The following is a 40,512-nucleotide window of genomic DNA, read 5'->3' as shown; positions in this document are numbered from 1 at the left end:
CATCGGCGCCCCAAGCCACCGACAGCCCAAACGCAGCGCCGCGCCCGGCCCTGTTGCCGGCGCGCTCTCAGTCGGGGAGGCGACGAATCCCTCTGGCAGCGCGGTCACGCCCGACGCCATGACATCCCGGTGCATGGGACTTCTGCGCTGCCAAGGCAGGACGTCGGTGCCATAGGGGGTCCGGCCCACCCCCAGCCCGGGCAGGGTGGTTCAGCGTGTACGGCAGGCCGTCACGCTCTCCACGGGGGAGCGGGACCACGGCCAGTCATCCTGCAGTGGAAGGCCGCCCTGCCAAGTCCTGACCGCTCTGCCGCACCTGATGGCCGACGAAGCGCCCCTCCGCTCAACAGCCTGCACCACGATGCCCGGCCTTCACATGTACTTCATTCTTTGACCACACTGTGATCACGGGTTCGGTATGCTCCCCGGTGCTCCATAGGCACCATGAGGGGGGACCCGTATGCGTATCAGCCGTACCCTGCCCGTCGCCGCGGTCGTGGCCGCCGCCGGCGTGCTCAGCCTCGCCGCCGTCCCGGCGCAGGCCGCCGAGTACTCCTCGGCACTGAAGGTCAAGGGCGTCCAGTACGACGCTCCGGGCCGGGACTCCAACAAGTGCTCCGGCGGGAACACCGCGGCCGAGTACCTGACGATCAAGAACTACTCGAAGACCGCCAAGGTCAACCTCAAGGGCTACGTCGTCAAGGACGCCGCCGGCAACAGGTTCACCTTCACCAAGAGCCACACCCTGGAGCCCGGCGACTACATCAAGCTGCGCGGCGGCCGCGGCACCGACTCCGACACCAAGAACGTCGTCTACCGGCAGAACTGCAACTTCATCTGGAACAACGACAAGGACACCATCTACTTCTACAAGCCCTCCGGCGCCCGGGCTGACGTCCACTCGTACACCAAGAAGGCCAACGACCGCGACGGCAACGGCTACATCAACTACCACGGCTGACCTCCACCCTCACCGGCCGCCGGGCAGACACCCGGCGGCCCGCCCCGTCCCAGGCCAAGCTCCGCCCGCGACGGGCTCGTAGCTCACCTGCTCATCAGGGCAGCCGACCGCCGTATCCTCCAGCGCCACGACCTCCGCCTCATCCCCGTCAGAGGGACGGCCGCGCCGGGCACCACCAGGTCGTTCCCGGCGAATACTCACGGCGATAGCCAAGCACGACCGTGCCGAGCGGCGGCGCCACCTCCTGCCAGCTCGGCTGGTCGTGTACTTCGTCCTGGCCCTGTGCCTGTTCGCCCGGGAGTCGTACGAGGAGGTGCTGCGGGTGCTGACCAACGGCATCCTGGGCAGCCGGGCCCTCGCCCGAGTGAACCGGTCGTCGTTGTGCCGAGCCCGCGCCCGCCTTGGCGAAGACCTGCTGGAGACCGTGTTCCGATAGGTGGCCGGCCCGCTCGCCACCCCGACCACTCCCGGAGCGTGGTGGCGAGAACTGCGGCTCCTCGCCCTGGACGGCAGCCAGTTCGATCTCCCCGATTGGACGAGCAACGGTGACACCTTCGACGGCCCCTCCACCAGAGGCGGCGTCCCCTTCGGCTTCCCCCAGGTCAGGGCGGTGGTCCTCGCCGAGATCGGTACGCAAGGATCCTCGACGCTCGTCTCGGTGGCTACCACGACGGCGAGCGCAGCCTCGCCTACCCGCTGGCCGGCTCCACCGGCCCCGGCGACCTGGTTATCGCCGACCGCGGCTTCTGGTCGGTCGAGTTCGCCACGTCTTCACCGCGGCGGGCGCGGATCTGCTGGTCAGGCTCCAGTCCAACCACCTCGGCGCCGCCCAGGAAGAACTTCCCGACGGTTCGTACCTGTCGATGGCACGACCGGGAAAAGACGTCCGACTCCGAGCCGCGCGAGAGGGCCGAACGTTGCCCCAGAACGTGATTTACCGCGTCATCACCTTCGCCAAGGGCGACAAGGTCGCCTACCTGGGCACGACGCTGCTGGACGCCGAGCAGTACCCGGCCGACGAACTGGTCGCGCTCTACCGGGAACGCTGGGAGATTGAGCTCGCCTTCGACGAGATCAAGAACCACCTCGGCCCAGGCGGGCCTATCAGGTCGCGGACACCGGAAGGTGTCCGACAGGAACTGTGGGCCTACCTCGCAGTCCACCACGCCATCCGCCAGTTCGCCCACACAGCCGCGCTAGCCCGCCCGACGGTGGACGCCGACCGTGTCTCTTACCTGAACTGCGTCCGCATCATCCCGTCACAGCTCGGAGCGACCCCCACCAAGCTCACCCGCTCCTTCGCCGAGGCCGGGTCGGGAGGCACGCGCCCGCCTCCTCCCGACCCGGCGCGGCCGGGACTGCCCACGCGCGATCAAGAAGCCGAACCGTTGGCCTGTGCTGAGGACTCGCGCCAGACGCGGCACGGTCCAGCTCGGTCGCTGGGCGCACAACCAGACCTCGAAGCCGAAGAGCAACCGTCGGGCCGGGAGGCCGGTGCTCAAGGGAACGCAAGCTCGGACCTCGCCCTAGATGTCAGCTTCTGTCATACGCCCATCAGTCACTGCGGCGGCAATCAGTGCCACAAGGTTGTCGGTCCAGCAATCGGACTCTTTCGTCGCTACCTCAACGCCGCATCCGCCGCAGACGAGGTTGGGCCCGTCTTGGCCCGCGAGCCCGCAGCAACCACTGACACGTTGTGGGTCGGGGTGAAGCACCGTCCCAGGAACGTCGTCCGGGTGGAAGATCAGAAGGCTGCCGTCGAAGTTGGTCTTGCAAGTCCCCAGAGCCATCCGCTGCGGAGCGACCTCGTGGCCCGGCGGCCGCTCGGGACCCCTCACTGGTTCTCCCGACACCACTTCGCTGGTCACGGGCTGCTGGCAGTTGGCACAGCGGAAGATGGTCATGCCGTCATTCTCTCGGGCTGCATGCCGCGCTATGAGGTCGAGACGCTAAGGCCACTGCATTGGCCAGCGAAGGCCCCCCCCCGCAGCCACCGGCTCAGCCCCGGGGCGGCACCGAAGGAGACCCGCAGACCATGTATCACCCCAACCCGTCATCCGATCGGCCCGCGCTGATCGAGGACCTGACCGTCTGGGGCTGGGCTGTCCAGCACCGTGGCATCCCGCTCGACTACGCGGCCGCCGTCCTTGCCCCTGCTACGTCGAGCACTCGGGAGTGCCCAACCCCACCGAATCGAGTGGCGCACGTGGGCCGTCGAGGACCTGACTGCTCGACCCGCCGCATCAGCCGCATCGTCCTAGCCATCCACACCTTGCTGACCTGCGATTATTCAGGATGAAAGAGGTTCACGGAGGTGTCCCGCTCCAGTGATCGCAGGGCCGTAACCCGTTGTGTCGGATCCTCCGCACTGACGGGAAGGATTTCGGAAATATCGGGACAGCAGTGCAGGCGTAGTCGATAATGTTCGCGTGAGTCGGCGACAGAAGAAGCGGTATAAGCGGTCGATTATCATCCTTGGCTGTGGTGCCACCGTTGCGCTCGGCGCTTACTACGCGTTGAACACTCTGGAGAGGTCCGACCAGACAGCCAGTGTCGTGGGGTCCTTCCTCGCCGTCATCGCGCTCACGCTGGCGCTCACGCAGTATCTCGAGCAGAATCCTCAGTCGGCTTCCTCTCCGGGCTCTTCGGAGATATCCGATGGATTGGCAGTCAGGATTGAGAAGCAGTGGCGCAGTGAATGGCAGGTACGCGACCTCGAAAACCCCTACCTCCTACCCGTCGCATGGCGGAACGTCGAGGGCGACCTGGTCGAGGGATGGGACGAGTTGGTGTCCATGGCCAGGGGCTGGCCAGGCGGGCCGCCCGGAGAGCCATCGCAGTGGCCGGCGGACGCCACCGGCCTGTGCGGGAGCGACGGCGAGATAGACGATGTCTTCCTTAAGTCCGTACCCACCCGCCGTCTCGTGGTGCTGGGAGAGCCCGGGTCTGGCAAGAGCGTGCTGTTAACACGGCTTCAGGGAGCGTTGTTGCGGCAACGCGCGGACGGCGGACGGGTGCCGGTGGTCTTCTCTCTTGCGTCATGGAACGTCAACCGACAGACGTTCCGGGCATGGTTGACGGAACAACTGGTGCAAGATCACGAAGCGGCCCTACTCTCCGCCTCCACGTCTGCGGCGAGCCGGAAGGCGATGAAAGCACGGGCGAAAAGTCATGCTGAGAAGTTGGTCGAAGAGAACTTTATCTTGCCGCTATTGGACGGATTTGACGAGCTGCCCCGACGGCTGCGCCCGCAGGCATTGGTCGCTATCAACGCCGTCCTGCCGTCCGAATGGCCGCTGGTTTTGTCAAGTCGAACGGAGGAGTACCGGGAGGCGCTCAGGAGTGATGGCGATGAACACCCCACGGCGACGCCTCTGCGTGCGGCGGGAGGCATACGGCTTCTTCCGTTAAGTCGACAGACCGCTCTAAAGTATCTGCGGCGTGACGCCGGGGCTGATGGCAGCGCCGCTCGGGCCCGGTGGGACGGTTTCGATGTGCTGCCGACGGATGCGCCCGTAGCCGAAGTATTGCAAACACCACTGGGGGTGTTTCTGGCGAAAATGGTTTTCAATCCCCGCGCCGGTGAACCGCTCGGTGCGGTGCCCCATCCGCGGCGCATGCTCGATCACTTAAACCGGGAGGATCTTCTTAAGATCCTGTACGCGTCGTTCCTTCCAGCCGCGTACCGCATCAATCCGGAGCAACCCTGCCGCTGGAGTAGCAAGCGAGCGGAGCGGACACTCCGCTTCCTGGCCGGCCATCTTGAGCAAACACCACATGACGACCATCTACGCTGGTGGCAGTTGCACCGAACATTTCCACGTCGGGTCATTCAGTCTATGGTGAGCGTGCTGACGGGCCTCGCCGTATGGGGTGGCGTCTTTGTCGGGGCACTGTTGCTGACTGGCATGGGATTTGCTCTGGACTTTTTCGTCACCGCACTCGCAGAGCATGGCGTCCAGGAACTCGGTCGAACCGCTTGGGCCACTCTCTCCTACTCCGTGAAAGCAACTGCCATCTTCGCGGTACCTATGTTTATGGCGTGGAGCCTGCTGGCTGGTGGGTTAACTGCAATCTCCGCGTGGGTCATCACGGAGAAGCAGCAGGACAGCTTGCCTGCCATCGGTGTGCACTGGTCTTGGCAGTATTTTCGGGTTGGCAATTCAGGGCACCTCTTCCTGGCGATGGCAGCAGGGGCGTCGGTGACGAGCGGCGCGATGGCCGGTTTTCCCTCTGATCCTGTCGCCGGACTGCGCGACTTCACGGCGACTGCGCTGATCCTCTTCACCCCAATCCTGATCGCGACCGGCCTGGCGGCTCGTCCGCTGACGCTGGACCAAGCCGCTGGCCCATTAGCACTCGCGACTCAGGACCGCAGGACCTTACGCACCACGGCGCTCAGGGCGGGACTCGGAGCGGGTCTCGCCATCGGATTGGTGGTTAGCATCACCGTGGGAGCCAGCGACGGGTACACACGCGCCCTGCTCGTCGGGGTCTGTTCCGCCCTCGCCTTCGGACTGACCCTGGGGCTCACGACCGGCTTGGCGGCCTCGGTATGGACGTCCTACGCTGCGGTCACGCTGCTCCTCGCACTCAGGGGGCATGTGCCCTGGCACCTGCAAGCATTCCTGGCTGACGCCCATCGCCACAGGGGTGTGCTGCGCCAGGCCGGTACGGCGTACCAGTTCCGCCACCGTGAACTGCAACGCTATCTCGCGCGAAGCTCCTGAAGGGTGGCTAGTGGATGCGGCGGCCGATCACCGTCTTGACTCTGGCCAGCGTCCACCACTGGCCCCGCCACCCATGCGTGGCGGGCCACTTGGCCAACTCCCCTTCCAACACGATGAATGGAGCGTCGAACACCTTCAGCCGCCCCGGGCGAACCGCCCGAGGTCGGGACCTCCGCACCGCTCTCGCCGTTCCACTGATCGATCGGTGATCGCCGCAGATCCTTCCCGGTCAGCGCAGTCTGCTCACCCCGGCAGAACCGCTCCGCGGCCTGCAGGCGGATCGCGCAAGCGAGAGGTGCCCTTTTTTACCGCGCCCTGTACCGCCACACGCCCCGGCGCAGCGTGTCGTCAGCCGGATGCTTCCCAGCCGGTGGTGAACAACGCGCATTCGAGCAGGTCGGGGGCCGGCCCTTCGGTTAGCCAAGAGGGACAACCTGTAAGAATTGTCGCCACTTCACAGCGACGACCAGACATCACGGTTAGCCAGTAGAGAAAAGGCAACAGCCAGCATAACAAAGAACTCGCATACAAGGACTGCCTGCCTAACCCGACGTACCCGCATCACCAAGGTAGACGAGTCTTTAACGAGAAGGAAAGACGCAACAAAGGCTGTAGGAATAAGAATCAGCGCAGCATCTGCAGCGGTTAGCCCGCGCGGCTTGCTTCTCTGAGTCACCTCAACAGGGGACGCCGTTCCGGTATTGCCCTGCATATACACCTCATACTTCTGTTCGGCATTCGAATTGGGCTCTTCCGTCGCGCCTCGCAAAATCAGCAGGGATACTGCGAACGCTGTGATGATCATGGCCGCCCAGAGGAAGCACGATGTGACGCGGGAGAGCCGGAGGTGACACTTGATCCAGATCCTTTCGGGACGCTTGAGACTTGAGTGCCGCAGATATAGTTCGAAAGTCCTCTTCTCTTCGTCGACCGCCGACTGATCCGGAGACCCTTTTGCGTCAAAAACCTCAAAGTCCCGAAGCATGCGCACAGATGTGTCAGCAACGCGAATGCTGACGTGGTTGGTCTCCGCGTCAGCGAAAGACACCATTTTCCAGGCAGTTTTTCCGAGATATTCTCCAAATGGAAATTTCACGGCGAGCTTATATTTGTCCCGTGCCTTCACTGTGAAGTAGACTGCCCTCTCCTCTCTAACTTCAATGGTGAAGGGCCTATCAAGCGGAACTTCGCAATTGGCGAACGCCATCCATCGATACCCGTAGGCAGCGTAAGCCTCAAGCACTCTTTTTGCTACGGCAGGGTACCCCTGCCTCTCGCCTCGGGAAACAGCTTCCGTATTACGGATAAATGATTCAAGCTCATTGAGCCTCGAATTAATTGCTTTTGCAACCTCGTCTTCGGTCAGCGCCCCTTTCCTTCTCTTCTTCATCTCGCGAACAAAATACGGAAGAGCGATGAGTGGGTTCTGGGTGCCACTCAAATGCTCCTCGAAGGCTCTTCTCTTTACGGCTTCTTCGCTCGCCCGGCAAAGGGATGACCAGTTGTCGTATACGTCACCTTCCGCTACTTTACGCAGCAATCGCTCGCTCTTCAAGTGCTTCCGAACCTTTTCCTCCTCGCCTAGTAGCCTTGTTCGCGGAGCTCGCCAAAGATCGTCATATGCTTGAGTGGGGAAGTAGAACAGCGCAGTCAGGAAATCCTCAAGGTCGTCACTGATCGGGTTCGGGTTGTCATTGTTAATATTAGCGCTCAGGTACCTGAGGTAGCGTGCCTGAAATTTAGCGCTCTCGTCCAGGCGGACTCTATAGACCGGATTCTTGGCGACACTCATATGCAAGTCCAGTAGCGGAACTTTAGGGAATTCTGAGATCGGCAGGGTGAGTCCTATTGTTCTTCTGTCGCGCGGACGTTTTAGCGGCGACTCATTCCGGAGAGCGTCTAGCTCGCTCAAGAGAATCTCTTCGAGGGGCTTCACGTGAATTTCGCGTTCCCTCTCTGACCACATCGCTCTGGAGATCACTACGCGCTCAATGGCGCGCAGCCGCCAAAGTTCCGGCTGATCGAGCAGCTTGAAAGTGATTAGCTCGCGTGTCGAAAATGCATTCTGATCAGACTTCTCTTCTTTCATGGCATCCCAAATCGTTCGAAGAGTGGCATATCAAGCTTTCGGCGATTTAGTCGATGGTGCAGCTTGGCGTACGCCATCTGGTTGCCATCGTTCACCCTGGGGTGTTGCCCCGGCGGCAAGCGATGATGCAAGTCACCAGTCCGCCTGCTACCGCACTTTCCGCTCCGGGGAGTGACATCAACGCCTCCGGGCGGCAACGGACCGGAACAGCCGGAGGGGCACCAGGACCCTCAGCTTCATGAGCGACGGAGCAGGCCGACCAGCTCGGTGACCGAACTGGTAAAGCGGCTATCTCCCGCTATGACCCTGTCCTACGTGGTGAGGCGGATGAGTCGCTTGTAGCAGGACAGGGCGGCGGCGAGGCCGAGAAAGGCCATGTAGTTGCGGGGGTCGCGTTCGTAGCGGGGGCTGAGTCGGCGGTAGCCGGACAGCCAGGGCATCGTCCGCTCGGTGACCCAGCGGCGGCGCCCTAATCGCTTGCTGGACTCGATGCCCTTGCGGGCGATGCGCACGCCGATCCCCTGCCCGCGTAGCCATCTGCGCAGGTCAGCTTGGTCGTATGCCTTGTCCGCGTGCAGCCGCTGGGGCTTGAAGTGGCGGCCGCGATGGGGGCCGTGTCTCGTTTGGTGACCCTCCACCATGGGCTTCAGTCCTTCGCTGTCGTGGGTGTTACCCGCGGAGACGCCGACGAGGAGGGGCGGGCCGTTCGCGTCCGACAGGACGTGCATTTTGGACCCCGGCTTGTCCCGTTCCACGGGGCTTGGACCTGTGTGTTCGCCCCCGTTACCGTTTTCGTGGCCCCGCAATAGGGTGCCTGGTCTCCGGGTCCGGTATGACTTCCGCCCCTTGTCGATCATGGTCGAAAAAGTGGTGTCACCGGGCCGGGAGGCATTGGCAGACCGCTGATCAGGGGCATGACCGCTCGCCGAGCTCGTCGAGGTGAAGCAGGCCTTCGTAACGTGGATGCCGTGTGCGCTGGCCGGTGATACCGCAGCCGCGCAGGAAGGCCTCGCACTGGTTCCAGGTGGGCAGCTTGATCTTCCGGTGGACGATGCGCCAGAGGGTTCCGAGGGGAAGCAGGAACACCTCACGCCCACCGGGCGCCCCATCGGGCTGCGGGACCGTGCCGGCGCGCTGCTGGACAGTGCGCAGCGGCGGCGCCCCGGTACCCTCGTAGACGGCCGCGAGCGCGGCGGTGAAGTCTTGGCGGGTGCGGATGCTGTGCACCCCGGGAGCGTGAAGCAGGCGCAGAATGCCGCGCTCCTTGGCCCGGGCCCGCCTCCACAGCTTCAGCGCCTTGCACTCCTGCTCCAAGGTGGCCTCGCAGCCGCGGACGTACGCCATGACGGGGGTTTCCTTCGGCAGAACACGGCAGCCGACCGCGCGCTTGAGGGTGGCGGCCGAGACGGCCAGGGACGGATCGTCGAGTGCGGCGGTGCGCTCAGCGTGAGCTGGGCCTGCTGTCGCAGGTCCTCCAGCATCGAGCCCAGGGCGGCACCGGGAGATCCGGCAGGGGCGGTTCACACCGCGCGCATACTCGTCGCCTCCCTCTACCGGCGGGCGACGCCGTTCAGCACGGCCGCGAACGTCTGCAGCAGCAGCCGGCCGCTCCCGCCGACGGCATAGACGGCGGCACCGATCGCCCCGCACCCGGCGAGGAGGACGAACACGTCGTCCACCGGCATGCCGGCGACGGCCAGACCCGCGCCCAGGAGGGGGAAGACGCTGATGCCGATGGCCTGCGCGGCGGTGACCGGCGCCCGGGAGGGACGGCTCCGGCCGCGGGTGGGCGCGGGAGCACCCTTAGTGGTGGACATGCTGGACTGCCTCCCTGGCAGACAGGCGGGACGCCGACGACTTCCGATGCCGGCGCCCCGCACGGGTGATGTGCTACTGGCCGCAAAAACCGTCCTGCTCAAGGCAGTTGACGCTGCCGCATCCCGGTGCAGCGCAGGATGCCACGCCCCGTCACCACCGCGCGGGTCCTCGGCTCACAAGCGTTCCAGGCGTCCCATCAAACGCTCACCGGCCCAAACAGGAGCGTCCGGCCGGCCTGTACGTCACCGACCATGCCTTTGCCGAACCTGCCGGGCAGACCGCCCTGTCTGCGGGCTCACCGGCGTTCCACGTTGCCTTGCCGCGGCCGGGCCGAGAGCGGGAACGTGAGCCCAACCACGTTCAAGCGTCGGGGTGGTGTGGGGGGCCCAAACAGACCTGTTTGGGCCCCCCACACCACCCCGACCTCGAGCCTCCCTGACACGCTACTGGCCGCAAACCGAAGCAACGCAGGGACACCGCAGACCGGTTGACGCCGGACCTGCACCGGCGGGTCCGGCACCTACAGCGGGTCCGGTCCCGCCCACGCCCTTCCTCGACAGACACCGCACGTGCCCGCAGCACATCTTTGGTGTCCTGCCGCCGGATCCCGCCCGTTCACCACCGTGGTAGGTCCGACGCTTCCAACCCGCTCATCGCATTCCTGCCGCTCGGGCCCCGGACGCCGGCTTGATCTGGCCGGACGCCCCGATCCAGTGTTCCTGCCACCGCAGTAGACATCGCACCCCAGCCGAAATGCCGGCGGTGCGCGGCCACGGCCGCGGAGTCGCTCAGCGGCGGACGGTGAGGGCTGCCAGGCCTGCTGGTCCGCCGAAGGCGATCGCCGGGTCGGTGGTGTCTGGCATGCTGCCGTCGGGCAGGGTGCAGAGGGAAGTGAGGGGCGTGCCGGTGACCACCCGCATGAGCTCTTCCCCGGTCCACGGGTTCCAGAGGCGCACGGTGGTGTCGCTCGAGCCCGCGGTGGCGAGGAGTGGCTGCGGCGAGGTGGGGGTGGGTGGCAGAAGGCCGATGGCGGAGACCGGGCCGTGGTGCCCCTCGAGTACGGGGTACGCCTCCGTCCGGGGAGCGTCCGGGGACCAGAGCCGGACGCAGCCGTCGCTGCCGCCGGTGACCAGCAGTGAATTGCCGTCCTCCGCGGGGCAGACGGCGAGCGAAGGGACGGGGCCCGTGCGGCCGGGCAGGCGCAGGTGCGACGGCGCACCGACGTGGCTGAACTTCACGGTACGGCCGCTGGAGAAGGCCACGAGCGGGCCCGTCTCGGTCGGCAGAGCCGCGAGGGCGCGCACGGCCGCGTCCTCGCGGACGGGCTCCCAGCGTTGCTCGCCGCTGGCGAGGTCATGGAAGCAGATGCTTCCCGCGCTCGTGCCGCTGACCAGGACGACGCCGTCGGCACCGGGGAGGGAGAGCGTGGCGAGAGAGCGCACGCTCGCCGCCTGCCAGCTCTGATTCACCGGAGGGGACTGCCAGCCGCGCTGCTTGTCCCAGCGGCCGATCAGGCCGTTCTTCAGGCCGATGACGACGGACGCCGACCCGTCCGGCCAGACGTGGGTGGCCAGGGCGGTCAACGCGTCGCAGTCCCATTCGGCGGGCCACGTCAGCTGCTGGGGACGCCGCCGCGTACGCCGCAGTTGCCCCCTCGCCGCCGATCGGATGCTGACGGCACCTGAGCGGGCGGGCGTCAGCAGGCTGGGGCCGTCGTGCGATCCGGGGAGCACGGCTAGGAGGGAGCCGTCTTCCGACGCCTCCAGATCGAGTTCCGGCTCCGACGCGCGCCCGGCGGGGTTCCAGATCCGGACCGTCCGGTCCAACGATGCGGACACCACGAAGGGCATCCGCTGTCCCGTATCGACCGTGACCACGGCCTTGACCCTTCCTGTGTGGTCGGGCGGGGATGTGTACACCTTTTCCCCCGTGGCCGGATCCCAGAGGCTCACGGACCCCCCTTTAGTGCCGCCGAGTGCCAGCAGTGTTCCGAAATCCGGATGGGGGTAGGACCCGAGGGAGGCCGCCGACCGCAGGATGCGTGCTGCCTTGTTCTCCTCGCCGGTGAGCGCGTCGTAGGTGCGCACGCTGCGCGTCGTGCTCGAAGCCGCGGCGAGCCGGGGACGGCCCTGCTGGTCGAAGTACAGGGCGAGCGTGACCACTCCCCTGCCCTGCCCGTGCACCACGGTGACGACATCGAGCGATTCGGCGTCGAAGACCCCGAACGTGCTGTTCCTGCCGCCCGCGGCGAGCAGCGTCCTGCCCGAGGGGAGCCGCAACGTCGCCAACGCCTTGACTGAGGGGCCCATCACACCGTCGAGGGGCCTGAGGGGCAGGACCGGTGTCTCCTCGTCGAAGGGATCACAGGTGATCAGTCCCGCGTCGGTTCCGACGGCCAGCCGGACCCGTCCGGTCCTGGTCCTGAAGGCGGCGAGGGCGAACACGGCTCCTGTCACCGGGAGCCGGGCCGCATCGCCGCTCTGCGGGTCGTAGATCCAGACGCCGTGGGCGGTGCCCACCGCGAGCAAGGGGCTCTCCGCGGGGGCGGTCAGCACGGCCAGGGCGCGTACGTACGGGGCCGGCCGGAAGGGCAGGCCGAACTCCGTTCCCGTGCGCGGGTCCCACACGCGCACCTCACCACCCTGGTCGCCCGCCGCGACGAGCGGGCTGCCGTCCGGAAGGGTGAAGGACACCAGCGAGGCGAGGGGGGTCGGCGTACGTGCCAAGAGGTTGTCGGACAAGCGCAGTTGGTTCCACCGCGGCGTGATGCCGGAGCGGTAGCGGGGTAGTAGGGGCCGTGTCGCGACCATGTTTCCGGCGGCACCACGCCCGACAGCCGTGCCCAGGAGGGACAGGCGGAGGCTGTCGGCCCGGGCCGCCGCTCCTGCATCGCCCAGAAACGCTTCGATACGGGCCCACGCGGCGAGGCACGCGGCACTGGTGTGGAAGTCGGCGGGGAGTCCGAGGGCTGCCCGGACCGTGCCGCTCGTCTCCCATGGCAGGAACCGCCAGGGGACGTGCAGGTCGTCGACCAGCCCGGCGGCGGCGACGTGCGCGATGAGGTGGCGTCGTAGGTACGGGTGTGGGGGCTGGTCCGGTGCCGGGGGAAGCAGCTCTCCGAAAGCCCATACAAGTTGCGCGTGCGTGGCGGTGATCGAGATCTCGGGGAAACGCTCCGCCGGGTCCGTATCCGGGAGACCGAGTAGGAACTGCGGTGAGTACCGGAGGGTTTCGCTGATCCGTTCGTGAATCGGCCGGTACACGGTCCGCTCGTCCTCGACCGTGGTGGTCAGGTAGCCGTTGAGACGGCTGGCCATCACCTGGCGGATGACCGCGTCCGGGTCGGTCACGGGGATCGGGCACAGCGCCCGCACCGCGGCGGGCCAGATGTCGGCCCAGGGTAGTCCCGCTCCCTGCCCGAAGGCGGACGTCCGCAACACGGCCATCAGGTGTTCGGCCGGGATGTCGTGCCAGCGGGCCACTTCACCGAGGTCCTCGCGAAGGAGCGCCTCGGTCCCCTCGCGCAGGGTCCGGCGCCACGGAGGATCGTCGGGGCTCGGCAGGACACGCATCGAGCGAAGTCGCTCGGCGGCGATCCGGGCGTCTAGGAAGGACGGGGACACCTCTTCGGCGACCGCTGCGGCCAGCGAAAGATGCTGGGGCTGGGCGGGGCCCAGCCCCGGGAGCTCCGGCCGCCCTTCCTCGGCGCCGCCTTGGCCTTCGTACGGGGCCTGGAGCAGCGCGCGGACGTACGCGGCGATGTCGTCCCTGGTCGCCTCGACGTCGTCCGTGCGGATCGGGTTCCCGGAGTGAGTGGCCCGGAGGAGGAGCCCGAGCAGGTTGGTGGAAGGGGCCGTGGGGGTCGAGGTGGAGGGGCGCCGCGCTTCGCCCTCGGCGACTGTCGTGTACTTCCTGGGGCTGCGGACGCCCAGAAGCAGCCGGACCGCGGGACGTCCGTCCGTATCCATGCGCAGTTGGGTGAGGGGGCGGAGCAGGTCGGTGATGACGCGCGTCGGGTTTCTGGCTTCGTCGATGCCGTCGACCACGAGGGTCAGGGGCCGTCCCCGCAGCAGGGCGAGCTCCCCTACAAGCTTGCACAGGGCCACCACTGGAGCCTCGTCCAGGGGCTTCGCCGGCCCTCTGGATGCCGTCCGGGTGCGTGCCGTACGCGCTGTGCCGAAGACGCTCGGGGAGCCGCCGAGCGCCTCGTACAGGGTCTGGGCGAGTTCGTCCGGATCGGAGTTGCGGGCGAGGACGGCCGCGTCCACCGACCCCACCGGGACGTCGAGTTCCTCGGGGATGTCGGCGATGAGCGGACCGTAGTGCGGGTCCGCGCGGAAACGGGCGTCGCTGAGGGTCACCATGCGGGCCAGGAGGGCGGACTTCCCCGAGCCGGCCTCGCCGGTGACGATGAGTACGTTCTCGGTGCCGACCAGGAACGCGAGCACCCGCTTGACCAGCTCGGTGCGCCCGGTGAAGTACCAGCCGGGGCCGCCGGCTCCCATCTGACCGGCGGCGCGCGAGATCCAGTACGTGTCCAGCTCGGTCCGGGTCCACCCGACCTGGCTGAGGGAGGCACCGAGTACGGGTTCGACGGCCGTGTAGCCGGGGTTTGGAAGGCAGGGGCTCGGCTGTTGGTGCGCCCTCTGGACCGCAGCGGACGGGGTCGGCCAGATCTCGTGGACGTTGGCCATGGTTTTCGCGTCGAACACCGCGCCGACGATGCCCTTCCAGTCCTGCCAGCTGAGGTGGGACCCGGCGTAGCCGTTGGCCCGGTCCGCGCAGTGCTCGTGGGCGGCCCGGAGCAGGTTGGTGAACTGACCGATCCGGGGCCTGCTCTCGTCGTTCCCGGCCGCGAGTACGACGAGCGAGCCGAGCGAGCGGCGCCCCTCTCGGAGCGCCTTCAGGTTGGCCTTGAGCTCGGTTTCGAGCCGACCGGAGAAACAGGAGTCGACCATCACCAAGACGTGCGTGGCCCGGGAGTCCAGCACGGTCGCGATCAGTTCGGCGGTCGGGAAGGCAGTGCTGAGCGGCCGGTCCTCGTAGGAGTCGGGCAAGCGCAGGAAATGCTGTGGGGAGTTGGCGGGGGCCAGGCCGTGGCCGGTGACGTAGACGACGAGGGCTTCGTCGTCGTCTACCTCGGCGAGTTCCTCGTCCAGGAGGAACTCGCGCAGGTCCCTCAGGTCACGGAGCTGCTTGGGCCGGGCGGGGGCGAAGCGGCGCCCGTCGTCGAGGCCGGGATCGGCCCACCAGCCCTCCACGACGGTTACCTGCGCCGAGACGCCCGTGCTGAACTCCCGTTGCTGTGCCGGGGTTCCGTCGTCGTACTCGGTGATGGCTATGACGAGGAGGCGACGGGCGTACGTGCCGGGGACCGGGTCGCGCGTCATGGCCGACCGCCCGCCACTGCGCGGGCCACCGGCTCGCTGCGGAGGTAGCGCACGGCGCTGTGGGGGTCGCCCACACCGTTGCGGACCGCGGCATCGACCAGCCCCGGCGCCACCCGGCCCAGCCCTGCGCCGCCGGTGACCACGTCGTCCGGGTCGTAGACGTTGATCCACCGGACCTGGTCGGGCAGGCGCAGGTGGTCGCCGTCCTCGATTTTCATGAGCCGCCGTACCGAAGGGATACCCAGTGGGGAACCGCAGGTGATGAGGGTATGGACGGCGGGCCCTGGGACATCTCCGGGTGTCCGACCCGCGGCGTCGTCCTCGTGGCGGAACAGGTCGTAGGCGATGACGCTGCCGAGGGAATGGCCGATGACCACGGAGGTGGTCGGGGTGACGTGGTCCCGGACGAGTACGCGGACCTTGACGGCCAGATCCGGCTCCGTCAGATAGGAGCGGACTTCCCGCATCCGCTGGACGAAGAACCGCCCGCCGCCGGCGGGGAAGCGGTGGTCATAGGCCATCAGCAGTCGGGTGATCCGGGGCGGCCAGAGCTTCGGCGGGCCCAGTACGGGCAGCGGCTGTTCCTCGGCGTAGGCCAGGTCCTGCGGCCCGACGACGTCACCGAGGGCCTCCGCTACGAACTGTTCCTCCGCCGGTGTCATCGACGCGCCGTAGGGGCCGTCCTGCGGCCCCAACCGATCCGTGCCCTTGGCGAGCAGGGGCGTCCAGTGTGGCATGCGGAGCGTGGGAGGGCGGTCGGGCTGGTCCGTGAACTCCTTGATGCCGCGCCCGAGCGCCTTCCCCCAGTCCCGGGTCAACTGCTCCCCCGAAGTCCTGGACTGTCCGATCCCGTGCACCCCGACGATCTCCGCTGCCCGCATCCGTTCCCCACTCCGCCCGGCCCGTTCCGTGCCGGCATCCGTTGGCCATTACCGGTGACCGTCAACCATCGGCACACGGTCCGGGTTTCCGGGTCGTCGGCCGGATCATGATTGTGCTGTATCTGGACAGGACTTGTCGCTCGATCGGCCGGACTCCCGAAGGACCCTCCCCTGGACGCGGCTCGACTCGTCAGGTACGCCGCACGCATGCCCCTGCCCTGAGTGGGGTCAGTGTCGTTGGCGTCGTCGTATGTCGAGGTGGATGATTTGCTCCGGATCGCTGATCGGCATCAGCAAGGGGCATATGGGCTGGCGTTGGCGATGCCCTGATGGGGGTGGTGGGAGTCGTAGAAGTTTTCACACTCGCGTAGTGCGTGGAGCAGGCATCGCTGGTTTCAGATCAGGGTGCGGTCCAGCAGCTCGTGCCGGCAGTTCTGCACCCAGGGTCTTTGAGAAGTGCCGAGGTGGGCGGTTCGCCTGCGTAGCACCGGACGTGACGGTTCGTCGACTTCTGTCGACGCCGACCCTGGACGCAGAACAGGCATGACCGCTGGTGACCATGTGGGTGTCTAGTCCGTATGAGCACCGAGCGAGTCCATGCCTGCGCACCCATCTTCCTGCATGCCGTCACGCCTCCGGCAACTGGAGGACCCTCCGGCCCGACCCCGTTGCAGACGGTCGCTGACCTGCGGAATTATCTGGCCACGGTTCCTGCCCCACGGGCTCGTCGCGGCATCCGCTATCCATGGATGGCCCTGCTCACCGCCGCGGCCGCCGCCGTTCTGGCTGGCGCCGCCTCGATCGCGGCGGTCGGCGAGTGGGTCGCCGACGCACCGCAGCGCGTCCTGGCCCTGCTCGGGTTCCGCCCCGACCCGCTGACCGGCCTAATCCGCCCACCCCATGCCACGACCATCCGCCTCGTTCCGGCCGCCGCGGACGGCGACGCCCTCGACCGCGCCACAAGCAACTTCCTCCAGGAACGCAAGTCCCTGGCCCCTGCCCCGGGACGGAAGGTCATCGCCGTCGACGGCAAGACACTCCGCGGCTCTCGCACCGCTCGGCGGACGGCCACCGCCCTGATTGCCGCATCGACAGCAACGAGATCCCGGCCTTCGCCCTGCTCCTGGACATCGACCTGACAGGAGCCGTCATCACCGCCGACGCCCTGCACACCCAGCACGACCATGCCACCTACCTGCACGAACGCAGCGCCAGCTACCTGGCTGTCGTCAAGCAGAACCACCCCGCACTGCATGAGCGGGTCCGCGGACTTCCCTGGCGCGACATCCGCCTGGACCATATCGAGCGCACCCGGGCCCATTACCGCGACGAGATCCGCCGGTTGAAGACCGTTGTGTTCGCCCACATCGACTACCCGCACGCCAGCCAGGCCCTCCAAGCCGTGCGCCAGAGACGTGACCTGAGCACGGGCAAGCTGACGGTTAAACGGATCCACCTGGTCACGAGCCTGCCGCCCGGCGCGGAACTCGCGGCCTGGATCCGCGGCCACTGGCGCATCGAGAACCAGCTGCACCACGTCCGCGACCGCGCCTTCCACGAGGACGCCTCGCACATCCGTACCTGCCACCTGCCCCGCATCATGGCCGGCCTGCGCAACCTCGCCATCGGCATCCACCGCCAGGACGGCCACACCGACTTCGCCGCCGCCCTCCGCCACACCGGTCGAACCTACCTGCGGCCTCTCACCGCCCTCGGCCTGACGAACCCGGAGACGAGATCACTTCTCAAATACCCTGGCCCGGCCCCAAAACCTTGGCAGACTACTCCGCAGGCACAGTGCGCATTGGGGGTGCGGATGGAGGGGATCGGTCTTGCCGCGGCAATCGAGGAACTGCGGCAGGAGCTCTATCGGGCGCAGGATCTGGGGGCAGATCAGCAATTCGCGTTCGGCATCGAGGAGGCCGAACTGGAGCTGCAGCTGGAGCTGCGTAACAGCGGCAAGGGGGACGGCAAGGTCAGCTTCGGTGTGGCGACCGTCGGCGCGGGCGGTGAGCACTCCACCGTCCGCAACCACAGACTGACGCTGAAACTTTCGGTCCGGGACCGGGCCCGCGGCGGCTCCAGCCCTGAGATCAGCGACACCGAAACCGGGTCCTGGGACGAGGAGTGATGGACCCGCACAGATTGGTGCTGATCCGCAGCGGTACCACGCGGCTACGCCATCGCGTCGGCTCCGGCTATCTCGTCGCACCCCGCCTGGTGCTCACCGCCGGACACATCCTCCGGGATGGCGAAAGCGGCGCCTACTGGGAGGAGAACCAGGTCAGAGTGGGACACCCGGGCCGCGGCGAGACGCTACGCACCGGCGCGGAGCTGATCTGGACCCATCCGCAGAACCTGGACGTCGCCCTGCTGCTGACACACGACGAGATCGACGTACCGGGGTCGGTTCGATGGGGCCACCCCGTGGGCACGGCCCCGCTGCGCTACGAGGGACTGGGCTTTCCGCTGGCATCCGCGGAAGACGGTCGTGACGCCGAACACCTCCGAGGCGTCCTACCTCCGCTGTCCTCCGGGGCTCGCGGCCTCTACGTGCTCGACCAGGAGCCCGCACCTGACCTCCGCGACGACGGCCGCAAGGCCTGGGGAGGCGCGTCGGGAACTGCAGTGTTCTGCGAGGACCACCTGGTGGGTGTGGTGATTCGCGACGACCGGTCCTACGGCAACCGCCGCCTGCGGGCCCTCCCAGCGCATTGCTTCGTCCAGGACGACGACTTCGAGGCACTCCTGCGGCGGTACGCCGATGGCCCACTCGCCCTGACCAAGATTGGCGCCGCCCTCCCGACGGCCCAGCCCGCGGCGGAGCGCAACCCGGCCCAGCAGGAGACCGAGCGGCTCCTGTGGTCGGTGCTCGGCGGCTGGATCACCTACGCGGAACATGCCCGCGTCCTCGCACGGCGGCTCGGATACACCGTCCCCGACAGCCATGAACCGACTATGCCCGACCTCGCGGCACTCGTGGCGGCCCATCCCCGCGCACTGCCCTCCCTGAGCAGCACCCTGGCCCCGGCCCTTACCGGCGAGGCCGAGCGCACCCGCCTGACAGACGTCCTCACCCGCGCCCGTGCCGGTGGACTGTGCCTGCTCCTGTCCCAGGACGAGTGCGAGCACTTACTGGAACTGCTCCGCGGCATCTGCAAGGAGCAGCCCACGTTGATACCTCGCGCGGCCCGCGAGGCCCTGCGCTACGCCTGGCTGCCCGACCCGCTGAACCGCACGCATCTCTGCGCCGACGACCTCGAACACGTCGTCGAGCACCTGGAGTCCGTCTCCGACAGTGAGCGCGTACCGGACGGCACACCGCCCGTACCGGCCTTGCTCCGCCTGGTCGAATGCGTGGCCGCCGCCTTGGGAAGGGAAGCGGGCGCGGAGCTGCGCAGCTGGTCCGATCAAGTGGCCACCCGGACCGGCATCCATCCGGCAGCGCTTGCCGAGCGTCGCACCGACGCCGGCCGCTGGGCCGCCCGGCAGTCGCCCCCCTTCTCCCGCGTCGTCGTCGAAGTTTCCCGCGCGCAGACCGAACCGCACGAGAGCTACTACTGCCGCATCCTGCTCGCCCGCGCCGACGGCACGCACACCTCCCTCCACGAGGCGGAGAGCGCACCGAGGACACCCGAGGAAGTGGCCCGGCGGGTACGCGACGCGGTCGAGGTCGTCGCGGACGAGCTCGGCCCGACGGCCGCGCCCCACGCGACGGTTCTGGTGGCCCGCGACAGCCTCCATCTGCCCATCGACGAATGGAATCCCGGGGCACCCAACGAGTTCGTGCCCGACCAGCCGATCGGTGCCGAGTTCTGCATCACTCTGAGTTGCCCAGAGATGAGCGACCTGGTGCGCGGCAGAGAACGTGAGCACCGGCGGCGCTGGGAGAACGGACACGCGGCCCCCTTGGTGGTCGACGACGAACGTGTCACTCGGCCACGGCTTAGGCGGCTGCTGCAGACCACTCACCGTGACGCGACCCAGGTCGTGCTCCACGGTTCCCCGGAACAGCGGGACACACTGCTCGAGCTCTGCCTGGCGCTCGGCGTCCCGGTCGTCCTCTGGGACCGGCGTGCCGACTGCCTTGCGGACGCGGCCGGGCTGCAACAACTGGACCTTACCGGCCCGCTCGCCGATCTGCCCGAGCGGGTACGGGTCTTCCGCGGGACGGCGTTTGACGAGCCGGAAACGCTCCCGGCGCGCCCCGCACTCGTATGGGAGGAACATGGCCGGCGGCCGCGGCCCGAATCGCTGACCCTGCAGGACCCCCCAGAAGGAGCCCACGCGACATGACCGCCGCAGAATCCGTTGCCACCGGCCACCCCACCCCGCCCGGCGACGGGGACTGGCGGCTCTTCCGGGGCGATGGAGCGCCCCGCACGGTCACCTTCCCGCCCGCCCCGCCATGGCGCCGGCTCCACCCGGAGGAGCCCGACAGCTCGCGGACCGCACGCCCCCGCCCGTACCTGATCGACCCCGACGACGCGGACATCGTCAACGCCGCTCTCCACCTGCGCCGGCCTCTGTTGGTCACGGGACACCCCGGTACCGGAAAGTCCTCCCTGGCCCACGCGATCGCCCACGAACTCGCCCTCGGTCGCATCCTGCACTGGCCAGTCAACAGCCGCTCGACCCTGCAGGGCGCTCTCTACCAATACGATGCGATCGGCCGACTGCGGGAAGCTAACCTCCGCCGGGACGCGGACGACTCCGAACCCGGCATCGGCCAGTACGTCCGGCTCGGACCTCTGGGCAACGCACTGTTGACCCGGGACCGGCCCAGGGTCCTGCTCATCGACGAACTGGACAAGGGGGACGTTGACCTGCCCAACGACCTGCTCACCGTGTTCGAGGAGGGCGAGTTCGAGATTCCGGAGCTCAGCCGCCTCCCCGAGGAACACTCCACGGTCCACGTCCAGACCGACGACCCGGACACGCCAGCCCCGGTCGTCCGCGGCCGCGTCCGCTGCCGTGAGTTCCCCGTCGTGGTCATCACCAGTAACGGTGAACGCGAGTTCCCGCCCGCCTTCCTCCGACGGTGCGTCCGCCTCGACCTGCCCGAGCCTGACGAGGGGCGGCTGCGGGACATTGTTGCCGCGCACCTCGGCCACGAGGCGCTCCACGACATCGACGACTTGCTAGAGGAGTTCCTCGGCCGCCGCGCGCCCGGAGAACTCGCGACCGATCAGCTCCTCAACGCGGTCTACCTGCGCAAGGGCGGCATCGATCTGGACGCCGGCCGACTGCTTGACGCCGTTCTGCACCAACTCAGCGGGGCGGTATGAGGGCATGCTCACACGTCTGAGAGAGATCCTGGTCAGGAGCGGCGTCAACCTTGCCAACGAGGAACTCCTCGACGTCCTGTGGCTGGCCAGGAGCCTGCCGAGCGACGTCGCTCCGTTGGCGCGACGTCCGGCCTTGGCCGCCCTCTCACGGCAGGCCGCCGAGCAGGGTGAGCCCCGAGCCCCTGGTGCGGACGATCCCGCACAACTGGGCGCGCACCCGCCACTGGACATCGCCCCGCACCACCTGTTCCCCCTGCACGCGGCCCCGCGGGGGAAAGAGAGCGGCAGGCCGGAGCCGGCCCCGCACCGGGCGCACGCCGTACGCACCCCGGGCCCTCATGTCCTGCCCAGCCGTCATCTCACGCTCGGCAAGGCGTTACGGCCGTTGCGGCAGCGGCTCCCCGATCGGCGCCGTCAGGTACTGGACGTGGCACGGACGGTGGACGCCATGGCCGAGACGGGTCTGCCTGAGACCGAGACGAGCCCCGCCCGTAGCCGCTGGCTCTCCCTCGCCCTGCTGATCGACGACGGCGTGTCCATGGTCCTGTGGAAGCGTCTGGCCTCCGAGATCCGCACACTGATGGAACGGGCCGGAGCCTTCCGTGACGTCCGCGTGCTCGGACTGAACACCCGGGGTCCCCACGCCCCGTTGCTGAGCAACCGTCCCTACCGGCAGCAAGGCTCCTATTTTTCGCCGGCCGCGCTTTGCGACCCCACCGGCGGCACCCTTGTCCTCGTGGTCAGCGACGGCGTCGGCGACGCCTGGTGGGACGGCCGGATGAGCGAGGCGGCGGCCCTGTGGGCCCGACGGCAACCCACCGCAATCCTGCAGGTGCTACCTGCCCGGCTCTGGGCGAACTCGGGTATCACAACTCGTCCGTGGCACGTCACCAGTGTCCGCAGGGGCGGTCCCACCACCGCCTGGCACGTCACCGACCCGAGATTGCCAGCGGATCTGGTCGACTTCGACTCCGTCCCCGTCCCGGTGCTCGAACCCACACCGGCCGCCGTCGGCGACTGGGCCCGGCTGGTCGCCTCACCGAGCGTGACGGCGGTGCTGCCGCTGTGGGACTTCGGACGGTCCGCCACCCAGCCCCGGCGCGCCGAGACCCGGCAGGGTCCGGACGCCGAAGTCGTCCTGCACTTCCGTGACGCGGCCAGCCCGGAGGCGTATCGGCTCGCCGCCCACCTCGCGGCCGTGGCGCCCGTCACTCCATCCGTCATGCGCATGGTGCAGGAGGCCCTGGGCCCTCCGACAAACACTGGGCACCTCGTGGAGGTCTTTCTCGGCGGCCTCATGCACAACGCTGCCGCAGATACCGCCGGTCGGTTGCTGCAGCCGGAGTTCTTCGACTTCTCCGACGACGCACGACGCATCCTCCTCGGCACACTCCCCGCCCGTGAGCTGCTGCGCACCACACGACTGATCGCCGACCGCCTGGCAGCGCGTGTCCGGCACTCACCAAGCTTTACCGCCTGGGTGGCGCACCCGGGAGGTGCCGCCGCCGTCGGCGTACCCGAACGGGCCTTCGCCCAACTGGAGGAGCGGCTGCTGAAACGCCTCGGCGTCGCCACGCACACCGACGCCCCACCCGCCGACCGGCCTTCCCTGGCTCCGGAACCCCTGGAACCCCGGGAACGGGACCGGCCACAGTCACCTGCGGCTCAGCGGACGGACACCAGGCCCCCAGCACTGTCCTCCGCGGAGGACACGAAGGACAAGATCCTTCTGGTCGACGACCAGCCGGAGAACCTGCTGGCCATGGAGGCCGCCCTGTCCGCGCTCGACCAGACACTCGTCCGCGCCTCGTCAGGGGAGGAAGCGCTCAAGACGCTGAACGACGACGAATTCGCCCTCGTTCTACTCGCCATCCAGATGTCGGGAATGGATGGCTATGAGACCGCTGCACACATCAAGCGCCGTTTGCGGACTCGCGACACCCCAATCATCTTCGTCAGCGCGTACGAAATGAGTCCCCACGCCACCTTCCGAGGGTATGCGGCCGGTGCCGTGGACCATGTGTCGCGGCCGTTCGATCCCTGGGCACTGCGCGCCAAGGCGGCCGTCTTCGTCGACCTGCACCAGAAGAACGTGCAACTGCGCAAACAGGCGGCCTTATTGCGCACCGGGACCGCGACCGATCTGCTGGCGCAGCTATCCACCCTGTTGTCCGACGCCGAGACGCAGGCACACGACCTGACCGGACAGCTCCAGGCACAGGCACCGAGCGCGACGGTGAGGACCACGGCCTCCCGCCTGGAACGCGCGGTCAGGAGCCTGCGCCAGGTGCTGCAGGACGCGTTGGGACTTCAGGAAGAACCTGGCGCCCCGCCCGCCCCGGCTTCCCTGTACTCACCACGACATCGAGACCAGTGAAGGGAGCCCGGCCGTGCGCGATCGTGCCGCTGTCGCCGCTCCCCGTTCCCGGTCCTTCCGGTTCAGGGCGATCCTGCTGTCTTCGGTCGGCCGGTGACCGCGGCACGGCCGGTCCCAGGCGCCCGTGACGCGTCGCTCGCCGCCCCTGCCCTTGGCGAACGCCGTTCGAAAGAGCCACATGTGGTCGGACACTGCGCCCTCGTACATCGACTAGGGCCTGTCTGACAATTCCCGTCGGACCAGCGAGCGTCCGTCGAGGTGGCAGTCCGGATGTGCGCCGACGTCTGGCGGGTATTGCCGGGCAGGACCTACGAGCGACGGGCCAGCAGGTGGGCGTCGAGGAAACCCCGTTCAGAGGCCGGATCGTGGAGCAGTCGGGCGAAGGGATCGAGCCCGGCTTCGGCCAGCAGTTCGGCGAGGCTATCTGCCGGCCAGCTGTAGGCGGGCGTCACTTTGTGGTTGAAGCGGACCGGTTCTTGTCCGTCGGTCCCGAAGAAGGAGACCAGGAGCAGGCCATCCGGCGCCAGGACGCGTACCTGTTCGGAGAGTAGCTCCGGCAGCTCCCCCGGAGGAGTGTGGATCATCGAGTAGTGGGCCAGTACGCCGCCGAGCGCGCCGTCCTCGATCGGCAGGGATTCCATCCGCGCCTCTTGGAAGCGCAGCGCCGGATGGGCCTGCCGGGCGTGGTCGACCATGCCGGGGGCAAGGTCGAGTCCGAAGGCGTCCAGGCCCAGTTCGTGCAGCATGGCTGTCAGATGTCCGGGCCCGCACCCGACGTCCGCTGCCCGCGGATTGCCCGTCGCGCGCACCAGTTCGGCGAAGGTGCCGATCATGGCCCGGGAGAAAGGCTGTGTCTCCAGCCGGTTCGCGAACAGCGATGCGTACAGCTCGACGACACCGTCGTAGGCCGTCCTGGTGTCGTCCTGATGATTTGCCACGGGCAGGACTCTATAGCCGGTCTAATAATTGATCTTGTGGCGGGTCGAGGTGAGTTGACGGATGCGGCATGGGGGCGAATAGAGCCCCTGTTGCCGCAGGTGGACGGACGCGGCCGTCCGTGGCGTGATCACCGGCAGGTGGTCAACGGGGTGCTGTGGCGGCTGCGGACCGGGGCCCCGTGGCGCGACCTACCCGAGCGGTATGGGCCGTGGCAGACCGTCTACGAGCGGTTCGCCCGCTGGAAGGCCGATGGCACATGGGCGAAGCTGCTGGAACGCGTCCAGGTCCGTGACGATGCGGCGGGCCGGGTGGAGTGGACCGTCGCCGTCGACTCCACGGTCAACCGGGCCCATCAGCATGCCGCAGGCGCCCGTAAAAGGTGCCTCTATGGGCTTCGTCAAGCTGTAGCAGGGGTGGGCGGCTGGTAGAAGGTGCCGTCTCGAATCATCGCGAAGAGGACGTCGATGCGGCGTCGGGCGAGTGCGACGAGGGCCGCGACGTGGTGTTTGCCCTCGCGGCGTTTCCGGTCGTAGTAAGCACGGGACTCGGGTTGGGAGAGCGAGGCGAACGCGGCCAGATAGAAGGCCCGTTTGAGCTGCTTGTTGCCGCGTCGTGACGGATGTTCGCCGCGGATGGAGGAGCCGGAGTTCCTGGTCACGGGTGCCAGGCCGGCGTAGGCGGCGAGGTGGCCGGCGGTGGCGAATCCGCTGCCGTCACCGACGTCGATGAGGATGCGGGCCGCGGTCCTGACCCCGATGCCGGGCATCGAGATCAGGAACGGGGAAAGAGGGTGGGCCTCCAGAAGCTCTTCGATCCTTGCGGCGAGGAGTTTGCGCTGGTCAAGGACGGACGTGAGGGAACTGGCGAGGCTGGGGACGATCAGCGCGGCCGCGTCGGTGCCCGGGACGACGACGGTCTGTTCGTCGAGTGCGGTGAAGATGTCCTCCACCAGCCGCTCGGCCATCCGCGGTGCCTTCGGCCGTATCAGGGTGACCAGTCGTCGCCTTCCGGCTTTGCGGAACTGGGCTGGGGAGCCGAACTGCTCCAGCAGCCTGAGCACGGCCGGGTGCTGGATCCGTGGGCCCAGGACCCGTTCCAGCGACGGATGGATCTGAGTGAGCAGGCCGCGGAGCCGGTTGGCGATCCGGGTGGACTCGCCCGCCAGGTCGTCGTCGAAGCCCGCGATCACCGCGAGCTCGGCGACCGTCTCATCAGCGGGATCGACCGCCCGCAGGGTGTGGGGCATCGCTCTGGCAGCGTCCGCGATGACGAACGCGTCACGGGCATCGGTCTTGGCCTCACCAGGGTAAAGATCGGCGATCCGCCGCATGGTCAGCCCGGGTAAGTAGGCGACCTGGCAGCCTGCATCCCGGGCCCCTGCCAGGGGCAGGGCTCCGATGGAAGCCGGCTGGTCGACGACCATCAGCACGGTCCCGTGCTTGGCCCGCAGCTTGTCGAACAGCTCCCGTAGCCTCGGCTCGCTGTTGGGCAACGGCTTGTCGAACACCTTCTTCCCAGCGCGATTGACGGCGGCGGCGTGATGTTCGCCCTTGCCGACATCCAGCCCCAGATAGACGTCGATGCCAAATTCGTCCGTCACGACCGTTGCTCCCGCCCTCGCCTGTCCCCCGGCCTCACCTGCGGCATCAGCGTGCCGGCATCCACGTTACGAAGAGACTGCCGTACCCAGCTGAGGGATCGGCGCTCGTGCCTCTAATCAGCGGTCTGCCAATGCCTCCGGCACCGGCGACACCACCTTTTCGATCATCTCGACTGGGGACTCAAGTCATACCGGGGCCGAAGGCCGGGAGCCTCCTTACGAGGCCACGAAAACGGTAACGGGGACGTGGAAGGGGACGAACTGCAAGATCCGGGCCGCTCGCAGGCGTGCCAGGCACTCGGTCGGTCTCGGGGCGGGTTGACCACCAAGGTCCATCTCGCCGTCGACGGCCGGGGGTTGTTGCTGTCGATTGTGCTCACACCCGGAAACGTCAACGACGCCACAGCGTTCGCCGATGTCCTCAATGGGGTCCGCACTCCTCGGGCCGGCACGGGCCGTCCGCGCACGACAGCGGACCGTGTGCTGGGTGATAAGGCATATTCCAGCAGGGCCATCCGTCATCTGCTGAGACGTCGGGGTATCGCTGCCACGATCCCCGAGCGCCGCGACCAGGTGGCCAACCGTCGGCGCCGGGGGCGCCGCGGTGGTCGGCCACCCGTCTTCGACACGGAGATCTATCGCGACCGCAACGTGGTCGAACGATGCTTCGCTCGCCTCAAACAGTTCCGCGCGATCGCAACCAGGTTGGACAAGCTCGCGAACCGGTACCGCGCGGGAGTCGTCCTGGCCTCCCTGATCCTCTGGCTCCGTGAAGCGGCCAGGTGATCATTTGTCAGACAGGCCCTAGACCTCTGAGTTGGGAGGGCTCCTTGCGCGGTGTTCCAGCACGCCTGTAACGAGAGGAACTCCGTATGGACGAGAGTAACGCCAAAGACCAGCCTAAGCACCCGTTCCGCTGGGTCAGGCGACGCACCGGCATCGTGCGCCGCTTGCGGAATTGGATCAGTCAGCGGGGGCAGAACATCCCGCGCGAATTCCTGCAGGGTGTCGCCTACAAGCTGGGCAGCGGCGCCGTGACGCTGCTGATCTTGTGGTGGGAGACCCGCAGCCCCGACACCGTGGGCAGCCAGGGGCCGGCCGTCATTCCGCCGGGACGCCGCGCTGCCGGGCCCACCAGGACAGGCGCGGTGCGGTGGCCGCGCGGACGGCCTGCCCGAACGCTTCCAGGGCCGCCTCCAATTGCGCCGTGTTCTCCAGGTCCCCGCAAGCGCCCAGCAGCTGCTCGGTGGTGGCGGCGACGGCCGGGTCGGGGTAGCGCATCAGCGGGGCCGCCGCGGCGGCAGCCCGGGCGAGCGGCTCCCGCACGGCGGCCACGGTCTGCTTGGTCGCCCGTCGGTCCCAGCTCAGCAGTTCCGCCGCCTGCCCGAGACCCACCAGGCCGCTCAAGTTGTCTGTGCCGCCGGCGATCCGGGCCCGGGCGGCGCCCCCGGCGAAGGCGAGGACGGCCAGCAGGAACGACCGTGCCCGTTCAGGCGGGCCTTCCCACAGCAGGCGGTTGGCGGCGGCCGCGCCCTGCAGTTCCGCCACCGCCACCGTCATCGCGTCGGCCTGCACCCGCAGGGCACCGGTCTCGGCCTGCTGCTCCTGGCGGTTGCGGGAGCGGTTGGTCAGCCACGTCGCGAGGACGGCGATGAACGCCCCCGAAACGATCGTGCTCGCCAACTCGATCAACTTGTCCATCCCCGCAGGCTGATCGTGCACCTGCCCACCCGTGCGGCTCGTTGCGTCTCCGACGCACAACCCGTACGCGGCTGTTGCACCAGGTCATCCCGCAGAGTGAACGTCAGGTCAGCTGTCGTTGCCGATGTGGTCGAAGCCCCGCAGCACGGGGTCTAGTGCGGCCGCCGCGCCGTACAGCGCACACAGCCGGACGTCGGCCTTCTCGGCGCCCCAGGGCGCGCTCCAGCTCCAGCACCGGCGCGCCTGCTGGCGCCTCGTCACAGTCTGGAGCGTGCAGGACAGCCTGGCCGGGCCTACACCAATACCTCGGAGGGCGGCGTGGAGCCAGCCGAGTACCGCGTGTGGGTGCGCACCAGAGCAGGTACGCCCCGTTGACGGCGTCTCATACGACGCCGTGCCCATCGAGCCCCCGGAGGAGCCCTTACCGGTGCGTGAGGCCCTGGGACCGCGCCGACCCTCCGGATGGGTCCTGCAGAAGCTGGGCGGCGGCCACGGGTCAGCCGCTGGCCTCTGTCCACAGGCGACCGGCCTGACGCTGCTCGGTATGGATGATCAGCAGCACGCCAGGGCGTCGGCCCTGCTCCGGCACAAGCTCTTCTACGGCCTTGGACGCGCCGAACGGGCCCTGTTCACCAGTCCGGCGCCGAAATCCGCGCAAGCTCAGATGAAATTCCTCCTCACGCGCGCGATGGGCTCCACGAAGGCCGTAGCCGAGCGCTTGGGCGTCTCCCGCCGCACGGTGGAGCGCTACCGCTCGGGTGCGGCCAAGAAGCCGCAGAAGCGCCTCCAAGAGGCTTTGGTGCAGGAGACCGAGTCACAGTGGCAACCGCAGGTCAGGGCACAGGCGAGGCAGCGCGCAAGCACTTCTGCCGGGGTCATCATCTCCTGCCGCGCCTACTTCGGATTCGGCCCCGAGGGAACCTCGGATGAGGGCCGGGTGCGGCAGGACCCGCACTGGCTCGTTCACTGTCAGGACGCGGCCGCCTTCGTGGGCGAAGTCGGATATACCGAGCTGGCGGCGCATCCCGAAGCCCTCGACCAGCTGCGGGCCGACATGCGCCTGGACGGCTGGCGCGACGGAAACCAGCTTGAACACTTCCTGACCCACTTGGGCGACGGGGCGAGCGCCATGCTCTTCCGCTGCACCGTCTGCGGCGCCCACCTCGCGTACGTCGACGCCTCTAGAAGTCGCCTGCTTGGACGAGCCGTCGGTAGCAGAAGAGGGCGCAGGCACTGCTGGTGAAGGGCAGGCAGTGGCTCGCCGTGCGTTCGTATCGGTGATGGAGGCGTCGGTATCCGGCGAGCCAGGCCATAGCGTCTTAGACGGTCCAGCGGTGTCGGCCCAGCCGCCGGCTGGAGTCAGTGCCCTCAGCACCGATCTTCGGATCCCGGATCGGAGGTCCTCTGGTGTGGCGGCGGTTCTTCGCCTCCGGGCTGGCAGCGCGGTGCCTGTCGGCGACGGGAGCGCTGGTCCCGCCGGTTGATCCACCACGTCAAGCGGTCGCCGGAGTCTTGCGGAATGAGTACATGCAGTGCGGACTGTGCCAGGACCACGGCCAGCCCTCCAAGGACAATCGCCACCACCGCCCATCCGGGAGCACCATTCAGGACTACCGCCAGTACGACGACGCTTCCGATGCCGGCCCCCGCCAGCACTCGAGGCTGTGCCGTGTGGGCCGTCCGTGCCGGTGAGGATTCAGGATTCTTCTGCGCTGGGCGCTGGGGATCGAGCATGGTGGACTCCTGTCATTGGGCCGATCTGCTCGGCATGTCCGTGAGACTCGCTGACGACCCAATTGGCGCGGAAGCGGGGCCGTGGACGGTCCCCGGGGGGAATCAATGAGAGGGGCCGCTCGAGGCATGGAGGGTCAGGAGCCACCAACCCGGGCCGGCCGACCTATGAAGCCTGTGAGCAAGCACCTGTCGCCCGAGATGCAACTGTGGCTTCGCACCTGGCGCGCGGTGGTGTTGGATCCTCTCCGCACGCTGCGCTGGAATGCCTGGTCGATTCAGCGGATGGCTGATGAGCTCGCGCTACGTGTGGAGGGAACGGAACGTGCGGGCACCGATGGCCGTATGCGTGATGCCTCAGGTGTCTCTAAGACAACGCTGCAGAAGGCGATAGCCGGGGAGCGGATGCCCCCGCGCCCAGTGGTGCAGCACCTTCTCGACATCGCCGCGGACAGCCTGCCAGACCCCCCGAGCGCCGAGAGCCAGAAGGCACTGTGGGACTCGTATTACCCCGCCTTGTACCAGAAGGTTCCGCTGTTGGCGGACCTGTACAAGGCCATCGACGCGCGTGATGAGGCACTCAGCGCCCTGGCCGCAGCGCAGGAACGAGAGAGGCAACTACGAGCAGAGCTGGAGAGGCAGGGGCTCCAAGAGCGTGTGGTGAGGACCGGCTTGGAACGCGTACGAGCCGACATCGAGCGTGCAGAGGAGGTCGCGCTGGAGCGCGTCATCCGTGGCCCGAAGCACCGGTTCGACTATGCAGAACGCCTCCGTGCGCTTTCGCGGACATCGCAGGCACTAGGCCAGCAGCTGACGGCACTCAGTGACGAGCTAGAGGAACTGCGTGAGCAGAACAGGCGTGCAGTGTGGCGTGCTTTGCGGGTAATCAGACGTGCTCAGCGCAAGCGTGAGCGGGAACTGATCGCTGAGGTGGAGACCTTGCGGGCGGAAAGGGACGAGCTCCAGTGGCTCCTCACACGCGCCCGAGTGGAGGCGGAGGAAACCCGCTACCAGGTACGGCAGCAGCACCCGAACGAGCTGACCCACGACCTACTCCCCGCAGGGGGGCAGCAGCTAGATGCAGTCGAAGAGCTTGAACGATGGGAGGAGGTGTCGTGGGACTGGGGCAGGCATGCGAGGGACCGGCTTACTCGCTCGTACGACGAGGTTGAGGCAGCCCGGGCCGAGGTGAGGCGCCGAGACACCCACCTTGCCCAGCTTCTCGAAGGCCACTCGAACCGCATCGCTCGCCTCCGTGAAAGCTCAGTCCTTACCGAAGCCGATGAAGTTCTCGCCACCGCACTCAAGCAGCTGAGCGACAACTAAGGAACCTGCGCCGTAGTTAGGAAGGGGCCCGGCCGAGGCGTGCGGCGTACTGCGGGGGCAGGGCGAGGATGGGGGCGAGGTAGCCGTACGCGGCCGTCGTCGGTGCCGCCCGGGGCGGTGGTGAAGCCGAGCCGGGCACGGTCGTCCGATCATGACTGGCTTCACCGGGTACGCAGACCGCGTCGAACAACTCGGACACGGGATGCCCCCTGCCTTCGACCTTTCTGCGTACGGAGGGCGTATGTAGTAACGAGGAGCGTACGGACGATGTTCAGGCCGGTTGTCGAACCCGGCCTGTGTCAGCGAGCCGAACCTGGACGAGGACATCGTGGACGCCGTGCTCGCCATGCGTTGCGTGGACACCAGCGAGCCGAAGCCACTGCGTGGCCGGATGCCGGCGTACCCGGCGTACTGCCTCTGTTCCGTCCGCTGGTCGCTGGCCGACCTCACCTCCGACCACCGGCGCTCGCCATGTCCCCGACCGGCAGCCACCGGTCGGCCCGAGCCCCCGGCCGCGTCCCGACCCGTGGACCTGGAGCCGGGGGAGTGGGAGATACCGCGTGTGTCGTTGCAGTACAAACGGATCGCCTTTGCCGGCACTGCCGTAAGAAGATGGGCTCCGCTCCCGTCACCGTGCGAGGCCGGGCGTACGACGTCGTCCGGCACGAGCAGCTGCTCGCGCCCGAGCCGGCCGACGCCGCACGGCGATCAAGAGCGGGGGCTCGGGCGGACAGGAGCACCGAGTTCCCGTCAGGCGGAACACCCTCGTGTCGGCGGGGAGGATAGGGCTGAGCGGGACCGTACCGCCCGCGCCCGCGGCACGCCCCCGCGTCGGCAAGACTGCCTTGAAGCTGGCGCGGAAGTCGGCGACGCGCGCGGTCTTCGGTGTCACCTCGACCTCGGCGGCGGTGACCCATGCGTGGGACAGGTCCGGCTTCTCCTCCGGTATGGGCGGCGCCGGGGGGCTTCGGGGTCGGAATGCCGGAGCGTCTTCGTCTCGGCCACAGCCGCAGGCTCGGGAGGTTCCGGGGCCGGGGGCCCGGGGGCCTGGCTCGGGGGCGAGCCAGGCGAACAGGCTCTCCTGCAGATGAGAGCGGCCGGTTTCGGGCGAGAGGGGGCTGTCGCTGCCGTTACCGTTCCTCCGGATCCTTGCGGGGTTGGCACAAAGCGCAACCGCCTTCACTCCCGGGACGTCAACGGCCGTGTTCTGTTACACCCCAACGGGTGCGCCCTCGTGCCGGGAGGGCTTGGGGGCGCAGCGGTTGGGTGGTTCAGGAGGTGTCAGGTCGATGCCATGGCACTGTCGGTCGAAATGGTTGCGGCATCGTAGGCAGCTTGCCGAGCTGGGGCAGTGGGACCCGCTCGGCTCGGTTGACCGCGTCCTCCCCGCTTGTCTCGTCCGTGGCGGCCGCGCGGTCCTCGGCGACGCCGGCCGGAGCCCACTGGTGCCCGTCCCACTCCTGGATGCCGCGCGGCGCGTCAGGGGCGACGTGGGCCCCGTGCGGCTGTTCGCCGAGAGGTACCGCCTGACGCTCCCCGGGCCTGGGGCGGCGCTCCTCACGGCGTGCTGCCCATTGTTCGAGGGGTTCGTCTTCCACGGGGTGTTCCCTCCGTTGCCGGTTCTTGTCCAGTCTGCCGTGCCGTCCCCGGTCAGCGGGACCTTGCGGGGGTTACAGCGTTGTCGACCAGCCGCCGCGGGACAGGGTTGTCTTCCCGTCGGGGGTGATGGTGACCTGGGCGCCGTACACGGGGAGTTGGCCGTGTTCGAGCCATCGCCACCGGATCGCTTCGAGAAGGTCGTACAGACGGCGGGGGCCGCCTTGGTAGACGGTTGTGGTGTGCTCGCCTGGTGCGGTGTGGGCGCGGGCCCATGAGCCGTCGGGGTGCAGCATCCACGTCATGCGGCTGCCGTCGTCGGCGGTGCCGTTGCGGTGTTCGATGCCGGGCGCGGTCAGGGAGAGCATCGACCACACTTCCCAGGCCTGCATGACGTCCAGGACGGGGAAGGGGGAGACGGACACTTCTCCTTCGGTGTGGTTGGCCGTGGTGAATACGTGGTTGAGGGCGGGCGGGTAGTCATCGCCGGTTCGCGTGGTCATGAAGGCTCCGCGGTCCCACTCCACGCGCCCCGTCGCGCCGCCGTCTTCGGTCTTGTCCGCGGTGACGATCAGGCCGGTACCGGCGAGCGTGGTGACCAGACGCCCGCCCGGGGCGAGAGCGGCCAGCCACGACGCCGGGATACAGGGCATCGACACCATGGACACGATCCGGTCGAACACACCCGGCAGCTCCTGGCCGGCATCCGCGGTGACGACGGTGGGATGATGGCCGATCCTCTCGAGGCGCTGCGCGGCCGCCTCGGTGAGGTAGGGGTCGACGTCCAGTGTCGTCACCAGGTCGTCGCCCAGTCGCCGGCAGGCCAGAGCAGCGCTGTATCCGGAGCCGGTGGCCACGTCCAGCAGTCGCACCCCCGGGGTGAGATGGCCGTGTTGGAGCATCGCCACGACCAGGCTGGGCAGGGTGGAGGACGAGGTCGGGTGCCCGGTGACCGGCGGGTACGGGCGCGCATGGTCGGCGTGTACCGCGCCGATGCGGGTGACCAGCGTGGTGTCCGCGTACGCGGCCGCAGCCCACGCTGATTCGTCGGACGGGCCGTCGACGACGATCCATCCCTGCGGACTGGATGTGTACCAGCGTTCCACCAGCAGGTGCCGGGGCGTTTCCTTGACCGGTACCCACCAGCTCGAGCCCGGATAGGTGACCCGGGCTGCGAGCGCGGCCGCGTGCGGCGTCCAGTCCATCAGGTGACTCCTTGCAGGTCGTCGGCGATCGCTTCGGTGATCGGCAGGCCGGTCGCGCCCTGGATCCAGTCCCACTGGCCGCACGGATTGACCTCGAGGAACGTCCATGCCCCGTTGGGGTCCACGATGAAGTCTGCCGCGCCGTAGCGAAGGTGCAGCCGCTCCATCAGGCGCCGCATTCCCGCAGCGACATCGTCAGGGACCGTTGTCGTGATGTACGAAAGTGCTCCGTAGTCGCTGCGCCAGTCCTCGTAGGAGGCTTCACTGCCGGCATGAATCGCGGCGGCGAACATCGCCTCCCCGACTACCGTCAGCCGCACCTCGTAGGCCTTGCTGACCCACCCTTGGAACAGGTGAGCGGTGGTATCGATCCCGCGCAGGTCTATCAGGTCGGGCAGAGTCAGACGTTGCGTATACACGGCTTTGAGCTGGCCGTCTTCGATCAGCACGGGCGAGGCGACCGGCTTGCACACGATCGGCGTGTCGATCTCCGTGGCGAACGCGACCACGTCCTGCGGCCGGTTGGTGATCAGGGTGGGCGGGACGCGGAGGCCGCACGCGCGGGCGGCAGCGAGCTGCACCGGCTTGAACTCGGCACGCGCCATGGCAGTGGGGTGGTTCACCCAGCGGCATTCCAGGGCGGACAGCACCCCGCCCAGGCCGGCGCGGGCCTGAGCGGAAGCGAACCTCTCCTCCGGGCCGGACATCCCCTCGGGGAAGCGGAACGCCCCGGGGCGCGGTAGTACACCGCGCCGATGCGGGACAGCTCCACCGTCCGGTGCTCGGTGACGAGTTCGCCCGTCCACGCACTTGCGCGGTCGATCCTTCCGACCAGGGTGAGCCGCTGCGGGAAGTCGGCGGTGTCCATGCGGAACACCTCCACCCCGCGGCGCTCCAGCTCCACGACGATCCGGTCCGTGGGCCAGTCGTCACAAGCGGCGATGATCAGGACGGGCGAGGGCATCAGTCCTTGGCCCCCTCGTCCAGCGGCGGCGGGTTGCTCGTCGAGCCGTCCGGCACGGTCGGCGAGTGCGTGTTCGCCATGCAGGTCAGCAGGCCGCCATCGTCGGAGATGTTGACCTGTCGGCCGTGGTCGTAGACGTGCGCCGGGATACGGGCGGCGCCGGTGGAGTCAGGCGTGCGCGCGAACCGCAGCGCCCACGGCCTCGTGGCCGGAGCCGACGGGGCTTCCTCGCTGTGGGGGGTACGGCCTCCAGGCAGGGTGAGGGGGAACGCCTCACGCTCCGGTGCTGTCGTCATGGTCCAGCTTCCCTTCGATGTCGTGTGTGCCATGGCTGGGCGGGCCTGCTTGCAGAGGTGGAGTCGGGGGAACTCCGCAGGCCCGCCCGACGTCGGCCGCCTGTCCTCGGTGTGGCCGGCCGACGTGTCCGGGGCCCGACGCGGGGCGGTGACTGTTCCGTGGGGGAACACGGTCGGGCAATACAGCCCCGCGCCGGGGGTTGTGCCTGTCCGGCGGCTCGGCCGGGGGACATCCGGGCCGCCGGACAGGGGCTTTATGCGGTGCGTTCCAGCTCCCACAGCAGTTGGTTCAAGCCCACGAGCCGGAAGGAGCTGAGCCGGCGCACCATCTGTGAGGCGAGGACGGTCGGCAGGAGCGGGTGCCCGTAGGGGATCGGCCCGTCCGGCCGCTGCACGACCTGCACGCCCTGATCGCCGTAGCCATAGCCCACGCCGTTCACCCCGTACAGCGGTGCGCTCTGCGCCAGGAACACCATCGGGTCGGCGGTGAGGTGTGGGCACAGGTCAGCGGCGGCCCGCGCATGCCGGCCGCACACCGGCGGCTGGTTCGTCAGGATCACCGACTGCTCGCAGTCCACCGTGCCCGGCCCGGCGAGAAAGATGAACCCCAGCGGGGTGCGCGCAGGGTTGGTACAAATCTGACAGCGCAGCGCCTGCATCGTCCCCCGCTGCCGCAGAGGATGCATCATCCGCCACTGCGGCCGGCCCACCGGCACCCCGAGATCATCGACAGCTCCGAAGGAGCAGCGGGCCCACAGCACGCCACGCAGGTCCCGATCCCGTGGGTCCTCATCGGCGTAGCGCAGCCGGTAACGACCCGGCCCGACCGTATGCAGCAGCAGATTGTCGGGCGCGGCTTCCTCCCCCTCACGCTGAACGACAAACGGAACCAAAGGCGGCTCGGTGCGCACGATCTTCGCTTTCATGTGAGGCAGGGTGGGGGCAGGAGGGTGCGCCTGGGTGTGGGTCATGCCACCTCTTTCAGGCAGCGCATGGCGACGAGACGGTCAAGGAGCTCGCTAGCGGTCCAGCCCATCCGGCGCAGTTGCCCCACGGCCTCTCGGTGATCGCCGGGCAGGTCTTCGGCGCCCAGCAGGCGAGCGTGCTCGATGAGCTGTGCTGCGGCGGTGTCCTGCTCACTTTCGGCAGCAACTGCGATGGTCACTAAGCGCACGAGGTGCCCGCGAAGCCGCCCGGCGATCTTCTCAGTGTCCTCTTTGGCCGGGGGAACCTCGTCGAGTGCGATGGCGGCGTCGTCAAGTACGACATCGGCGTCGAAGGGAACCCACACTTGGACTCTCGCCAATACGTCGGATAGGGCTTCTGCATCCAAGGGAGGTGTCCAGCGGGGAATGACGGCTGATGCTGTCATCACTACCGCCTTGCAGGTAAGGGGAGACAGCACCAGGTAGCCGTTCCGTTGGTGCCAGTGCCCCAGATGCCGCCGGCTTCCCGCGTCACGGCGTCGACGATCAGCAATCCCCGCCCGGACGCCGCTTGCGCATCCGGAGTTCTCAGCATGGGTTTGCCAGGCTTGCCGTCGCGGACCGTGATCCACAGCATGTCGTCCTGAGCGGTGATGGACAGGGTGATCTTCTGGGTGCTGCTGTGTAGGAGCGCGTTGGTCACCAGTTCCGAGACGACGAGCATCACCTCGTCAGTCCGCGCACCCAGACCGAGTCGGCAAAGACGTGTGGCAGTGATACGCCGTAGTACCCCTACCTGGCACGCATCCTCCGCACGCGGTGGTGCGTTGGGGGAGCGCTGTGCGACCTGGATTGTCTCGTCCACCACGGTTGCACTGCTGCGGGCGGTACTTGGGGTCGGAGGTTTCTCGGTGGTCGTCGTCATCACGTCCTCGATGGAGAGAATGAACTTCAGCCGGGTGAGCTCCCTGCCGCTACGGCTCTTGTGCAGGCGGGGCTGATGGTCCAGGTATGGCGGCGGGCTTGGCTTGAGACGGTCGGTGTGGCGGTCTGTTCGCCAGTACTCGAATCGCTGGCGAGCGGGGTCCAGTCAGAGTCACTCTGCTGTTGCTCGGTTGCGTCAGGTTGCGGAAGAGGCTCTGGCCTGGAGTCCCCCTCGCTGTACTCCGTTCCTTAGGCAGAATCCGGCGAGGGATGGACCAGCATTGCCGGGCTCCTGGCGTCTACGATGACTGAAGTACGAGACACACTGGTCTGAAGTAAGTCCTCAACCAAGGGCTTTTGTGGGCCTTTTGATGGTCAATAAGAGGGCTTTCTGAGGCATGACGCAGGACTGGCTAGCCAGGAGGAGGGCTTTGTGGTCACACTGGGTTCATGGTCAAGATGGAGGTGATCTAGTGCCGCGCCCTGCAGGTAACACCCGGCTTAAGGCGGCCCGTGTGGCCGCTGGTTACCAGACACAGCAGACGTTGGCGGACGCACTCAACGTCGGGGTCAGGCAGGTTCGCCGATGGGAATCTGAGAACCCGCCATCTCCGCATCCGGAGATCGCTCAAGCCCTCACCCGGTTGCTCGGGCAGAATCTCGAGGCATTGGGCTTCCCGGCTTCGAACGTGTCCCAACACGCCTACGAAAGGCATGGTTTCTCTGCCACGGTTTCACCCGGTACGGGCCTGCCGGCAGTTCCCATGTCAACGGCTTCCCTTCAGCCGTCATCAGTCGCAGACGACTTTGCGGCCGTTACCCGCTCACACCGTCGCTTGTACTGGTCCGTCGCTCCAACAACGCTCCACCCGGCCGTGCTGTCCCATGCAGCTCTTGGGTGTGCCCTGCTCCCCGAGACAGCGGGCCAGACGCGGGAGCGCGCTGCTGCCGCACTCGCCGAGACCTGGCTGCTGGCCGCGCGGATCGAATTCTTTGACCTCCGTGACGCTGACCGCGCGCAGCAGACACTGGTCCGAGCCCTCCAGGCAGCAGGCGAAGCATGTGCGTCGCTGCTCGGAGCTGCCATTCTCGCGCACTCTGCATTCATTCCAGCGTGGAGGGGCGAGCGTGACGCCGCTCTTGAACGGATGACCGCTGCCCGCACGTATGCCCGGCGCGGGCCGGCCTGTGTCACGCTGTTGGCCTGGCTGGACGCTGTGGAAGCTGAATGCGAGACGCGGTGCGGCAGTACAAGAAGGGCACTAGGGCTCATCCAGCACGCCGAGGACACCTTCGCAGCAGCTGCGGGCGCGACCACCAACCCGGAGTGGTTGGACTGGTTCAATCCGGTTCGCCTTGCTGCCTTCAAGGGCAACACGCAACTAAAGGCGGGCCACCTCCCCCAGGCTCGCGAAACTCTCCAGCAGGCTCTCCAGAGCCTCAACCCGTCCGAGGACAAGCAACGCACCGTTGTCCTAGGTGACTTGGCCGCCGTTGAGGCAGCAGCCGGGCGGCCGGACGAGGCCTGCCGCTATGCCGTGCAGGCCCTGGACGCTCTGGAGTGCACCTGGTACGCCATGGGCATGGACCGGATACATGAAGTACGCCGGGCTTTGGTCGCGCACCAGGAAGAACCGAGCGTACGCGACCTCGATGACCGCCTATACGGCTGGTCAACTGCTATCAGCGCCCTGGCCCGTTGAATTGGGCGATTAGTCCCGACAGCTCCAAGAGGCTATCGACCCTGAAGGTGGGCAGCTTCCGGGCGTCCTCGGTATGCCACTGGATGTGGGCCCATGGGCCACGTCGTACCAGCGCCGTGTGCAAACCAGCTTCACGAGCTGGACGAATGTCATTGTCCACGCGGTCACCCACATACAGCATCTCTTCCACCGACACCGGCACCACTTCGGCGACACGCTCGAAGAACGCCGGGTCCGGCTTGGAGGCCCCCCAGTCATCGGAGGTGCCGATGAGATCAACGTCCTGGCTGAACAACCGGCGCAGGATTCGACCGGCGCGTGTTGTCTGATTCCCTGCGATTCCCAGCCACAGACCATCCCGGCGCAGGCCGGCCAGGGCGGCGCGGACATCTGGGTAGAGGTCGTCTTCACCGAAAGTCTCCGGTTGGCCCGCTGCCGCTCGTCGTTCCCGTTCCGAATACAGGTCGAAGCCCGGCCGAAACTCCCGGAACGTCTCTCGGTAATCGCGTCCTTGCGCGATGACGGCGCCGAACATCGTGTGGAAGGTGTGACGCGGCACGTCGAGCCAGTCCGCCCACGAAGCGTACTCGGTCGTTTCATCCACCAGGCACTCGCCGACATCGAAGATCACAGCGCGAATCATGCATGCAGCGTATCCACTCCTGGGGCTCTGTCATTGGGCGGTCGCCTCGTGATGAGCCTTGCTGGCCGGATGAGGTGACGCCATTGCTGATCCTTGTGCTGCTGGCTGAGTGGTTGCTGGGCGTTCGGGTGTGGCGGTGGTGCTGATTGTCTGCCAGCGGCGTTCGAAGTCGGTGGTGTGTGTGGTGATGTAGTCGGTGGTGATGGGGCGGTTGTACTGGCCGGTGATGTTGCGGGAGGCGCAGTCTCGTGCCACGTCTTGGATCTGCGGGTTGTCAGTGTTTTGTCGGTGTTTTGCCCATATGGTGTAGATGCGCCATGGGAGGAAGTGTCGGCGGAGGTTGGAGGGGCTGAGGGGTTGCTTTCCGCGTCCGTGTAGTCCTTGGGTGGCGAGGTATGCGGAGAGTTGTTCGGCGGTGGGTTCCGTCTTGTGTTCGCTCTGGTAGGCCATCCATGCGAGGTAGTAGCGGTCAGGCAGGGTGAGTTTCTCTCGCTTCGGGCCTGATAGTGATCTTGTGGGTGGCCGGCTGCCGAGTCGACCGGAAGTCGTCGTTTCCAGGTGATGCCCCCTGTTGCCGGGTGCCTCCTGAGGTTGGTCACTTGAGCGTCGGGGTGTGCTGTCGGCGGTTGGTTGCTGTCCGGGAGTTGAGCCGGAGCCGGGGTGTGTCCTGAGGTCGCGACCGTTGCGGGCTCGTGAGGGGGCTGCGTTCTGCGTGAGTTCGGCTGCTGTGATGTCGCGTCCGTCCGCGCTGGTTATTCCGTCGCATGCGTAATGGTGAGCCGCGAAGGCGTCCGTGTGGGGGAAGCCTCCGGATGCGTGTGTGGGGGAGTGCCGGGCGCTGGAGGAGTAGTTGAGCTGCTGGCCGGTTGTGGTGTCTGTGCGTCGTGGCGGTGCTGGTCGTGGCCGGTGCAGGTCCTCGATCAGCGGCTGTACCTGGTTGTCGGTGAGGGGACTGCCGGCCGGGGCGGCGTGGTGTGATTCGGTGTGGTCGGCGGGTCCTCGGGTCGTTGGGGTTGCGCTGGGGGATGTGTGCGACGGGACGGTGGGCCGTGGAGCTGCTGTCTGGGGAGGGAGAGCTGTCGTGAGTCCGGGGGTTGATGCGCGTTCATGTCGTGTGCTGGTCGGAACCTGCTGGGGGATAGTTGCTGAGTCCTGGGTGTCTGCTGGAGGTGCGTCGGTGAGGGGGATGCCGTACCTAAGGAGGCGCAGCGGTATCAGGGCTTCGATGGGGGCTTTGCGGCGCCAGGAGCGCCCGAAGCGGGAACGCAGCCGGGCCTGGTAGACCAGCCGCTCCTGCTCCAGCTTGATCACCTGCTCGTAGGAGCGCAGCTCCCACAGCTTCATCCGTCGCCACAGCAGGAATGTCGGCACCGGCGACAGCATCCAGCGGGTCAGCCGGACGCCCTCCATGTGCTTGTCGGCGG

33 protein-coding genes and 3 pseudogenes are annotated in these 40,512 nt (G+C 67.6%); 15 read left to right on the top strand and 21 right to left on the bottom strand.

What is annotated here, in order from left to right:
• The first annotated feature begins 460 nt into the window (after nucleotides 1-460).
• From IE118_RS33225 to IE118_RS33210, 4 genes are all read left to right on the top strand, one after another.
• Entirely contained in the window at nucleotides 461-961 is a 501-nt protein-coding gene (locus IE118_RS33225) for a lamin tail domain-containing protein (protein WP_189561821.1), read from the top strand.
• A 193-nt stretch (nucleotides 962-1,154) separates the two neighbouring features.
• On the top strand, nucleotides 1,155-1,397 hold the full coding sequence (locus tag IE118_RS33220; protein WP_189561825.1) for a transposase domain-containing protein: 243 nt from the start codon (nucleotides 1,155-1,157) through the stop codon (nucleotides 1,395-1,397).
• Between the two features lie 109 nt (nucleotides 1,398-1,506).
• A complete protein-coding gene (locus IE118_RS33215; protein ID WP_351807083.1) occupies nucleotides 1,507-3,036 on the top strand; it encodes a transposase in 1,530 nt (509 codons plus the stop codon).
• A 354-nt stretch (nucleotides 3,037-3,390) separates the two neighbouring features.
• Nucleotides 3,391-5,691 carry an NACHT domain-containing protein gene (locus IE118_RS33210; protein WP_189561819.1) on the top strand — a complete coding sequence of 767 codons (2,301 nt, stop codon included), beginning with the start codon at nucleotides 3,391-3,393 and terminating at the stop codon, nucleotides 5,689-5,691.
• A gap of 454 nt (nucleotides 5,692-6,145) precedes the next feature.
• On the opposite strand, the gene IE118_RS33205 is transcribed toward IE118_RS33210, so the two are convergent.
• The 6 genes from IE118_RS33205 to IE118_RS33180 all read right to left on the bottom strand — a co-directional run bounded on the left by IE118_RS33205 (nucleotide 6,146) and on the right by IE118_RS33180 (nucleotide 15,869).
• Nucleotides 6,146-7,780 (bottom strand): hypothetical protein, encoded by a 1,635-nt coding sequence (locus IE118_RS33205; protein ID WP_189561818.1) that lies wholly within the window; start codon nucleotides 7,778-7,780, stop codon nucleotides 6,146-6,148.
• Nucleotides 7,781-8,091: 311 nt separating this feature from the next.
• Nucleotides 8,092-8,637 carry an IS5 family transposase gene (locus tag IE118_RS33200; RefSeq protein ID WP_268248993.1) on the bottom strand — a complete coding sequence of 182 codons (546 nt, stop codon included), beginning with the start codon at nucleotides 8,635-8,637 and terminating at the stop codon, nucleotides 8,092-8,094.
• 49 nt (nucleotides 8,638-8,686) lie between these two features.
• On the bottom strand, nucleotides 8,687-9,124 hold the full coding sequence (locus tag IE118_RS33195; RefSeq protein ID WP_189561817.1) for a hypothetical protein: 438 nt from the start codon (nucleotides 9,122-9,124) through the stop codon (nucleotides 8,687-8,689).
• Nucleotides 9,125-9,330: 206 nt separating this feature from the next.
• Complete coding sequence (locus IE118_RS33190; protein ID WP_189561816.1) at nucleotides 9,331-9,597, bottom strand: hypothetical protein; 267 nt, start codon at nucleotides 9,595-9,597, stop codon at nucleotides 9,331-9,333.
• Nucleotides 9,598-10,386: 789 nt separating this feature from the next.
• A complete protein-coding gene (locus tag IE118_RS33185) occupies nucleotides 10,387-14,988 on the bottom strand; it encodes an AAA family ATPase (RefSeq protein ID WP_189561815.1) in 4,602 nt (1,533 codons plus the stop codon).
• Nucleotides 14,985-15,869, bottom strand: a complete 885-nt coding sequence (locus tag IE118_RS33180) for an alpha/beta hydrolase family protein (protein WP_189561814.1) — start codon at nucleotides 15,867-15,869, stop codon at nucleotides 14,985-14,987. Before IE118_RS33180 ends, IE118_RS33185 begins: the two co-directional genes overlap by 4 nt.
• A 749-nt stretch (nucleotides 15,870-16,618) precedes the next feature.
• Between IE118_RS33180 and IE118_RS34370 the strand changes: the two genes are divergently transcribed.
• From IE118_RS34370 to IE118_RS34360, 6 genes and pseudogenes are all read left to right on the top strand, one after another.
• Entirely contained in the window at nucleotides 16,619-17,008 is a 390-nt protein-coding gene (locus tag IE118_RS34370; RefSeq protein WP_229847081.1) for a transposase family protein, read from the top strand.
• The gene (locus IE118_RS34365; protein WP_229847080.1) at nucleotides 16,957-18,000 is read left to right on the top strand and encodes an ISAs1 family transposase; all 1,044 of its coding nucleotides are present in this window, start codon (nucleotides 16,957-16,959) and stop codon (nucleotides 17,998-18,000) included. Before IE118_RS34370 ends, IE118_RS34365 begins: the two co-directional genes overlap by 52 nt.
• Nucleotides 18,000-20,165, top strand: a complete 2,166-nt coding sequence (locus IE118_RS33165) for a VMAP-C domain-containing protein (protein ID WP_189561813.1) — start codon at nucleotides 18,000-18,002, stop codon at nucleotides 20,163-20,165. The genes IE118_RS34365 and IE118_RS33165 overlap by 1 nt, the downstream gene beginning before the upstream one ends.
• Nucleotides 20,162-21,157: an AAA family ATPase gene (locus IE118_RS33160; protein ID WP_189561812.1), complete on the top strand. Its 996-nt coding sequence runs from the start codon at nucleotides 20,162-20,164 to the stop codon at nucleotides 21,155-21,157. Before IE118_RS33165 ends, IE118_RS33160 begins: the two co-directional genes overlap by 4 nt.
• Before the next feature lie 4 nt (nucleotides 21,158-21,161).
• Nucleotides 21,162-22,553, top strand: a pseudogene (locus tag IE118_RS34570) (SAV_2336 N-terminal domain-related protein); the annotation flags it as partial.
• A gap of 297 nt (nucleotides 22,554-22,850) precedes the next feature.
• On the top strand, nucleotides 22,851-23,534 hold the full coding sequence (locus tag IE118_RS34360) for a response regulator (protein WP_268248994.1): 684 nt from the start codon (nucleotides 22,851-22,853) through the stop codon (nucleotides 23,532-23,534).
• Nucleotides 23,535-23,842: 308 nt separating this feature from the next.
• Here IE118_RS34360 and IE118_RS33150 read toward each other — a convergent pair whose 3' ends face one another.
• Nucleotides 23,843-24,472, bottom strand: a complete 630-nt coding sequence (locus IE118_RS33150) for a class I SAM-dependent methyltransferase (RefSeq protein WP_189561811.1) — start codon at nucleotides 24,470-24,472, stop codon at nucleotides 23,843-23,845.
• A 36-nt stretch (nucleotides 24,473-24,508) separates the two neighbouring features.
• On the opposite strand from IE118_RS33150, the pseudogene IE118_RS33145 reads away from it, so the two are divergent.
• Nucleotides 24,509-24,853: pseudogene (locus IE118_RS33145) on the top strand (IS5 family transposase); the annotation flags it as partial.
• A gap of 17 nt (nucleotides 24,854-24,870) precedes the next feature.
• Here IE118_RS33145 and IE118_RS33140 read toward each other — a convergent pair.
• Nucleotides 24,871-26,073: an IS110 family RNA-guided transposase gene (locus tag IE118_RS33140; RefSeq protein ID WP_189561810.1), complete on the bottom strand. Its 1,203-nt coding sequence runs from the start codon at nucleotides 26,071-26,073 to the stop codon at nucleotides 24,871-24,873.
• A 240-nt stretch (nucleotides 26,074-26,313) separates the two neighbouring features.
• Between IE118_RS33140 and IE118_RS33135 the strand changes: the two are divergent.
• Nucleotides 26,314-26,881, top strand: a pseudogene (locus IE118_RS33135) (IS5 family transposase); the annotation flags it as partial.
• A gap of 293 nt (nucleotides 26,882-27,174) precedes the next feature.
• On the opposite strand, the gene IE118_RS33130 reads toward IE118_RS33135, so the two are convergent.
• Together IE118_RS33130 and IE118_RS33125 are read right to left on the bottom strand one after the other, a co-directional pair.
• Nucleotides 27,175-27,774, bottom strand: coding sequence for a hypothetical protein (locus IE118_RS33130; protein ID WP_189561809.1), 600 nt, complete (start codon nucleotides 27,772-27,774; stop codon nucleotides 27,175-27,177).
• 108 nt (nucleotides 27,775-27,882) lie between these two features.
• Complete coding sequence (locus IE118_RS33125) at nucleotides 27,883-28,035, bottom strand: hypothetical protein (protein ID WP_189561808.1); 153 nt, start codon at nucleotides 28,033-28,035, stop codon at nucleotides 27,883-27,885.
• A gap of 283 nt (nucleotides 28,036-28,318) precedes the next feature.
• On the opposite strand from IE118_RS33125, the gene tpg reads away from it, so the two are divergent.
• Both tpg and IE118_RS33115 read left to right on the top strand, forming a co-directional pair.
• Nucleotides 28,319-29,017, top strand: coding sequence for a telomere-protecting terminal protein Tpg (tpg, locus tag IE118_RS34355; RefSeq protein ID WP_229847078.1), 699 nt, complete (start codon nucleotides 28,319-28,321; stop codon nucleotides 29,015-29,017).
• Nucleotides 29,018-29,790: 773 nt separating this feature from the next.
• Nucleotides 29,791-30,831, top strand: coding sequence for a coiled-coil domain-containing protein (locus tag IE118_RS33115; RefSeq protein ID WP_189561807.1), 1,041 nt, complete (start codon nucleotides 29,791-29,793; stop codon nucleotides 30,829-30,831).
• A gap of 16 nt (nucleotides 30,832-30,847) precedes the next feature.
• On the opposite strand, the gene IE118_RS33110 is transcribed toward IE118_RS33115, so the two are convergent.
• From IE118_RS33110 to IE118_RS34815, 9 genes are all read right to left on the bottom strand, one after another.
• The gene (locus IE118_RS33110; RefSeq protein ID WP_189561806.1) at nucleotides 30,848-31,030 is read right to left on the bottom strand and encodes a hypothetical protein; all 183 of its coding nucleotides are present in this window, start codon (nucleotides 31,028-31,030) and stop codon (nucleotides 30,848-30,850) included.
• 1,072 nt (nucleotides 31,031-32,102) lie between these two features.
• Entirely contained in the window at nucleotides 32,103-32,429 is a 327-nt protein-coding gene (locus IE118_RS34350; protein WP_229847077.1) for a DUF6087 family protein, read from the bottom strand.
• A 72-nt stretch (nucleotides 32,430-32,501) separates the two neighbouring features.
• The gene (locus IE118_RS33105) at nucleotides 32,502-33,632 is read right to left on the bottom strand and encodes a methyltransferase domain-containing protein (protein WP_189561805.1); all 1,131 of its coding nucleotides are present in this window, start codon (nucleotides 33,630-33,632) and stop codon (nucleotides 32,502-32,504) included.
• Complete coding sequence (locus IE118_RS34345) at nucleotides 33,632-34,237, bottom strand: MvdC/MvdD family ATP grasp protein (protein ID WP_229847076.1); 606 nt, start codon at nucleotides 34,235-34,237, stop codon at nucleotides 33,632-33,634. Before IE118_RS34345 ends, IE118_RS33105 begins: the two co-directional genes overlap by 1 nt.
• A 14-nt stretch (nucleotides 34,238-34,251) precedes the next feature.
• Nucleotides 34,252-34,596, bottom strand: a complete 345-nt coding sequence (locus IE118_RS34340; RefSeq protein ID WP_229847075.1) for an MvdC/MvdD family ATP grasp protein — start codon at nucleotides 34,594-34,596, stop codon at nucleotides 34,252-34,254.
• Nucleotides 34,596-34,892 (bottom strand): putative ATP-grasp-modified RiPP, encoded by a 297-nt coding sequence (gene tgmA, locus IE118_RS33095; RefSeq protein ID WP_189561804.1) that lies wholly within the window; start codon nucleotides 34,890-34,892, stop codon nucleotides 34,596-34,598. Before tgmA ends, IE118_RS34340 begins: the two co-directional genes overlap by 1 nt.
• Before the next feature lie 254 nt (nucleotides 34,893-35,146).
• Nucleotides 35,147-35,818 (bottom strand): hypothetical protein, encoded by a 672-nt coding sequence (locus IE118_RS33090; protein WP_189561803.1) that lies wholly within the window; start codon nucleotides 35,816-35,818, stop codon nucleotides 35,147-35,149.
• Nucleotides 35,819-35,859: 41 nt separating this feature from the next.
• Entirely contained in the window at nucleotides 35,860-36,264 is a 405-nt protein-coding gene (locus IE118_RS33085) for a DUF6415 family natural product biosynthesis protein (RefSeq protein WP_189561802.1), read from the bottom strand.
• Nucleotides 36,265-36,266: 2 nt separating this feature from the next.
• Nucleotides 36,267-36,743 carry an ATP-binding protein gene (locus IE118_RS34815; RefSeq protein WP_189561801.1) on the bottom strand — a complete coding sequence of 159 codons (477 nt, stop codon included), beginning with the start codon at nucleotides 36,741-36,743 and terminating at the stop codon, nucleotides 36,267-36,269.
• Between the two features lie 472 nt (nucleotides 36,744-37,215).
• On the opposite strand from IE118_RS34815, the gene IE118_RS33075 reads away from it, so the two are divergent.
• On the top strand, nucleotides 37,216-38,445 hold the full coding sequence (locus IE118_RS33075) for a helix-turn-helix transcriptional regulator (RefSeq protein ID WP_189561800.1): 1,230 nt from the start codon (nucleotides 37,216-37,218) through the stop codon (nucleotides 38,443-38,445).
• Here IE118_RS33075 and IE118_RS33070 read toward each other — a convergent pair.
• Complete coding sequence (locus tag IE118_RS33070) at nucleotides 38,426-39,088, bottom strand: HAD family hydrolase (protein ID WP_189561799.1); 663 nt, start codon at nucleotides 39,086-39,088, stop codon at nucleotides 38,426-38,428. The two genes, IE118_RS33075 and IE118_RS33070, sit on opposite strands and share 20 nt — an antisense overlap.
• Nucleotides 39,089-39,118: 30 nt before the next feature.
• Nucleotides 39,119-40,512 (bottom strand): DUF2637 domain-containing protein (locus tag IE118_RS34330; RefSeq protein ID WP_229847073.1); only part of this gene is annotated, 1,394 nt, incomplete at its 5' end.

It is taken from the genome of Streptomyces pilosus (assembly GCF_014649835.1).
Classification (GTDB): Bacteria; Actinomycetota; Actinomycetes; order Streptomycetales; family Streptomycetaceae; genus Streptomyces; species Streptomyces pilosus.
Note: the sequence above shows the minus strand (reverse complement) of the source record. Positions and strands in the feature narration are given on the sequence as shown.

Excerpts from the sequence above, each read along its gene's own strand:
- IE118_RS33225 (WP_189561821.1), top strand. The coding sequence starts at position 461 with ATGCGTATCAGCCGTACCCTGCCCGTCGCCGCGGTCGTGGCCGCCGCC.
- IE118_RS33205 (WP_189561818.1), bottom strand. The coding sequence starts at position 7,780 with ATGAAAGAAGAGAAGTCTGATCAGAATGCATTTTCGACACGCGAGCTA.
- IE118_RS33200 (WP_268248993.1), bottom strand. The coding sequence starts at position 8,637 with ATGATCGACAAGGGGCGGAAGTCATACCGGACCCGGAGACCAGGCACC.
- IE118_RS33195 (WP_189561817.1), bottom strand. The coding sequence starts at position 9,124 with ATGGCGTACGTCCGCGGCTGCGAGGCCACCTTGGAGCAGGAGTGCAAG.
- IE118_RS33190 (WP_189561816.1), bottom strand. The coding sequence starts at position 9,597 with ATGTCCACCACTAAGGGTGCTCCCGCGCCCACCCGCGGCCGGAGCCGT.
- IE118_RS33185 (WP_189561815.1), bottom strand. The coding sequence starts at position 14,988 with ATGACGCGCGACCCGGTCCCCGGCACGTACGCCCGTCGCCTCCTCGTC.
- IE118_RS33180 (WP_189561814.1), bottom strand. The coding sequence starts at position 15,869 with ATGCGGGCAGCGGAGATCGTCGGGGTGCACGGGATCGGACAGTCCAGG.
- IE118_RS34370 (WP_229847081.1), top strand. The coding sequence starts at position 16,619 with ATGGCCCTGCTCACCGCCGCGGCCGCCGCCGTTCTGGCTGGCGCCGCC.
- IE118_RS33165 (WP_189561813.1), top strand. The coding sequence starts at position 18,000 with ATGGACCCGCACAGATTGGTGCTGATCCGCAGCGGTACCACGCGGCTA.
- IE118_RS33160 (WP_189561812.1), top strand. The coding sequence starts at position 20,162 with ATGACCGCCGCAGAATCCGTTGCCACCGGCCACCCCACCCCGCCCGGC.
- IE118_RS33130 (WP_189561809.1), bottom strand. The coding sequence starts at position 27,774 with ATGGACAAGTTGATCGAGTTGGCGAGCACGATCGTTTCGGGGGCGTTC.
- tpg (WP_229847078.1), top strand. The coding sequence starts at position 28,319 with ATGGATGATCAGCAGCACGCCAGGGCGTCGGCCCTGCTCCGGCACAAG.
- IE118_RS33115 (WP_189561807.1), top strand. The coding sequence starts at position 29,791 with ATGGCTGATGAGCTCGCGCTACGTGTGGAGGGAACGGAACGTGCGGGC.
- IE118_RS33105 (WP_189561805.1), bottom strand. The coding sequence starts at position 33,632 with ATGGACTGGACGCCGCACGCGGCCGCGCTCGCAGCCCGGGTCACCTAT.
- IE118_RS34345 (WP_229847076.1), bottom strand. The coding sequence starts at position 34,237 with ATGGCGCGTGCCGAGTTCAAGCCGGTGCAGCTCGCTGCCGCCCGCGCG.
- IE118_RS34340 (WP_229847075.1), bottom strand. The coding sequence starts at position 34,596 with ATGCCCTCGCCCGTCCTGATCATCGCCGCTTGTGACGACTGGCCCACG.
- tgmA (WP_189561804.1), bottom strand. The coding sequence starts at position 34,892 with ATGACGACAGCACCGGAGCGTGAGGCGTTCCCCCTCACCCTGCCTGGA.
- IE118_RS33090 (WP_189561803.1), bottom strand. The coding sequence starts at position 35,818 with ATGAAAGCGAAGATCGTGCGCACCGAGCCGCCTTTGGTTCCGTTTGTC.
- IE118_RS33085 (WP_189561802.1), bottom strand. The coding sequence starts at position 36,264 with ATGACAGCATCAGCCGTCATTCCCCGCTGGACACCTCCCTTGGATGCA.
- IE118_RS34815 (WP_189561801.1), bottom strand. The coding sequence starts at position 36,743 with ATGACGACGACCACCGAGAAACCTCCGACCCCAAGTACCGCCCGCAGC.
- IE118_RS33070 (WP_189561799.1), bottom strand. The coding sequence starts at position 39,088 with ATGATTCGCGCTGTGATCTTCGATGTCGGCGAGTGCCTGGTGGATGAA.